Source organism: Rhodococcus sp. AC861 (assembly GCF_979256035.1).
The window spans coordinates 394,241-451,309 of the sequence record NZ_CEEDMW010000004.1 but is presented as its reverse complement, the minus strand read 5'-3'; the positions used below and the strand labels follow the sequence as shown (position 1 = coordinate 451,309).

54 protein-coding genes and 1 pseudogene are annotated in these 57,069 nt (G+C 67.3%); 34 read left to right on the top strand and 21 right to left on the bottom strand.

Going from position 1 to position 57,069, the window contains the following annotated elements; genetic code table 11:
- Window positions 1-80: 80 nt before the first annotated feature.
- On the top strand, window positions 81-1,331 hold the full coding sequence (locus AC0IX4_RS15620; RefSeq protein ID WP_471829772.1) for a glycosyltransferase: 1,251 nt from the start codon (window positions 81-83) through the stop codon (window positions 1,329-1,331).
- A 126-nt stretch (window positions 1,332-1,457) separates the two neighbouring features.
- Here the strand turns inward: AC0IX4_RS15620 and AC0IX4_RS15615 are convergent, their stop codons facing one another.
- Complete coding sequence (locus AC0IX4_RS15615) at window positions 1,458-2,243, bottom strand: glycosyltransferase family 2 protein (protein ID WP_471829770.1); 786 nt, start codon at window positions 2,241-2,243, stop codon at window positions 1,458-1,460.
- Between the two features lie 259 nt (window positions 2,244-2,502).
- On the opposite strand from AC0IX4_RS15615, the gene AC0IX4_RS15610 reads away from it, so the two are divergent.
- The 3 genes from AC0IX4_RS15610 to AC0IX4_RS15600 all read left to right on the top strand — a co-directional run bounded on the left by AC0IX4_RS15610 (window position 2,503) and on the right by AC0IX4_RS15600 (window position 4,941).
- The gene (locus tag AC0IX4_RS15610) at window positions 2,503-2,895 is read left to right on the top strand and encodes an STAS domain-containing protein (protein ID WP_471829769.1); all 393 of its coding nucleotides are present in this window, start codon (window positions 2,503-2,505) and stop codon (window positions 2,893-2,895) included.
- A gap of 50 nt (window positions 2,896-2,945) precedes the next feature.
- Window positions 2,946-3,389, top strand: a complete 444-nt coding sequence (locus AC0IX4_RS15605; RefSeq protein ID WP_052493142.1) for an ATP-binding protein — start codon at window positions 2,946-2,948, stop codon at window positions 3,387-3,389.
- Between the two features lie 130 nt (window positions 3,390-3,519).
- A complete protein-coding gene (locus AC0IX4_RS15600; RefSeq protein WP_231568612.1) occupies window positions 3,520-4,941 on the top strand; it encodes a PP2C family protein-serine/threonine phosphatase in 1,422 nt (473 codons plus the stop codon).
- On the opposite strand, the gene AC0IX4_RS15595 is transcribed toward AC0IX4_RS15600, so the two are convergent.
- On the bottom strand, window positions 4,921-5,472 hold the full coding sequence (locus AC0IX4_RS15595; protein ID WP_471829767.1) for a CinA family protein: 552 nt from the start codon (window positions 5,470-5,472) through the stop codon (window positions 4,921-4,923). The genes AC0IX4_RS15600 and AC0IX4_RS15595 overlap by 21 nt on opposite strands.
- Before the next feature lie 117 nt (window positions 5,473-5,589).
- Here AC0IX4_RS15595 and nadE point away from each other — a divergent pair, with 117 nt between their 5' ends.
- Complete coding sequence (gene nadE, locus AC0IX4_RS15590) at window positions 5,590-6,414, top strand: ammonia-dependent NAD(+) synthetase (RefSeq protein ID WP_471829766.1); 825 nt, start codon at window positions 5,590-5,592, stop codon at window positions 6,412-6,414.
- 95 nt (window positions 6,415-6,509) lie between these two features.
- On the top strand, window positions 6,510-6,668 hold the full coding sequence (locus AC0IX4_RS15585) for a hypothetical protein (RefSeq protein WP_471829764.1): 159 nt from the start codon (window positions 6,510-6,512) through the stop codon (window positions 6,666-6,668).
- 65 nt (window positions 6,669-6,733) lie between these two features.
- On the opposite strand, the gene AC0IX4_RS15580 is transcribed toward AC0IX4_RS15585, so the two are convergent.
- Genes AC0IX4_RS15580 through AC0IX4_RS15570 form a run of 3 tightly spaced genes read right to left on the bottom strand, consistent with a single transcriptional unit; the run spans window position 6,734 to window position 9,720 of the window.
- Window positions 6,734-7,708, bottom strand: coding sequence for a ferritin-like domain-containing protein (locus AC0IX4_RS15580; RefSeq protein ID WP_471829762.1), 975 nt, complete (start codon window positions 7,706-7,708; stop codon window positions 6,734-6,736).
- A gap of 37 nt (window positions 7,709-7,745) precedes the next feature.
- Window positions 7,746-9,203 carry a carboxylate-amine ligase gene (locus AC0IX4_RS15575; protein WP_471829760.1) on the bottom strand — a complete coding sequence of 486 codons (1,458 nt, stop codon included), beginning with the start codon at window positions 9,201-9,203 and terminating at the stop codon, window positions 7,746-7,748.
- A 49-nt stretch (window positions 9,204-9,252) separates the two neighbouring features.
- On the bottom strand, window positions 9,253-9,720 hold the full coding sequence (locus tag AC0IX4_RS15570) for an NUDIX hydrolase (RefSeq protein ID WP_471829759.1): 468 nt from the start codon (window positions 9,718-9,720) through the stop codon (window positions 9,253-9,255).
- Window positions 9,721-9,734: 14 nt separating this feature from the next.
- On the opposite strand from AC0IX4_RS15570, the pseudogene AC0IX4_RS15565 reads away from it, so the two are divergent.
- The 11 genes and pseudogenes from AC0IX4_RS15565 to AC0IX4_RS15515 all read left to right on the top strand — a co-directional run.
- A pseudogene (locus AC0IX4_RS15565) lies at window positions 9,735-10,978 on the top strand (catalase); the annotation flags it as partial.
- A complete protein-coding gene (locus tag AC0IX4_RS15560) occupies window positions 10,979-11,476 on the top strand; it encodes a catalase-related domain-containing protein (RefSeq protein ID WP_471829935.1) in 498 nt (165 codons plus the stop codon). It abuts the pseudogene before it with no gap.
- A gap of 270 nt (window positions 11,477-11,746) precedes the next feature.
- A complete protein-coding gene (locus tag AC0IX4_RS15555) occupies window positions 11,747-13,090 on the top strand; it encodes an APC family permease (RefSeq protein ID WP_042573651.1) in 1,344 nt (447 codons plus the stop codon).
- An 84-nt stretch (window positions 13,091-13,174) separates the two neighbouring features.
- Window positions 13,175-13,429 (top strand): hypothetical protein, encoded by a 255-nt coding sequence (locus AC0IX4_RS15550; protein WP_042573652.1) that lies wholly within the window; start codon window positions 13,175-13,177, stop codon window positions 13,427-13,429.
- A 56-nt stretch (window positions 13,430-13,485) separates the two neighbouring features.
- Window positions 13,486-14,706 (top strand): cupin domain-containing protein, encoded by a 1,221-nt coding sequence (locus AC0IX4_RS15545; protein WP_056072535.1) that lies wholly within the window; start codon window positions 13,486-13,488, stop codon window positions 14,704-14,706.
- A 62-nt stretch (window positions 14,707-14,768) separates the two neighbouring features.
- Complete coding sequence (gene idi / locus AC0IX4_RS15540; RefSeq protein ID WP_042573653.1) at window positions 14,769-15,350, top strand: isopentenyl-diphosphate Delta-isomerase; 582 nt, start codon at window positions 14,769-14,771, stop codon at window positions 15,348-15,350.
- 44 nt (window positions 15,351-15,394) lie between these two features.
- Window positions 15,395-17,041: a phospholipase D family protein gene (locus AC0IX4_RS15535; RefSeq protein WP_056072538.1), complete on the top strand. Its 1,647-nt coding sequence runs from the start codon at window positions 15,395-15,397 to the stop codon at window positions 17,039-17,041.
- Window positions 17,042-17,086: 45 nt separating this feature from the next.
- Window positions 17,087-18,724 (top strand): RecQ family ATP-dependent DNA helicase, encoded by a 1,638-nt coding sequence (locus tag AC0IX4_RS15530; RefSeq protein ID WP_471829758.1) that lies wholly within the window; start codon window positions 17,087-17,089, stop codon window positions 18,722-18,724.
- A gap of 220 nt (window positions 18,725-18,944) precedes the next feature.
- Complete coding sequence (locus tag AC0IX4_RS15525; protein WP_042573655.1) at window positions 18,945-19,805, top strand: cyclopropane mycolic acid synthase family methyltransferase; 861 nt, start codon at window positions 18,945-18,947, stop codon at window positions 19,803-19,805.
- A gap of 43 nt (window positions 19,806-19,848) precedes the next feature.
- Window positions 19,849-20,673, top strand: coding sequence for an MBL fold metallo-hydrolase (locus AC0IX4_RS15520; protein ID WP_471829757.1), 825 nt, complete (start codon window positions 19,849-19,851; stop codon window positions 20,671-20,673).
- A 64-nt stretch (window positions 20,674-20,737) separates the two neighbouring features.
- A complete protein-coding gene (locus AC0IX4_RS15515) occupies window positions 20,738-21,157 on the top strand; it encodes a ChaB family protein (protein WP_042573657.1) in 420 nt (139 codons plus the stop codon).
- Window positions 21,158-21,163: 6 nt separating this feature from the next.
- Here AC0IX4_RS15515 and AC0IX4_RS15510 read toward each other — a convergent pair whose 3' ends face one another.
- From AC0IX4_RS15510 to AC0IX4_RS15485, 6 genes are all read right to left on the bottom strand, one after another.
- Window positions 21,164-22,372 (bottom strand): acyl-CoA dehydrogenase family protein, encoded by a 1,209-nt coding sequence (locus AC0IX4_RS15510; protein WP_056069805.1) that lies wholly within the window; start codon window positions 22,370-22,372, stop codon window positions 21,164-21,166.
- Window positions 22,373-22,417: 45 nt separating this feature from the next.
- Window positions 22,418-24,625 (bottom strand): heavy metal translocating P-type ATPase, encoded by a 2,208-nt coding sequence (locus AC0IX4_RS15505; protein ID WP_042573659.1) that lies wholly within the window; start codon window positions 24,623-24,625, stop codon window positions 22,418-22,420.
- 1 nt (window position 24,626) lies between these two features.
- Window positions 24,627-24,908, bottom strand: a complete 282-nt coding sequence (locus tag AC0IX4_RS15500) for a DUF1490 family protein (protein WP_042573660.1) — start codon at window positions 24,906-24,908, stop codon at window positions 24,627-24,629.
- A 160-nt stretch (window positions 24,909-25,068) separates the two neighbouring features.
- Entirely contained in the window at window positions 25,069-25,698 is a 630-nt protein-coding gene (locus tag AC0IX4_RS15495) for a hypothetical protein (protein WP_052493147.1), read from the bottom strand.
- 524 nt (window positions 25,699-26,222) lie between these two features.
- Window positions 26,223-27,701, bottom strand: coding sequence for an FAD-dependent oxidoreductase (locus AC0IX4_RS15490; protein WP_471829756.1), 1,479 nt, complete (start codon window positions 27,699-27,701; stop codon window positions 26,223-26,225).
- Between the two features lie 7 nt (window positions 27,702-27,708).
- Window positions 27,709-28,617 (bottom strand): AurF N-oxygenase family protein, encoded by a 909-nt coding sequence (locus AC0IX4_RS15485; protein ID WP_042573662.1) that lies wholly within the window; start codon window positions 28,615-28,617, stop codon window positions 27,709-27,711.
- Between the two features lie 162 nt (window positions 28,618-28,779).
- On the opposite strand from AC0IX4_RS15485, the gene AC0IX4_RS15480 reads away from it, so the two are divergent.
- Window positions 28,780-29,118 carry a DMT family transporter gene (locus tag AC0IX4_RS15480; protein WP_042573663.1) on the top strand — a complete coding sequence of 113 codons (339 nt, stop codon included), beginning with the start codon at window positions 28,780-28,782 and terminating at the stop codon, window positions 29,116-29,118.
- Window positions 29,118-29,438 (top strand): DMT family transporter, encoded by a 321-nt coding sequence (locus tag AC0IX4_RS15475; RefSeq protein ID WP_156388317.1) that lies wholly within the window; start codon window positions 29,118-29,120, stop codon window positions 29,436-29,438. The genes AC0IX4_RS15480 and AC0IX4_RS15475 overlap by 1 nt, the downstream gene beginning before the upstream one ends.
- A gap of 4 nt (window positions 29,439-29,442) precedes the next feature.
- Here AC0IX4_RS15475 and AC0IX4_RS15470 read toward each other — a convergent pair whose 3' ends face one another.
- The 5 genes from AC0IX4_RS15470 to AC0IX4_RS15450 all read right to left on the bottom strand — a co-directional run bounded on the left by AC0IX4_RS15470 (window position 29,443) and on the right by AC0IX4_RS15450 (window position 35,459).
- Window positions 29,443-30,081 carry a TetR/AcrR family transcriptional regulator gene (locus tag AC0IX4_RS15470; protein ID WP_471829755.1) on the bottom strand — a complete coding sequence of 213 codons (639 nt, stop codon included), beginning with the start codon at window positions 30,079-30,081 and terminating at the stop codon, window positions 29,443-29,445.
- A 15-nt stretch (window positions 30,082-30,096) separates the two neighbouring features.
- Window positions 30,097-31,581, bottom strand: a complete 1,485-nt coding sequence (locus AC0IX4_RS15465; protein ID WP_471829753.1) for an MFS transporter — start codon at window positions 31,579-31,581, stop codon at window positions 30,097-30,099.
- Between the two features lie 118 nt (window positions 31,582-31,699).
- The gene (locus AC0IX4_RS15460) at window positions 31,700-33,418 is read right to left on the bottom strand and encodes a cholesterol oxidase substrate-binding domain-containing protein (protein WP_471829751.1); all 1,719 of its coding nucleotides are present in this window, start codon (window positions 33,416-33,418) and stop codon (window positions 31,700-31,702) included.
- A gap of 119 nt (window positions 33,419-33,537) precedes the next feature.
- A complete protein-coding gene (locus AC0IX4_RS15455) occupies window positions 33,538-34,092 on the bottom strand; it encodes a TetR/AcrR family transcriptional regulator (protein WP_471829749.1) in 555 nt (184 codons plus the stop codon).
- Window positions 34,083-35,459, bottom strand: a complete 1,377-nt coding sequence (locus AC0IX4_RS15450; RefSeq protein WP_471829747.1) for an ABC1 kinase family protein — start codon at window positions 35,457-35,459, stop codon at window positions 34,083-34,085. Before AC0IX4_RS15450 ends, AC0IX4_RS15455 begins: the two co-directional genes overlap by 10 nt.
- A gap of 186 nt (window positions 35,460-35,645) precedes the next feature.
- Between AC0IX4_RS15450 and car the strand changes: the two genes are divergently transcribed.
- Window positions 35,646-39,176, top strand: coding sequence for a carboxylic acid reductase (car, locus tag AC0IX4_RS15445; RefSeq protein WP_471829745.1), 3,531 nt, complete (start codon window positions 35,646-35,648; stop codon window positions 39,174-39,176).
- Here the strand turns inward: car and AC0IX4_RS15440 are convergent.
- Together AC0IX4_RS15440 and AC0IX4_RS15435 are read right to left on the bottom strand one after the other, a co-directional pair.
- Complete coding sequence (locus tag AC0IX4_RS15440) at window positions 39,159-39,779, bottom strand: luciferase domain-containing protein (RefSeq protein ID WP_471829744.1); 621 nt, start codon at window positions 39,777-39,779, stop codon at window positions 39,159-39,161. The two genes, car and AC0IX4_RS15440, sit on opposite strands and share 18 nt — an antisense overlap.
- A 59-nt stretch (window positions 39,780-39,838) precedes the next feature.
- Window positions 39,839-41,227, bottom strand: a complete 1,389-nt coding sequence (locus tag AC0IX4_RS15435; protein WP_471829741.1) for an NADH:flavin oxidoreductase/NADH oxidase family protein — start codon at window positions 41,225-41,227, stop codon at window positions 39,839-39,841.
- A 133-nt stretch (window positions 41,228-41,360) separates the two neighbouring features.
- On the opposite strand from AC0IX4_RS15435, the gene AC0IX4_RS15430 reads away from it, so the two are divergent.
- The 5 genes from AC0IX4_RS15430 (at window position 41,361) to AC0IX4_RS15410 (ending at window position 45,863) form a co-directional block, all read left to right on the top strand.
- Complete coding sequence (locus AC0IX4_RS15430) at window positions 41,361-42,842, top strand: flavin-containing monooxygenase (RefSeq protein ID WP_471829739.1); 1,482 nt, start codon at window positions 41,361-41,363, stop codon at window positions 42,840-42,842.
- Entirely contained in the window at window positions 42,839-43,696 is an 858-nt protein-coding gene (locus AC0IX4_RS15425) for an SDR family NAD(P)-dependent oxidoreductase (protein ID WP_056069837.1), read from the top strand. Before AC0IX4_RS15430 ends, AC0IX4_RS15425 begins: the two co-directional genes overlap by 4 nt.
- Window positions 43,697-43,777: 81 nt before the next feature.
- Entirely contained in the window at window positions 43,778-44,914 is a 1,137-nt protein-coding gene (locus AC0IX4_RS15420) for a GGDEF domain-containing protein (protein ID WP_471829737.1), read from the top strand.
- An 8-nt stretch (window positions 44,915-44,922) separates the two neighbouring features.
- Window positions 44,923-45,567, top strand: coding sequence for a TetR/AcrR family transcriptional regulator (locus AC0IX4_RS15415; protein ID WP_471829735.1), 645 nt, complete (start codon window positions 44,923-44,925; stop codon window positions 45,565-45,567).
- A gap of 83 nt (window positions 45,568-45,650) precedes the next feature.
- The gene (locus AC0IX4_RS15410; RefSeq protein ID WP_471829734.1) at window positions 45,651-45,863 is read left to right on the top strand and encodes a hypothetical protein; all 213 of its coding nucleotides are present in this window, start codon (window positions 45,651-45,653) and stop codon (window positions 45,861-45,863) included.
- Window positions 45,864-45,872: 9 nt separating this feature from the next.
- On the opposite strand, the gene AC0IX4_RS15405 is transcribed toward AC0IX4_RS15410, so the two are convergent.
- Window positions 45,873-46,478, bottom strand: a complete 606-nt coding sequence (locus AC0IX4_RS15405) for a TetR/AcrR family transcriptional regulator (protein ID WP_471829733.1) — start codon at window positions 46,476-46,478, stop codon at window positions 45,873-45,875.
- A 209-nt stretch (window positions 46,479-46,687) separates the two neighbouring features.
- Between AC0IX4_RS15405 and AC0IX4_RS15400 the strand changes: the two genes are divergently transcribed.
- The 7 genes from AC0IX4_RS15400 (at window position 46,688) to AC0IX4_RS15370 (ending at window position 52,858) form a co-directional block, all read left to right on the top strand.
- Window positions 46,688-47,359 (top strand): HAD family hydrolase, encoded by a 672-nt coding sequence (locus tag AC0IX4_RS15400; protein WP_042573673.1) that lies wholly within the window; start codon window positions 46,688-46,690, stop codon window positions 47,357-47,359.
- A gap of 94 nt (window positions 47,360-47,453) precedes the next feature.
- A complete protein-coding gene (locus tag AC0IX4_RS15395) occupies window positions 47,454-48,674 on the top strand; it encodes a sedoheptulose 7-phosphate cyclase (protein ID WP_235579468.1) in 1,221 nt (406 codons plus the stop codon).
- Window positions 48,667-49,479 carry an O-methyltransferase gene (locus AC0IX4_RS15390; protein ID WP_056069849.1) on the top strand — a complete coding sequence of 271 codons (813 nt, stop codon included), beginning with the start codon at window positions 48,667-48,669 and terminating at the stop codon, window positions 49,477-49,479. The genes AC0IX4_RS15395 and AC0IX4_RS15390 overlap by 8 nt, the downstream gene beginning before the upstream one ends.
- The gene (locus AC0IX4_RS15385; RefSeq protein WP_471829731.1) at window positions 49,476-50,771 is read left to right on the top strand and encodes an ATP-grasp domain-containing protein; all 1,296 of its coding nucleotides are present in this window, start codon (window positions 49,476-49,478) and stop codon (window positions 50,769-50,771) included. The genes AC0IX4_RS15390 and AC0IX4_RS15385 overlap by 4 nt, the downstream gene beginning before the upstream one ends.
- Window positions 50,764-51,831 (top strand): D-alanine--D-alanine ligase family protein, encoded by a 1,068-nt coding sequence (locus tag AC0IX4_RS15380; RefSeq protein WP_471829730.1) that lies wholly within the window; start codon window positions 50,764-50,766, stop codon window positions 51,829-51,831. Before AC0IX4_RS15385 ends, AC0IX4_RS15380 begins: the two co-directional genes overlap by 8 nt.
- A complete protein-coding gene (locus tag AC0IX4_RS15375; protein ID WP_471829729.1) occupies window positions 51,831-52,592 on the top strand; it encodes a TauD/TfdA dioxygenase family protein in 762 nt (253 codons plus the stop codon). Before AC0IX4_RS15380 ends, AC0IX4_RS15375 begins: the two co-directional genes overlap by 1 nt.
- 65 nt (window positions 52,593-52,657) lie before the next feature.
- Window positions 52,658-52,858, top strand: a complete 201-nt coding sequence (locus tag AC0IX4_RS15370; protein WP_471829727.1) for a hypothetical protein — start codon at window positions 52,658-52,660, stop codon at window positions 52,856-52,858.
- On the opposite strand, the gene AC0IX4_RS15365 is transcribed toward AC0IX4_RS15370, so the two are convergent.
- Entirely contained in the window at window positions 52,842-53,750 is a 909-nt protein-coding gene (locus AC0IX4_RS15365) for a LysR family transcriptional regulator (protein WP_471829726.1), read from the bottom strand. The two genes, AC0IX4_RS15370 and AC0IX4_RS15365, sit on opposite strands and share 17 nt — an antisense overlap.
- A gap of 84 nt (window positions 53,751-53,834) precedes the next feature.
- Here AC0IX4_RS15365 and AC0IX4_RS15360 point away from each other — a divergent pair, with 84 nt between their 5' ends.
- Complete coding sequence (locus AC0IX4_RS15360; protein WP_471829724.1) at window positions 53,835-55,076, top strand: MFS transporter; 1,242 nt, start codon at window positions 53,835-53,837, stop codon at window positions 55,074-55,076.
- Window positions 55,077-55,104: 28 nt separating this feature from the next.
- On the top strand, window positions 55,105-55,830 hold the full coding sequence (locus AC0IX4_RS15355) for a pirin family protein (protein WP_056069860.1): 726 nt from the start codon (window positions 55,105-55,107) through the stop codon (window positions 55,828-55,830).
- On the opposite strand, the gene AC0IX4_RS15350 is transcribed toward AC0IX4_RS15355, so the two are convergent.
- Complete coding sequence (locus AC0IX4_RS15350) at window positions 55,821-57,035, bottom strand: CaiB/BaiF CoA transferase family protein (RefSeq protein WP_471829722.1); 1,215 nt, start codon at window positions 57,033-57,035, stop codon at window positions 55,821-55,823. The two genes, AC0IX4_RS15355 and AC0IX4_RS15350, sit on opposite strands and share 10 nt — an antisense overlap.
- Between the last annotated feature and the right edge of the window lie 34 nt (window positions 57,036-57,069).

Below are 57,069 nucleotides of genomic sequence, written 5' to 3'. Positions count from 1 at the left end.
ACCCGCACCACCGACAGAAAGGGACGTCGTTCAGTCACCAGCGACGTCTCGCAACCGTTGTTCCGAGGGACGGATTCCTCATGCGTATCGCCATGGTGTCTGAACACGCAAGCCCGCTCGCCGCGCTCGGCGGCATCGACGCGGGAGGCCAGAACGTCCACGTCGCGGCATTGGCTGCCGCTCTCGTCGACCGGGGCCACGACGTCTCCGTCTTCACTCGACGAGACTCGACCGACCTCCCCGACGACGTCACCGTCCCCGACGGCTACCGGGTCGTCCACGTGCCGGCCGGTCCACCCGCACCGATGGCCAAGGACGAGTTGCTGCCGTTCATGGGCGATTTCGCCGCCGGTCTGTCCGAGCACTGGACGGCGGATCGTCCGGACGTGGTGCACGCACACTTCTGGATGTCGGGTCTCGCGACCCAACTCGCCGCCGGCCCCCTCGCCATCCCGACCGTCGTGACCTTCCGTGCGCTCGGTGTAGTCAAGAAGCGGCACCAAGGCACTCGGGACACATCTCCCCCGAGCCGCACGAAGATCGAAAGGCTCATCGCACGCAGCGCGGACCACGTAATTGCCACCTGCTCCGACGAGGTGACGGAACTCGTCCGGATGGGCATCCCGCGACGCCGAATTTCGGTGGTGCCGTGCGGTGTCGACCTCGAACAGTTCCAACCCGCAGCGATAGCATCGGCCGACCCGACTCGCCGAGGACGCCTCGTCGCGGTGGGCAGACTGGTGCCGCGCAAGGGCTTCGACCTGGCGATCGCCGCGCTCGCGTCGGTCCCCGACACCGAACTGATCATCGCCGGCGGCGAGCGCAGCGACGTCTCCGACGATGCCGAGGCGAAACGCCTCAGGCAGATCGCCGTCGCTCACGGGGTGGCCGATCGAGTCCGCCTCGTCGGGCAGGTGTCGCACGAGTCGATGCCCGATCTTCTCCGGTCGGCGGACGTGGTTCTCTGCACACCCACCTACGAGCCGTTCGGCCTCGTTCCGCTCGAAGCGATGGCGTGCGGCATCCCGGTGGTCGCCACAGCGGTCGGAGGATTCCTCGATACCGTGATCGACGGTGTCACCGGTGTCCTAGTGCACCGCCGGACACCCGCCGCAGTGGCCGACGCCGTGCGTCGACTACTCGCCGACGAGGGTCGCCGCACCGGGTACGGCATGTCGGCCGCCGACCGCGCCCACGCGCGCTACTCGTGGGAGCAGATCGCCGTGGACACCGAACGTGTCCTTCGATCACTGTTGCCGGAACCGGTTGTCGCGCAGCACGCCGAGATGGCCGAGGACGGAACGAGAGACGGTCGCCTGGACCTCGTGTGAGGCCGTGCTGCTATCCCACGTAGCGACGGGCCGCGGATCGGGACTGGGGTTCCTCGAGGAGGACGAGACCCCGTTCCACGGCCGGCGGTACGGGCTTGCGATGACGAATGACCCACCCGGCCGACATCATCGCCTCCCACACTGCCGATGCCGTCGCGCGGTCCCGCGGAGCGGATCGGAGCACTGCCACGGTTCGACGGACAGCGCTGCGGACGGGCCGCCGCAACCACAACGTCCACAGCGTGTTCCGGATGCCGAGTTGGCGGCGACGGGTCGCATCCCGGCTGACCGACGGCTCGTGCTCGATGACCAGTGTTCTTCCCACACCATCCACCACCCGGCGGCAGCGAGATCGAGCGCGAGCAGTTCTTCCTCGCCGCCGAGCCACATCCTCTCGCAGAATCCACCCACCCGCCGGAACGCCGAGACGCGAATCATCGTCAGCCCCGCCATGATTCCGAGCAGCGCCGGCCCCGGCAGCCAGGAGGGTCCCTCGATCGGACTGTCCCGGAACTCGGCCGTGATCGGATCCTCGACCAGCGACGGGGCGACCAGACATTTTCCCGTGACCGTGGCGACGGCCGGGTAGGTGTCGAGACGCGCTGCCCCCAGGGACAGCGCACCCTCCTGCCATCGCGTGTCGTCGTCGCAGAACGCCACGTAGGGCGTCGTGACGATGTCGACGGCGCGGTTGCGTGCGACCCCGCCGAGGTTCTCCGACAGCGCCAGGAGCCGCACCTCGGGGAACAGGTCCCGGACCATCTCGACCGTGCCGTCCGTGGAGGCGTTGTCCACCAACACGATCGGAGCCTCGTCGGACAGCGAGGTCATGTGTTTCAGTGTCCGTTCCAGCTCCGCTCGACGGTTGTGCGTGATCATTACGACGGTGACGCGATCAGCAACCTCGGTCATGCGCGGACCTCCTCGGTCATGCTCGGGCCTCGTCGCTCGGTGGTGGCCCGCAGTCGCGGGCAGGGAGCCGGTCGACAGGACGGTGCTCCAGGCGATGTCCACGGGGTGACCGGGTCCGTGGGGGACAGTTCATCGCACGCCGTTACCCCCGTGACGGCCCGTCAAACCGGACGTGCGAGAGTTCGAGCCGGTGTGGCATCGGTCGGACTCGGCTGCTTGAATGGCCTTTCTGGACCGAACACCGAAAGGCAGGCATCCGATGTCGATCGCCGAGAACACCACGGACGCATTCCGTGTCGACACCGAATGGCACGACGACGCAGCCGTTCTGACTGTCGTGGGCGAACTCGATCTGGCCACCGCGCCGATACTTCAGGACGCGGTCGATGCCGTGCGCACCACAGCGTCGGGTGCTCTCGTCATCGATCTCACGGGCGTCGACTTCCTCGCGTCCGCAGGGATGACCGTGTTGGTCACCTCTCATCAGGCGGTCGGCGACAACGTCGCTTTCGCGGTCGTCGCCCGCGGTGCGGCGACGGCTCGACCTCTGCAGTTGGTCGGTCTCGACGAGACCTTCCCGGTTCTCGACACCCGCGAGGCGGCCTTGGCGGCCGTCCGTTCGTCCGGGTCGCGCGCGACCGATCCCGCATGAGCGGTGCTCCCGGTGTGAGGACTGGTCACGCGTGGGGTACTCCTGCACCTGTGATCGACGACGCGACGACCGAGCACCGCCATCCGCCCACCCAGTTGTCGTTGACCGATCTGGACGCCGAGCCCCAGCGCATCACCGATGCTCGGGTGCGGTTCGGCGCCTGGCTCCGGCACACGCCGTTCGATTCGACACGGGCCTACGACATCGTCCTGGCCGTGTACGAGGCGATGGCCAACGTCGTCGAACACGCGTACGGACCGGCGGCCACGGGCCGCGGTCGACGCGTCTTCGATCTCCAGGCCACCTTCGATGCCCCTCGTCTGGAGGTCGCTGTGCGCGACCACGGCACCTGGTCCGAGTCGTCGCCGGGCCCGCTGCGCGGCCGGGGTCTGCCTCTCATCGAGACGCTGTCCGACGACGTGACGTTGTCTTCCGCGGATTCGGGAACCACCGTGACGATGGCGTGGGATGTCGACGCGGCACCCGGGAGATGAACACCGGGTGGGAGATCGACACCGGCGGCCTCGTCTCGTAGACTTCCCGTAACTGCTGAGGCCCTATACGGAGCCTTGTCTCCTCCAGCCCCGGGGAGAGCACCCTCGCTCTCGTTCTTCCGGAGGCCCCATGACTGCACTTCATCCCCGTCAGGTCGTCCCGGCCGATAACGCACCGTCGTCGAGGCCGATCTACGCCTCGCATCCGATCGACGCCGCCCATGTCTTCGACTCCCCGAGGCGTGCATCGTCGCGAACCGCGATGGAACCGATCGACCTCGGTCCCGATCCAGCGCATGCCGCCGAGCTGGCACGTCTCGCAGCACTGGCACGCTACGACGTCGAGCACACCGCCGCGGACGGCGCCTTCGCTCGCATCGCTCGCCTCGCCGCTCGGTGGTTCGACGCTCCGTACGCCTCGGTGTCCATCATCGACGCCGATCTGGTGCGCTTCACCGCCACCTACGGCGACGGACTGCCCGACCACACGGAGCGTCACGACGCCCTCTGCACGATGGCCATGACGCACGACGGCCCCTTCGTCGCAGCGGACACGCTGGCTGATCCGTCCACCGCCGGCAGCGCCTTCGTCCGTGGTGAGCTGGGCATCCGCTTCTATGCGGGCGCACCGATCGTCACGGCCGACGGATTCCGTCTCGGCACCGTCAACGTGTACGACGTCACTCCACGTAGCGTGTCCGACGATCGTGCGGATATCCTCATGGAGCTCGCCGACATTGCCATGGACGAGTTCGAGCTGCGCCTGTCCGCGGCGACGAAGGTCCGCGCCGAGCGCGAGTTGCGGACCAGAGCCGAATCGGATGCGGCGATCATCGGTGACTACGCCGCGGTACTCCAGCGCACGCTGTTGCCGCCGTCGCTCCCCACGATCGAGGGCCTCACGCTGGCGTCGCACTATCACGCGTCGTCGCCGTTGCAGGTCGGTGGTGACTTCTACGACGTCTTCGCGTTGGGCAACGACCGGTGGGCGTTCTTCCTCGGCGACGTGCAGGGTCACGGCGCCGGCGCTGCGGCGGTCACGTCGTTGGTGCGCTACACCCTGCGCGCGGCGGCACTGCACCACGAGGACCCCACCGAGGGACTCGCGGAGCTCAACCGCCTGCTCCTGATGGACACCTCGCACCAGCGCTTCTGCACGGTGCTGTTCGGCTTCATCACTCCGGACCCCCGCGGCGGGTTCCGCGTCACTCTCGCAACGGGAGGGCATCCGCCCGCCTTACTGCTCGACCCTGCGCGCGGAGAAGTGCACGAGATCCGTTCCAGCACGGGCATGTTCGTCGGCGCTCTCGAGAACGCCACGTTCAGCTCGTGCAGTTTCCGGCTCGAGGAGGGGCAGACCCTGCTCCTCTACACGGACGGCATCACCGAGGCGCGCCCCGACGGCCGGACGATGTTCGGCGAGGACGGACTCGCACAGTTCACGCAGGCCCGCCTCGGCTTGTCCACGGCGAAGGTGGTCGAGGATCTGGTCGCCCTGATCCCCGACCTCTCCCCGATCGACGACATCGCGCTACTGGCTCTCGGAGCCTGACCGGGCGTGGTCGCGCAGCAGGCGTAGCGCACGTTCGATGGTCGCCGCGAGGACGTCCTTCGGGTCGCCCTCGAAAACGACGCGTTCCGCGCTGACGGTCCCGTGGTCGTCGACCCCGAACCAGACGGTGCCGGGGGGCACGTCCTCCATCGTCTCGGGTCCCGCCTCACCGGTGACGGCCACGGTGAGGTTCGCGTCGGTCGCCGATGCCACCCCGCTGGCCATGGCGGTCGCTGCCTCCTCGCTCACGACGGGGCCCCGCGGAACCTGCAGGAGCGTGTACTTGACCTCGCTCGCGTAGGCGACGACCGAGCCGCGGAACCAGGTGCCCGACGACGGGGCGCGACCCAGGTTGGCGGCGATGTTCCCGGCGGTCAGTGATTCGGCGGTGGCGATACGAAGGTCGCGCGAGAGTGCGAGGTCCGCTATCTCGGAACAGATCTCGGCGAGATCGTCGTCGGTGTCGACTCGCTGTTCCGGTTCGGCCGCGTCTGCCTCGATGAGCTCGTCGCTCTCGGTGTGTTGCGACATCTCTGGTCGATCCCCTCTGGAGAATTTGTGGACCTCCGGACATTCCCGGTCTCGTCGGCGGCAAACACTTCGTTCCCGCAGTGTCACATCGGGCGGATCGGCGCTAGCGTTGGTCTCATGCCGACTCTTCGCGACACCATCCGAACCGAACTCGAGGTCCGCCCGACCATCGATCCCGCAGCGGAGATCGACACGCGTGTGGGCTTTCTCGCCGATTACGCCGTCGCCACCGGCACCGCGGGCTTCGTGCTCGGTATCAGCGGCGGACAGGACAGCACGCTCGTCGGACGCCTGTGCCAACTCGCGGCGGAACGTGTCCGCGCGAGCGGAGGAAAGGCGGAGTTCGTCGCCGTACGGCTCCCCTACGGCACCCAGGCGGACGAGGACGATGCGACCATCGCACTCGACTTCATCCAGCCCGACACCACGGTGACGGTCGACATCAAAGCCTCGGTGGACGGCGCCGCCGGTGCCGCGGCCGCAGCCCTGGGAGTCGATCGGCTGCGCGACTTCGTCCGCGGCAACATCAAGGCGCGGGAACGCATGGTCGCCCAGTACGCACTGGCAGGAGAGCGCAATCTGCTGGTCGTCGGCACCGACCATGCGGCCGAGGCCGTCACCGGCTTCTTCACCAAGTACGGCGACGGCGGAGTCGACCTCACCCCGGTCACCGGACTGACCAAGAGGCAGGGCGCTGCATTGCTGCGTGAGCTGGGAGCGCCCGAGAGCACGTGGAAGAAGGTCCCCACCGCCGACCTCGAGGACGACCGGCCGGCGCTTCCGGACGAGGAAGCCCTGGGCGTGACCTACGCCCAGATCGACGCCTATCTCGAGGGCGAGGATGTTCCGGACGACGCCGCTGCCACCATCGAGAACTGGTTCCTGAAGACGCGGCACAAGAGGACCACTCCGGTCACCCCCAGCGAGACCTGGTGGCGATGACGACTGTGTGAACCTGTCGCGATCGGGTAACCCCTGTCACAGCGCTCGAGAAGTGAGGCGTCGACACATCGAGGTGTTTCGACAGGAGTGGGAAGATGGATACCGAGACAGTCGTCTGGATCGATCCGAGTCCGCGGCAGGAATGGTGGGAAGCAGTCATGGCCCGGTGCGCAACCGGTAGCGTCTCCGACCGATCGGGGCGCGAACCTGCGCCCCGCGACACCGGACCTCGCACCACGGTGACACGCAACTAGGTAGCACCGATGAGAAGTGCCCCCGAGGATTCGTCCTCGGGGGCACTTCTCACGTTCGGGGTCGATCAGGAGATGCCGACGATGTCCTTCGCCAGGGCAGCCAGACGCGTCTGCGCTGCCGAGACCACCGAGTGGCGGTTCTTGTTGCGCTCCTCGTAGGCGACCACGGTGCGCAGGTCCGACGGGTCGGTCAGTTCTTTGATCTCCGCGACTGCAGCGGAGACGTTCAGGGAGTCGTAGTCGTCGATCGGCAGTTCCTGCTCGTCGAGCGTGCCGCCGGCCGCACGGGTGCGGTGGATGGCGTCGGCGACACCGGTGGCGCCGCCCTCACGTGTCACGTCCTCGGCCGTCTCGAGAGCAGCGTCGCGGCTCGCGGTGACAGTGTCGACGGCGAGCTCGGTGGCACGCTGGCCTCGACCGATGAGAGTCGACACCTTGGCGGGGACGTCCTTGGCCGTGCCGACCACGCGGTCGACGCCCCGGCTCGACCAGGTGACGGGAGTGTTGATCAGACGCACTGCAGCACCTGTCGCTGCCTGGATGGGCGTGCGGCGCAGGGCGGCGGGGCCACCCAGCGCATCTTCCGCGAGGACTGTAGTGAGCCACTCGACAGTTGCCGAGTGGGCGGTGACGAGGTCGTCGGCCAACGAGACCACCGCGGGCACGGAGGCAGTCGTGGCGAGCGCCTTCACGTAGCGCGAGCGGTCGAGGAGCTGGTGTTCGAGAGCGAGGTCTCCGAGAAGTGCCTCGTCGAACGGCTGTGCCTGCTCACCGATCGACTTCAGCAGTGCGGTGAGGCGTCCGACGACGGGTGCGACGACTCCGGGAAAACCGCCGAGGTCGCGGATGGTGGTGTCGATGCGAGCAGCGCGATCGCGACCGTTGGACGCGTTCTGCAGCAGCTCGTCGCGGACCGCTTCGGTCCGAGCCTGCGCGACGCGAGTCTCTGCGACCTGCACCTCGGTGTTGGTGAGTGCGAGAAGCGCGCGCAGCTGGGCGACGAGCGTCGCCCGATCGGTGTGTGCGGTGGTGCTGACCATCTGTTGTCCCCCTGTGAGTGGTGGTGAGTGTTCGGTGCTAGAGCAGCCTGAACGACCGCCCCGCGTCATTCGGTGACATATGGCGGTTACCCGTCGGTACAACGGGGAAAACGTGTGACGGGGCACATGCCCCACGATCGAAGGAGATCTCATGGCAGACGAACTGGACGCGAAGCTCGACTCCGTACAGGAGAAGATCGACGAGGCGAAGCAGGCCGCGGGCGACATTCCGGAACGACGTGACGGCGGAGCCGACCAGGACGACCTGCACCACACCCCGGACGGCGCCGGCGAGCAGACGGGCGATGCGGCCGAGGCGACGCTCGACGAGTTCCGCAATTCCGACGGTGAGCGCGACGAAGGGATGACCGAGGGCGGCGGCGGAGGTCAGGGAGCCGCCTGAACACCGACCGAGCGCGGCAGGGCGAGAGATGTCACCACCTCGTGGCACGCTCGATCCCGCAGCGAGCATCTCTCGCTGTCGGCGCGCACCGGTCCCCCGAGCCAGGAGCGCGTCGATGTGGGTCTCCACCGGCTCGAGGTCACCGGTCACGGTCAAGGCGCCTCGTACATGCGCCACCAGATCGGCGAGACGAGACGCGGCGGGTAGGACAGTGCCTGTCGCCGGGTCCACAGCGTCCCCGTCCAGTCCGTCGTGAGCGGCGAGCCAGTACGCACGGCGCAATCTGCTGTCGGGAACGGCCGGTGCATCGACTTCCGGATCGACACTCATGACCAGAGCGCGACACAGACGTGCGAGAAGAAGGGTGTCGGCACTGTCGGCAGGAACATCCGCGACGCGTATCTCGACGGTCGGTAGTCGCCGCGACGGTCGGACATCCCAGTAGACCATCCCGTCGTCGAGAATCGTTCCCGCGCGGATCATCTCGGAGACCTCGCGGTCGTACTCCGCCTCGGACCGCAGGTGTGGAGGCGGGCCCGCGCTGGGCCATCGCGACCATTGCACCGATCGCCAACTGGCGTACCCCGTGTCGACTCCGTCGTAGATCGGGGAGTTCGCGGATACCGCGAGCAGTGTCGGCAACCACGGTCGGACAGCCGTAGCGACAGCCACCGCGTGGGCTCGGGACTGCACGGCCACATGCACATGGCATCCGCAGACCGCTGCTTGGTCGGCGATCGGCCCGAAACGCTCGGCGATGCGGCGATACCGCGAGTCGTCGGCCACGGTCGTCCGAACCTCCCCCGGCCGATGTACGGGGGCGACTCCCATCGGTACGGCCAGCGCGCCGTGTCTCGCCGACGCGTCCCCGACTGCGGCGCGAGAGGTGGCCAATGCCTCGGCCAAGTCGTCCAGGTCCGTCACCACCGGGCTGGTGGTCTCCACCTGGCATGCGGTCAGCTCGAGGTCCAGCGCGATGCCCGAACGCGACTCGCTCGTCGCGGCCACCTCGCGGTTGCAGTCCAGAGGCGACGCTGTCCGGGGGTCGAGGAGCAGGAACTCCTCCTCCGCCCCCACCGTAGGTACGTTCATGCGCCGAGCGATGCCCACCGAGGGACCGCGCAAACGCGTGACCTGCGTCTCAGGCCCCGCGGAGGTGCCTATCCAGTGTGTCGAGCAACGGACGCTGGCCCGCCAGGATGCGCACCCGAGCCGACTCGGAATCGCACCACTCCACACGATCGACCTCGGGGAACACCATCAGACGCCCCGATGTCGGGGGCCATTGCATCTCCACCTCGTTGCTGACGGCGGTCGACGGATCGAAATCGCCGCCTACGGCGAACGCGCGGACGGTCTTCGCGCGCGACTGTGTGACCGTGCCCAGGTCGATCCACTCCCCGCTCGGCACCGGCGACCCCAACTCTTCCTCGAACTCGCGGGCGGCCGCCGATCGAGCATCCTCGGTCTCCGCGTCGTACTCGCCCTTGGGAACCGACCAGGCACCGGCGTCCTTCCGAGCCCAGAACGGACCACCGGGGTGCGCCAGCAGAACTTCCAGGTTCGTCGGCTCGCCGCGGAAGAGCAGAATTCCGGCGCTCGTCTTCATCCTGCCCATTGTTCGTGACGACGTTTTTCCGCCCGGAGGGCGGGTACGCGGTCCGTTGCCCCGAACGAACACGACAGAGTCACGAGGGAGTCGAGCACATAACAGATGTTGCGTCGCAGGGATCTACACCCGACGACGACCGGGACATCCTGACCGATCGTCAGGGGCACCCCGTCTACGACAACCAGAACCAACGCACCGTGGGCTCGCGAGGCCCGGCGACACTCGAGAATTATCATTTCCTCGAAAAGATCAGCCATTTCGATCGCGAGCGCATCCCCGAACGCGTCGTCCACGCCCGCGGCGCCGTCGCCTACGGCTACTTCGAGGCGACGGGCACCTGGGGTGACGAGCCCATCGAGCGGTACACCCGCGCCAAACTCTTCGCAGAAGCCGGTAAACGAACCGATCTCGCCATCAGGTTCTCGACCGTGATCGGCGGACGCGATTCGTCGGAAGCCGCACGGGACCCGCGCGGTTTCGCGATCAAGTTCTACACCGAGGACGGCAACTGGGACCTCGTCGGCAACAACCTCGGCGTCTTCTTCATCCGCGATGCCATCAAGTTCCCGGACGTCATCCACGCACTCAAGCCGGATCCTGTGACGTTCCGCCAGGAACCCGCGCGCATCTTCGACTACATGTCGCAGACGCCGGAAGCGATGCACATGCTCGTGAACCTGTTCTCGCCCCGCGGGATTCCGGCGAACTACCGCACCCAGCAGGGCTTCGGCGTCAACACCTACAAGTGGGTCAACGCCGAGGGCAAGACCCACCTGGTGAAGTACCACTGGATCCTGAAGGCCGGTGTCTCGTCCCTCACCGAGGCCGACGCTGCCGTCGTCCGGGGTCAGGATCTGGGCCACGCGAGCAAGGATCTGTACGACCACATCGAGAACGGCGACTACCCGGAATGGGAATTGCGCGTTCAGCTCATGAGCGACGACGAGCACCCGGAGCTGAACTTCGACCCGTTGGACGACACCAAGGTCTGGCCGGAGAACGAGTTCCCGCCGAAGGTCGTCGGCCGCATGGTTCTCGACCGCAACGTCTCGAACCATTCACCGAGAACGAGCAGATCTCCTTCGGCACCGGCGTTCTGGTGGACGGGCTCGATTTCTCCGACGACAAGATGCTCGTGGGTCGTACGTTCTCCTACTCCGACACCCAGCGCTACCGGGTGGGGCCGAACTACCTGCAGCTTCCGGTGAACCAGCCGAAGAACGCGTCCGTCGCCACCAATCAGCAGGGCGGCCAGATGCAGTACGCGGTGGACCGTCACGGGGGCAATCCCCATGTCAACTACGAGCCGTCCATCACCGGCGGGCTGCGTGAAGCGCAGTACCCGACGCACGACGAGCAGGGTCCGGAGATCTCGGGTCGCCTCACCCGCAAGCGGATCGATCGCACGAACGACTACGAGCAGGCGGGTCAGCGTTACCAGCTGATGGATCAGTGGGAGAAGGACGATCTGGTGGCGAACCTGGTCGCCAATATCTCCGAGGCGACCCGTGAGGTCCAGGAGCGCATGGTGTGGCACTTCCTGATGGCCGACGACGAACTGGGCGCGCGGGTCGGTGACGGTCTGTCGATCACCGCCGACGACGTCCGCGGACTCGAACCGCTTGCCTCGCAGACACTCTCGGACGAGGAGAACGAGCGTCGAGCGAATCTGGGCAAGAACGGCCCCCGAGACGTGACCGGCCTGGAGATGACGCACTGCGTCCCGAATGAGCGTGACGTGAAGGCCGGCTGACGCGCAGGTCGACTTCCTCTGGACAACAGGTGACGGCGGGGTTATCGTCGATTCTGCAAGCCACACGGATCGGTAGACGAACGTAAGGCAGGTGGTGCGTATCAACGAGGTGAAGCGAAACTACGTGTTCCTTCCATCGCGAGGCCGTCACTGTCCGTGATCGCGCCCGCATCATAATTGTCCGACAACCCCGGTGCCTTTCCCAGGCACCGGGGTTTCTCTTTGTTCCGGGCGCGTTCGTTCGCAGGGGAAACGGGTATGCCCCCGCCCATGACTGAAGTCGACAAAGCGCCGGTGAGCGAGCAGGGGAACGGCCTCCGCACGGCGATCTCGGGGAAGTTGCTGTTCGTGTTCATCCTCGGAGACGTCCTGGGGGCGGGCATCTACGCCCTCGTCGGGGAGATCGCCGGCGAGGTCGGAGGCGCCGTCTGGGTTCCGTTGCTCGTCGCCTTGGCGATGGCGATGCTGACGGCGTCCTCCTACGCGGAGTTGGTGACCAAATACCCCCGCGCCGGGGGCGCCGCAGTCTTCGCCGAGCGCGCCTTCCGTCGGCCCGTGGTGTCGTTCCTGGTGGGGTTCTCGATGCTGGCCGCCGGAGTGACCAGCGCCGCGGGACTGTCCGTCGCCTTCGCCGGCGACTACCTCGGAGCGTTCCTGGACGTCCCCACCGTCCCCGCGGCACTCGTCTTCCTCGCCGTGGTCGCGCTCCTCAACGCCCGAGGCATCAAGGAGTCGATGCGCGCCAACGTCGTGATGACGATCATCGAGGTCAGCGGCCTCGTTCTGGTGGTCGTGCTCGCAGGCATCGTTCTCGGTCGAGGCGACGGAGACATCGGCCGCACGATGGACTTCGCGGACGGCGTGAATCCGGCGGTGGCGATCCTCGCGGCAGCGTTGTTGGCGTTCTACTCCTTCGTCGGGTTCGAGACGTCGGCCAACATGGCCGAGGAGGTCCATGACGTGCACCGCGTCTATCCGCGCGCCCTGTTCCTGTCCCTGACCGTGGCAGGCGCGGTCTACGTCGCCGTGGGGCTCGCGGTCAGCGCCGTCGTTCCGGCGACTGATCTCGCGGACACGTCGGCGCCTCTCCTGGCAGTCGTGTCGGCAGCGGACGTCGGGATCCCCGACAAGCTCTTCGGCGCCATCGCCTTGATCGCCGTGGCGAACGGCGCGCTGTTGACCATGATCATGGCCAGCCGACTCACCTACGGCATGTCCAATCAGGGCCTGCTTCCCTCCGCCGCGGGACGGGTTCTGCCGCGCCGTCGTACGCCGTGGGTCGCCATCCTGGCCACGACCATCGTCGCCATGATCCTCGCCGCCACCGGGACGGTCGCCGCGCTCGCGGAGACGGTCGTGCTCCTGCTGCTGATCGTGTTCGTCAGCACCAATCTCGCCGTGCTCGTGCTGCGCCGCGACACGGTCGAACACCCGCACTTCCGCACCCCGGCAGTACTTCCGGTGCTCGCCCTCGTCAGCTGTGTCGTCCTGGCCACCCAGCAGAGTGCCGGGACCTGGCTCCGGGCCGCGGTGCTCCTTCTGGTGGGTGTGGTCCTGTATGCGGCGATGAGATGGACACGGAGTTTGAGAAGTCCGGAAATCGTCAACTCGTGATCCGTCTCCTGTAGAACGGGAGAGTTCGATGTGTGTCCGACGCCGGGCTACCGGCGTCCGGTCGTGACGAGTGAAAGGCAGTCGATGGCTATCAACGACGACGACATCACCACCTCCGGAGCAGCAGGCGGAGAAGGCCCCGCCGACGGCGGCTCCAACCCCGGCGGCCACGACGGCGGCGCGGACGGTTCCGCGAGCAGCGGTGAAGGGCCCGCCGACGGCGGCTCCAACCCTGACGGACACGACGGCGGCGCCGACGGTTCCGCAGGAGGAGAAGGGCCCGCCGACGGCGGCTCCAACCCCGCCGGCCACGACGGCGGTGCGGACGGTACGGCTTGAGCCGACAGTTCGACGAGCAACGCGGATCGGGAAACCGGTCCGCGTTGCGTCGTCTCATGAGCATCGAGGCTCGAACGTTCGCGGACGAGCACTGGGGTATCGCTCCGCTGCTGACGCGGCGAGAGGACCTGTCGTCGACGTTCGAGGACCTGCTGTCGGTGGACGCCGTCGACGAACTCGTCTCCGAGCGCGGGGTGCGGACCCCGTTCGCGCGCATGGCGAAGAACGGGTCGCTCACCGCGCGCGAGAACTTCACCGACTCCGGCGGTTTCGGCGCCGAGGTGACCGACCAGCTCGATTCCGCGGGGATACTCGCGGCCTTCGCCGACGGTCACACGTTGGTTCTGCAGGGTCTACATCGACTGTGGCCGCCGCTGATCCACTTCGCCGGCGAGTTGGTGCGCGACCTCGGCCACCCGGTCCAGGTGAACTCCTACATCACACCGGCGTCGTCCCGCGGGTTCGATCCGCACTACGACGTGCACGATGTGTTCGTCCTCCAGATCTCCGGCGAGAAACGGTGGATCCTGCACCCGCCCGTGCATCAGCACCCCCTGTCGCACCAGCCGTGGTCCGACCGCAAGGACGATGTCGCAGCGATGGCGCGAACCACGCCGACCATCGACACCGTTCTGCGCGAAGGCGATTCGCTGTACGTGCCGCGCGGGTGGATCCACTCGGCACAGGCACTGGGCGACACGTCGATCCATCTGACCGTCGGAATGTCGGCGTTCACCCGATACGACCTGCTCCACCACCTCGTGTCGACATTCGCCGAGGACGCACGGTTCCGCAGCCCACTCCCCGTCGGGATCGATCTCACCGACGCGGATGCGGTAGCACCCCATGTGCGCGCGCTGCTCACCGATCTGGTCTCCGCACTGGACGAGAACGACGCTCCCGTGAATCGCGAGCATGCGGTCGCCGATCGGGTCGGACGGCGCTTCACCGAGGTCACGCGCCCCGCTCCCGTGCGCCCGCTCGCGACGATCGGGTCGATGGCCGCGCTGTCCGCGAACTCGGTCGTGGGATGGCGTCCGGGTCTGCACGCGCGGATCGTCGACGCCGACGACGCGGTCACCGTCACGACCCGGACGAAGTCGGTGCGGCTGCCTGCGGTGTGCGCCTCCGCCGTTCACCAGCTGCATTCCGGCAAGGACTGCGTCGTGGGAGAGCTGAGCGGACTGGACACCGACGACGCTCTCGTCGTGGTCCGGCGGCTGCTGCGCGAGGGCATCGTGGTTCCGCGATCGAGCCCTGTCCCACCGACCGACTAGAGTCGACGAAGGCATATTCGGACCGGGTCCGACGAAGCACTGTTGGGGAAAGAGAACGCGACGTGGAGCTGGTAGTACTTCTCGACGAGGACGGCCGGGCCATCGGGACCCACGACAAGGCCACCGTCCACCACGACGCCACGCCGCTCCACCTCGCGTTCTCGAGTTACGTCGTGAACCGGGACCGCGAGGTTCTGGTCACTCGTCGTGCTCACGAGAAGCGCACGTGGCCGGGCATCTGGACGAACACGTGCTGTGGGCATCCCGCGCCCGGTGAACGCCTGGACTCGGCCGTTCTGCGGCGCCTGGACCACGAGCTCGGTATCTCCGCCTCGAACGCGGAGCCCGTACTCCCCCGTTTCCGCTACCGCGCGGTGATGAGCAACGGCGTCGTCGAGTACGAGATCTGCCCGGTCTTCCTCGTTCTGCACGACGATCGGTCGGTGGATCCACGTCCGGACGAGGTCGCAGACTTCCGGTGGGAGCCCTGGTCCGACTTCGTCGCGGCCGTGTTCGAGGGCCGCAGCGACCTCTCGCCGTGGTGCCAGGACCAGGTGCGCCAACTGCACGCGCTGGGGAGCGATCCGCTGGCGTGGCCCACCGGCGGCACGGCGTCGTTGCCGCCCGCTGCGCAGGTGGCGTGAGCACCTCCGGCGACGGCGCGCGTCAGCGTCGCGACAATGTCGCGATGAGGGCGATCGACCGGGTGTCCAGCGCCCTGGGGCGGTCCTCGATCTTCGACGACATCGATTTCGACGACACCCATCCCTGGTTCCTGACGGGCGAGGAGCGTGCCAACGCCGACACCCGCATCCGGCCGTGGACCGACGGAAACCTCTGCCGCGCACTCGTGCACGGCGACACGTACTTCCGTGTGCTCGACGAGCACGTCGCAGCAGCGGACGTGGACGATCTGGTGCTGTTCACCGATTGGCGTGGCGACCCGGAGCAGGTACTCACCGATCACGGTCCGACGGTCGAGGGTGCGCTGACGCAGGCAGCCTCGCGCGGCGTCGTCGTTCGAGGACTGCTGTGGCGTTCGCACGCGGAATCGATCGGCTACACCGGCGGCAAGAACAGCGCGTTGGCCTCCGCTCTGGAGGAAGCCGGAGGTGAATGCGTCCTGGACCAGCGCGTCCTGAGCTTCGGGTCGCATCACCAGAAACTCGTGGTGATCCGTTCGGCCGAGCGATCCGACCAGAACGTGGCATTCGTCGGCGGCATCGATCTGGCGCGTGCCCGACGCGACGACATCCATCACCACGGCGACGCACTCAGTCGTCCGTTCCCGCCGGAGTACGGGGAAACCCCTGCCTGGCACGACCTCCAGCTCGAGGTGCGTGGACCGGCCGTCCGGGACGTGGAGGACACCTTCCGCGAGCGGTGGGAAGACCCGGCAGCGTTGTCCCGGCTTCCGTGGCACGTCGTCTCCGATATCGTCCGGCGACACCGACGCGAGCCGTCGGAGCTGCCCGCGCCCCTGCCGGATCCACCGACCGCCGGCACGTGCTCGGTACAGCTCCTGCGCACCTATCCTCGGCGACGTCCCGCCTACCCGTTCGCCCGCGACGGAGAACGCAGTGCGGCTCGGGCGTACGCGAAAGCACTGGGACGCGCGGAACGCCTCATCTACATCGAGGACCAGTACCTCTGGTCCGTGGACGTGGCACGTGTCTTCGCGCGCGCCCTCCGGCGCTCACCACGTCTGCGCATGATCGTCGTGGTGCCGCGCCATCTCGACGACGACAGCGCGATGACCATTCCTCCGGCGCTCCTCGGCCATGCCGCCGCCCTCGACCTGCTTCGCGACGCGGGAGCCGACAGGGTTCTGGTTCTGGACGTCGAGAACGACGACAGCGTGCCGGTCTACGTCCACTCGAAGGTCTGCATCGTCGACGACATCTGGGCAGCCGTCGGCAGCGACAACTTCAACCGGCGGTCGTGGACGCACGATTCGGAGCTGACGGCCGCGGTGGTGGACGAGACCCGGGACGAGCGGTCCCCCGTGGACCCGTCCGGACTCGGCGACGGGGCGCGAGTCTTCGCCCGCGACCTCCGCTTGGAACTGCTCACCGAGCACCTCTCCCGCGACCCGGCCGACGTGGACGACCTACTCGACCCCGACGAGTGCTTCGACGCGGTGTCCGATCACGTGGCCAGGCTCGATGCGTGGCACGACGGCGGTCGAGACGGTGACCGGCCGGTCGGGCGCCTGCGCACGCACGCCATCGAGGTCCCACCCGTGTGGAAGCAACGCGTGTTCTCGGTGCTGTACCGACTGGTGGTCGATCCGGACGGACGCCCCCTGCGATTGAGACTCACGCGTCGCTTCTGACGCACGATCGGATTGGCCCGTCCAGTCCGGGGTATCAGGGCTCTCGTGAGTCCTTCGAGCGACACCGCGCACCGCGTCGACACCGCAGGGTCGGCACTCGGGTACACGGAACTTCATCCTGCGCAACGTGATTCGGTAGCGGCCCTCGCCGGGGGCCGGGACGTCCTGGCACTGCTCGCCAGTGGTTACGGCAAGTCTGCGATCTATCAGATCGCCGCCTCGATCCTCGACGGTCCTACCGTCGTGGTGACTCCGCTGATCGCTCTGCAACGCGACCAGGTCGAGAGCCTGCGCCGTCGGACCGGCGAGATGCGCGCCGTCGCAGTGCATTCGGAGCAGACGACGTCGCAGAACGACGACGCGTGGCGCTCGCTGGAGACCGGCGACGCGACGATGCTCTATCTCACTCCGGAATCGGCGTCTCGACCCGACACGCGGCGGCGACTGCGTGAGATGTCGGTCGCCTGTGTCGCCGTCGACGAGGCGCATTGCATCGCGGCGTGGGGCCACGACTTCCGACCTGCCTATCTGCGCCTCGGCGAATTCGTCGACGCGATCGGGCGGCCGCCCGTCGTGGCGACCACCGCTACCGCCCCGCCGCCCGTTCGCGACGAGATCGTCGAGCGACTCCATCTCGTCGACCCCTTCGTCGCGGTGGGGTCGTTCGACCGGCCGAACATCCACCTGTCCGTCGTCCGCCACCATCACGCGATCGACCTGACCGACGCCGTGGTCGACGACGTCGTGGATCGCGTCGACGCACTGCGGTCCGGTGCCGTCGGCCTGGTGTACGTGGCCACTCGCGCGCAGACGCATGACTACGCAGACCTGGTGGGGCAGCGGGGAGTCGACGCCATCGCCTACCACGCAGGACTCTCCCGCCACGACCGCGAGGATGCGCATCGCGCCTTCCGAGACGGGACTGTGGACGTCGTGGTGGCGACGTCCGCGTTCGGTATGGGCATCGACAAGCCGGATGTCCGCTTCGTCGTCCACACGTCGCCGCCGGAGTCCCTCGAGCGCTACTACCAGGAGTTCGGGCAGGTCGGACGAGACGGCGACGATGCCGCGGCGGTCCTTCACTTCCGCCCGGAGGATCTCGGCTTGTCCACCTTCTTCGCCACCCGGAATCCGCAGCGTGAGGCGCTGGCCGGGGTGTACCGGGCCATCTCCTCCACGACCGCGCCGATACCGACCGATTCCCTGGCAGCGCTCCCCTCGGCGTCGGGCCGCGCGGCGGAGTCGGCGGTGGAATTGCTCGATCGGGCCGGGGCCGTTCGGTGGCAGGACGGGGGGTGGACGGACTGCGGGATGGAGACGGCCGATGCGGTGGAGCTGGCCTGCGAGGCTGCGCATCGCGGGGAGACCGCTGCACGCTCGCGTGTCGAGATGGTGCGGAAGTACGCCGAGACGACGCGGTGTCGACGACGCGTCCTGCTCGAGTACCTCGGCGAGGTGCCGTCCGGACCGTGCGGTCGATGCGACACGTGCGAATCCGGTGTGTCGACGGAACCGGACGACGGCGACGGTCGTTTCCGGCCCGGTGACGTTCTGCATCACCGTGAGTGGGGCACGGGGGACATCGTGTCCGCGGAGTCGGACCGAGTGACCGTCCATTTCCCCGATCAGGGGTACCGCACCCTGTCCACGGCCGTCCTCCTCGAGGAGAACATCGCCGAGTGACGGGGCGGCGAAACGAACGCGAGCCGCGCCAGGGGGGCAGGTAACCGGCGCGCTACCCGGAGAGCTCCCCTCGCACCGGACACCGAGTAGGTTCGGCCCGCCAACCTGCCCGTTTGCGGCGCGAAGCTGCTGCGATGACCGTAGATTCGCGAGAGATGCGGTGTGTCGGGGGACCATGCCGCGTCCTATTCCTGCCGTCGAGTGTGAGGTTGCTACACCCATGACAGACCTGAAGCCCTTCTTCAAGAACGTTCAGTCGCACTACGACCTGTCCGACGACTTCTTCGCGCTGTTCCTCGACCCGACATGGACCTACAGCTGTGCGTACTTCGAGCGCGAGGACATGACGCTCGAGGAGGCTCAGCTGGCCAAGATCGATCTGGCCCTGGACAAGCTCGGACTCGAATCCGGTATGCGGTTGCTCGATGTCGGCTGCGGCTGGGGCACGGCCATGATCCGCGCGCGCGAACGATTCGACGTCGACGTCATCGGCCTGACGCTCAGTGAGCACCAGTTCGGCCGCGTGCAGTCCCGGCTCGACGACCTGCCCGGTACCCGCTCGGCCGAGGTCAGGCTGCAGGGATGGGAAGAGTTCGATGAGCCCGTCGACCGCATCGTCAGCATCGGCGCCTTCGAGCACTTCCGGCGTACACGGCACGTCCCGTTCTTCGAGAAGGCCAGCGCGATCCTGCCGGCCGACGGGGTCATGCTGCTCCACACAATCGTCGGCTACGGCCTGGACGATCTCGCCGAGAAGGGCGTCGCCGTCGACAAGCGTGACGCCGTGTTCATGCGCTTCATCCTCCGGGAGATCTTCCCGGGTGGTGAGCTCGAGCGGCCCGTCACCATCGAGGAGCGCGCCACGTCGGTCGGATTCTCGGTGGACCGCGTGCATTCGCTGCAGCAGCACTACGCGCGCACACTCGAGATCTGGACCGAGAACCTCGAGGCACGCAAGGACGACGCCATCCGTATCGCCGGCGACGTGGTCTACGACCGCTACATCAAGTACCTGAGCGGCTGCGCGCAGCAGTTCCGCCGCGGGACCATCGACGTCATGCAGTTCACGCTGTCGAAGTAGCAACAGCTGTTTGGTGCCGTACCGGCGGGGAAGCCCCGTCGGTATGGCTACCGGCACCTATACGTTCATCGGCAATGCGACGGGACTGTTGTCCTACCGGGGCGTCACACTGCTGACGGACCCCAACTTCCTCCATGCCGGTGAGCGTGCCTATCTCGGGCACGGCCTGTTCTCGACCAGGCGCCTGGATCCGGCGATCTCACTGGACGACCTGCCGCCGCTGTCGGCGATCCTGTTGTCGCACATGCACGGTGATCACTGGGATCGACGTGCGCAGGCGGGCCTGGACTCTGCGCTGCCGGTTCTGACGACGCCGCACGCCGCGTCGAAGCTGCACCACCGAGGCTTCGACGGCGCGGTCGGCCTCGACACCTGGCAGTCCCGACGCATCGAGGTCGGCGACACGGTCGCGACCGTGTCCGCGATGCCGGGACGACACGGACCGATGTGGGCACAGAAACTGCGAGTCCTGCCCCCGGTCATGGGGACGATGGTGGAGTTCTCGACGGCCGACGGTCCGGTGGATCTGCGGGTGTACATCTCCGGTGACACGCTGATGGTGGACGAGCTGCGGGAGATTCCGACGCGATTCCCGGAGATCGACACGGAGGTAGTGCATCTCGGCGGCACCACCCTTCCGTTCGGACAGAACCCGCGCTTCGGAGCGATGGTGACCATGGACGGACGGCAGGGCACCGATGCGATGGAGTGCATCGATCCGCGACAGGTGCTGCCCGTTCATTTCGAGGACTACGGCGTGTTCGCCTCTCCCCTGTCCGACTTCACCCGCGCGATGACGCAACGGGGTCTCGGAGATCGCATCACCCACGTCGGGCGTGGTGAGACGGTCACGGTCGGCTCGCGGTGAGGTGCGCCGGTTTCCCCGATCACCGGGCGGGTATCTCTCGCCCACATCGCGAGAGAGGACGACCATGCCGAAGACCGATGACGACGGCAACGCCGTGAAGTCCGAACTGCCGTCGACGTTGCAGAAGTCCGACGAGAAGGCCCAGCGCACCTATGCCAAGGCTCTCGACTCGGCCGAGGACGAGTACGACGACGAGTCGCGCGCCCATCGTGTCGCCTACGCGGCCCTGAAGCACACGCACGAGAAGATCGGCGATCACTGGGAGCCGAAGGACGAGAAGGGCCCGTCGGACGATCGCGCCCGCAGCGGCGGCAAGAACCCGTCCGGTGAGAGCGCAGGCGGCGTCGACGCCAATGCCTCCAAGAAGCACCTCGAGCGTGTCGCGCGGGAACTCGACATCACCGGTCGGTCGACGATGACCAAGGACGAGCTGGTCACCGCCATCGACAAGGAGAACCGGAAGCAGACTGCGAAGAACCGGTGACGCAGGTCAGCGGAACGCTTGGTGCCCCGTGAGCGCCTTGCCGATCGAGAGCATGTGCATCTCGCTGGTGCCCTCGTAGGTCAACACCGATTCGAGATTGTTGGCGTGCCGCAGCGGCGAGTACTCGAGGGTGATGCCGCTTCCCCCGAGAATGGTGCGGCATTCACGAGCGATCGCGATGGCCTCGCGCACGTTGTTGAGCTTGCCCAGGCTGATCTGATCCGGCGAGATCTCGCCACGGTCCTTGATGCGTCCGAGGTGGACTGCCAGCAGGAACCCCTTGCCGAGCTCCAGCGTCATGTCCGCCAGCTTCTGTTGCGTCAACTGGAAACTGCCGAGCGGCCGGTCGAAGACTTCCCGTGAGTTCGCGTACGCGATGGCCGTCTCGAGACTGTCCCGCGCGGCGCCCAGCGCTCCGAACACGATGCCGAACCGCGCCTCGTTGAGGCAGGACAGCGGGGCACCCAGGCTCGTCGCGCCGGGCAACATCGCCGAGGCCGGCAGCCGGATGTCGTCGAACGCGAGCTCGGCTGTCACGGATGCACGCAGCGACAACTTCTTCCCGACGGCATGGGCCGTGAAACCCGGTGTGTCCGTGGGTACGAGGAACCCGCGGAACCCCTCGTCGGTGCGAGCCCACACGGTGGCGACGTCCGCGAGGGTTCCGTTGGTGATCCACATCTTCGAGCCCGACAGGATCCAGTCGTCGCCGTCTCGGCGGGCGCGTGTCCGCATTCCGGAAGGATTGGAACCGAAGTCCGCCTCGGTCAGCCCGAAGCACCCGATGGCGTCGCCCGCGGCGAGTCGGGGAAGCCACTCCTGCTTCTGCTCCTCCGAGCCGTACCGGTGGATGGAGTACATCGACAGCGACCCCTGCACCGAGACGAAACTGCGGAAGCCGCTGTCCCCTGCCTCGAGCTCCATGCAGGCGAGTCCGTAACTGACAGCGTTCGTCCCCGCGCATCCGTAGCCCTCGAGGTGCATCCCCATCAGTCCGAGGCTGCCGAATTCCTTGGCCAACTCCCGCGGCAGAGTGCCTGATTCGAACCAGTCCCCGACCTCCGGCTTGAGCCGCTTGTCGACGAACGCTCGGACCGTCGCGGCGATATCGCGCTCGTCCTGGTCCAGGAGCGACTCCGCGGCGAACAGGTCGAGCGGGCGCACCGGCGCGGGCGCGGTGCGGGGGGCTGCGTCACGTGGAGCGGTCGTCGTCATCGTGGTCCTCGCAAGATCTGCCGGGGTGTGCGGTCGACTCCGAACCTACCCGGCGACAGCTGTCGACTCGGCGGGTTCTTCGATCGGCGCCGGATCGTCCGGTCGGTACTCGATGAGCCGTGCACTGTTACCGACCACGATGATCGACGACGCGTTGTGCAGAATCGCGGCGAGGACGGGCGACAACGCTCCTCCGGCGCTCACCGCGAGACCGATGGCGTTGACCGCGATGGACATGCCGTAGTTCTGCCTGATCACGGCCACCGACCGGCGCCCCAGCGAACGCACGTCGAGCAACCTGGCCAGGTCGTCCCCGGCAAGCGCCACATCCGCGGTCTCGACGGCGACGTCGGTTCCGGCGGCGCCCATCGCGATCCCGATGTCCGCGGCGGCGAGGGCGGGCGCATCGTTGGTGCCGTCGCCGACCACTGCCACCACGTGGCCCGCCTCCTGCAACTCCCGCACGACGTCCAGCTTGTCCTCGGGCATGACCTCGGCACGCCACTCGTCGATACCCAGTTCGGCGGCCACTGCAGCCGCGGTGGCGGGGTTGTCCCCCGTGAGCATCACGATGCGACGGACGCCGTCCGCCCGCAACGCATCCAGTACCTCGGAGGCGTTGTGTCGGATCTCGTCCCGCAGACTCACCAGTCCCACCAACACGCCGTCGACGGCGAGAAGGAGAGGAGTCTCGGCGCGATGCTGAAGGCGAGTCATCCACCCCGTGGCATCTTCCGATACCGCGACGTTCTCGCGCCGGAGCAGAGATGCGCTGCCCAACAACAGCGTTCGACCGTCCGAGACGGTACGCATGCCGAGACCCACAAGCACTTCGCATTCCTCGTGCGGCGGAATCTCGATACGTCGCTCTTCCGTACTCCGGATGACGGCCTCGGCCAGCGGGTGTCTGGAGTGGATCTCGGAGCTGGCCGCGTAGGCCAGAACCTGCTCCGGCTCCCATGCGTCGTCGAAGGCGATGACATTGGTGACCACGGGACGACCGACGGTCAGCGTTCCGGTCTTGTCGAAGACGAACGCATCCACCCGGCCCGCTTGCTCGAGGTGCGAGCCGCCCTTGATCAGAATGCCGCGGCGGGCACCGTTTCCGATGGCAGCACTGATAGCCGTGGGTGTCGACAACCCGACCGCACAGGGACACGCGACCAGAAGCATCGTCATCGCACGGCGAACGTCCCGAGTGACGACAAGCGTGGCAGCCGAGAGCAGGAACGATGCGGGCACGAAACGACGCGAGAAATTGTCGCCCACGGTCTGGATCGGTGCGCGGTCCTCCTGCGCCTGCTCCACCCGCGCGATGATGCGGCCGATGGCGGTGTCACGGCCGACAGCGGACGCCCGCACCACGACCCGTCCGCGGAGCACCACCGACCCTGCCGCGAGCCGACTTCCAGCGGCCACGGTCACCGGGAGTGTCTCTCCGGTGATGGCGGACTGGTCGACCACGGCGTCACCCTCGACGACGACGCCGTCGACGGGGACTCCGACATGGTCGTGCACCACGACCTCGTCGCCCACTTCGAGGGAATCGATGTCCACGGACACCTCGGTACCGTCGCCCGTGCGGATCCACGCTGTGTCGTGCGTGCCACTCAGGAGGTCGGAGATCGCACGCCGTGTGCGACGGAGAGTCAGATCCTGCAGGTACTCCCCGATATTGAGCAACCAGAGCACCGTCAACGCGACGACGTTCTCGCGCAGCACCAGACTCGCGACCGTGGCGGCCGAGACCAGGGCGTCGGTGCCGGCGCCGCGCCTACCCGCGATGGACCGCACCGCGCCCCGCAGGAACGGGTACCCCGTGAAGACTGTGACACCGGTGGCGACGAGTCGACTGGTCGACCCCAGGACAGGCGGTCGACGTAGGCCGTACCGCCGGAGCCCGAGCAGAACCAGCGCCGCAGCGCCGACGGTCAAGCGCAGCAACTCGCCCGTTCCCACATCCGCTGAGCGCGGCGTCCGCACCGGAACCTGCGCGGACGACGAGACGACAGTCGGTGTCGACGCCAGCGCGGTGGTCACGGTGTCGACATCGGTCCGCGTCCGTGAATACCAGACGACGACCGATGCAGTCCTCGGATAGGCATGTACCGCACGGACTCCCGGCACCGCGTCCAGTAGGTCCTCCACGGCGACCGCACGGGCGTCCTGACCGGCGATCCAGTCGAAGCGCAACCGGATGCGTCCGGCCCCCACGGACAGCAGCGTCGGTCGGGTCTCCGTCGGCGCGAGCATCTCAGTGATCGTGGCCGTGGCCGACGTCGGACGCGGCGGGCGGACGCGCTTCCTCCCCGAGTCGGTCCTTCGCCTCGGAGACGACATCCGAGACGGCGAGGCGTGCGGACTCCGCCTTGACCTCGGCTTTGCGCACCCCGCGCAAGCCGACCTCGGTAGCGCGGACGGCCGCTTCGCGGAGCGGAGCGCGGTCGACGACCTTCTTGACGCCGTTGTAGGCGGCCACACCGACGACGCCGGTCACGACGGTCGATGCCGCTTTGGCGATGAACGGGACCAACATCTCGCAGAACTCCTCACGGTCTGCTCGGCAGACACGGGTCGGGGGTACAGGTGACGCACGTGGCGGCGACCGTTGTCGCACCCGAACACTAGCCTTACCGAACATCGTTGTCGGCAATCGGTCGCTCGATCGGACTGTTTCCTGCCCGGCGACAGAGCGATCAGGCAGCAATCATCAGGTCTCGTCCGGTCAACGTCTCGGTCTCGTGCAGGATGCGTGTGAAGACGTCGTCGCTGACGTGGTCGGCCAGCATGTAGCGGTCCCACCACATCATGCGCGTGCGGTACCGCTCGTCGGGATAGGCGGCAGGAGCGATGTTCTCGGCCACCCGGCCACCGCCGGACTCCCACCGACGCAACACGTGGTCGGCCGCCGTGGCCATCACGTACCGAGCACCGGTGAACACCATCGTCGGAAGCGCCGTGCGGGAGAGCAGCGCGGACAATGCTCCCGGGTGGTCGGCGTCGGACGAGACGAACGCCGTCTTCATCTCGACGACACCGTCCGGAAGACGACCGTGGATCAGATCGGCGACATCGGACTTCGCGGAGTTGCCGTCCCATTCGACGAGCGCATGCGATTGCTCGGCGCTGATGTACGGGCCTTGCCCGCGCACACCCGCGACGACGCGTCCGGCACGGTCCACCGCCGCGTAGAACACGGCGGTGTCGACCCCGTCCTCGACGCGCTCGAAGTCCAGGGCGACACCCACTCCGTGACGCTCGTACGACTTCTTGGCGCAGTCGAGGTAGTCGTTCCAGAGAGCGCGATCCTCCGACGGAGTGCTCATCACCAGAACCGTTCCACTATCACGATCGGCGAGCCGTGAGCGACCGCGCGTCACGAGCCGAGTAGGGGCTAGCAGTGTCGTCGTCATCGGACACCTCTCGAGAAAGAGTTGTCGGACCGCCGTCCGGCGCCCCGACCAACAGACCACGGACCCGCCGGACGACGAATCCACACAGTGATTGTCCCGCTTCCGGCGCGAAAAGTGGATTCCGCCCCGAAAGTCGTACGCGCAGGTGGCGCTGCCCTTTTCGCGGGCCGTTAACGAACCGCAGGTCAATAACTCGATTCTGGTGCAGTACCCGAGTTACTCGCTCGTATTCCCGGACAGTTCAGTGACAGGTTGCAGAGTTGAGCCAGTGAAACGGACCAAATTTCGTGAAAAGACACGAATGGTCCGAGGGCGTTTCGCGGCGCGAATGGGCACTGTCACGTCCGAAGAAACCGGTCGGTTGCCACAAAAAAGGATGCCGCACCCCGTTTCGGGGTGCGGCATCCATTGTCGACGGATGGCTTCCGGCGTGTCGGCTACTTCCGCGTGGAACGCCGGAAGACCGAGCGACGCGTCGTCGACGCGGTCGTGGACGAGTCGGCGAGAGCGTCCGCGAGGAGGAGGTCGACGGTGCGCTCCGCGTCGGCTTTGTTGTCGCCGATCCCGCCCGACGCACCGCGCTTCGCCCAGCCGACCACGTACGCGCCCGCGAGTGGCTCGCCGTCCTCACCGATCACTCGTCCGTCGACGTTGCGCACCGTTCCGCGGTCCTCGTCGAAGGGAAGTCCGGGCAACGGTGATCCGCGGTACCCGGTCGCCTGCAGAACGAGGTCGGCCGCGATCGTCCGCGTGCCGTCGGCGTCGCGAACGTCCAGTCCGCGCACACCCCCGTCGTGCCGGATCGCCACCGGTGTCCGTCCGAACGAGAACACGATCCGTCGTGCGGTCTCGGAGGCCGCCGGCACAGACGCCACCGGCACCGTGGCCAGAGGGGATGCCGATGCGGACATCGGGAGAGAACCGAGAGCAGACACGATGTCGTCCGGCCCGTCGACGACCACGGGAACCGAACGACGGCTGACCAGCGCCTGGCATTCGGAGCGGGTGAAGGCGGCGAACTCCGGCCCACGACGGCCCAGCACGGTGACCTCGGAGACGGAACTGTTCCGCAGCGCTGCCAGCGCGTGCGGCGAGATGTCCGTGCCGACGAGGTCGTCGACATCGGCCGTGAGAATCCGTGCTGCATCGAGAGCGACGTTGCCGTTGCCGATCACGACGACACGCTCGACTCCGCTCAGATCGATCGCGTCGGCCGCGACATCCGGGTGTCCCGTGTACCAGCCCACGAGCAGGCGGGCGCTCACGGGGACGGACTCGTCTCCCAGCGGGAGCGCTCTGTCGCGATCGGCACCCACCGCGTAGACGACGGCATCGAACTCGGCCGACAACTGCTCCGGGGTGATGTCCACCCCGACCTCCACGCCCATCCGCATCGTCACGCGGGAGTGGACGAAGAGGGAGCGGAAGTGCTCACCGATCCGGCGAGTACTCGTATGATCCGGCGCCACACCGTATCTCGCCAATCCACCCGCGTTGGGCAGTCTGTCGAAGAACGTGACGGTCGCGTCCGTCTGTCGCAGTAGGGCTGTCGCGGTGTAGCACGCGGCAGGCCCGGTGCCGACCACCGCGACCCGTCGCAGCGCGACCTTGCCGATGTCGGCGGGCGGGAAAACCGGTGCGCCCCAGGCGTGGTCGACCGGCCGGTCCTTGTAGTAGTCGGCGTTCAGCTCCGCGTACACCTGCTGGGACGGGGACAGCCGCGAGACTCGGGTGATGGCATCCACCGGGCACGCATCGGCGCACGCCCCGCAGTCGATGCAGGTCCGTGGATCGATGTACAGCAGGTCGGTCTTCCCGAAGTCCGGCTCGTCCGGTGTGGGATGGATGCAGTTCACCGGGCACACCGACAGACACGATGCGTCGTTGCAGCAGTTCTGGGTGATCGCGAAGGCCATGGAGGTATCAGACCATGTGGATGGTGCGGTACACAGCCGCAGCAGGCTTCGTCAGCAGACCGCAGTCACTGAGAAACGCCATCAGATGCTGGCTGCTGGTACGCATCATCACGTGATGGTGGGTGTTCTTCTTCGCCTCGCGCACCGCGCGATCGGTGTCCAGACCGGCGGCGGCGTATACGTCCTTGTTCACCATGTTGGACACGATGACGCGTGCTGCGATAGCGATGAGCAGCGCGGCGGACTTGCGTCGGGCGGTGGAGATGCCGTCCATGTGCTCGCGCATCTGCTGACGCGCGAACGTCATGTGGCGTGATTCCTCGACGACGTGGATCTTGCTCGTCGTGCGCACCAGCGGCAGGACGTTCTCCCCGCGCATCCAGTCGCGCTGCATGACGTCGAGCACTTCCTCCGCCACCAGGATGCCGCCGTACGCGGCCTCCGACACGGCGAGAGTCTTGAAGCCGCGACCGAGCTCGACGCTCAACCGGCGGGGGACGTAGGCCTTGATTCCCATGGTGCTGCAGGCGCGCGCGAACATCAGCGAATGACGGCACTCGTCGGCGATCTCGGTGAGAGCGAACTGGAAGTCGGACGAGGAGTAGTCGCCGCAGTACTGATCGCGCAGCACCATCTGCTGCAGGATCATCTCGAACCAGATACCCGTGCTCATGATCGAGCAGACCTCGTGGCGAGTGAGAGTGACGCGCTGCTCCGGCGTCATCTCCTTCCACAGATCGGTGCCGTAGAGGGTGCTCCACTCGGGGTTGAGACCGAACTGCTCCGGGTCGAGAGGGGCCTCCCAGTCGACCTCCTGCATCGGGTCGTAGGACAGCGCGGCGACGGAATCGAGCAACCGGGCGGAGACGTCCTCCATGTTCGAGGTCGTGAGATCGGTGTCGAGTGTGCTGGTCATCGCGTCGTCCTTCCGTGGGGCGGGTGCATGTCCGTGACTAACTGTGACAGAGGTTATCAGGTACCAAGCGTCACGGGAAGTGTGCGGACGGACGGACACGTCGGCGCCGCAGCTGTGACACGTGCGACGCCTCGGCCCGAGGACCGGTGTGACAATGGACCCGTGCGTCCATGGTTTCTGCTGGTCCTCGCCATCGCGAGCGAGGTCACGGGCTCACTCGCGCTCGCGGCGGCGGTGACGACACCGCCCTGGTACGCCGTGGTGGTGGTCGGATACGTGGCATCGTTCGTGTTGCTCGGTGCCGTGCTCCGCGCGGGCATGCCGCTGGGAGTCGCGTACGGAGTCTGGGGTGCGATCGGAGTGGCATCGACAGCGGCGTTGTCGAGCGTCATCTTCGACGAGAAGCTCACCGTCGTGACGATCCTCGGCCTCGCGCTGGTGATCGCCGGGGTGGTCGTGGTGGAACTGGGATCGCATCGCGCACGGACACCGCAGCCGTGATGTGGTTGCTGCTTGCCTGCGCCATCGCCTCGGAGGTGACGGCCACCCTCTCGCTGCGAGTCGCCGTCCACGGCAGGCGCGCGCTGTACGCCGTGGTCGTCGCCGGCTACCTCGCGTCCTTCGTCTTCCTCGCCCTCACGTTGTCGGCGGGGCTCGGCATCGGGGTCGCCTACGGGATCTGGGCGGCGACCGGCATCGCCGTCACCGCGATCGCAAGCCGTCTGCTGTTCGGCGAACCGTTGACCAGGACGATGTCCGCCGGAATCGTGTTGATCATCGCCGGGGTGCTCCTGATCGAGACCGGCAGCTCGCACACCTGACCGGTCACCTCGTGGCGGTCGCCTGCCAGATTCCGACGATGGCGTCGACCAGATCGGTCCCGCTCGCCCGCCACAGTGCGGCGCGGTCTCCGTCGGACGCGGCGATCTCAGCTTCGCGCTCGGCCATGACGTGGACGAGCAACGTCCGAGCCATTCCGCCTCGGGCGACACGCACGTCGACGGGCATGGGAGGCAGGCACGAGTTCACGCCGTCCACCGTCTCGCGCAAACCCGGCGAGGACAGTGATTCCTCCACGAGGATCGTGCGGAGCGTCGGATCCGTCATCACCTGACTGGCGAACCGGGCGTACCAGGTGGAGTGTCCGACGTCGGCGAAGTACTCGGTGGACGGCCGTACGAGTGCCGACACCCACCCGCGAAGGTCGGGGCGGTCACCGAGGGCGGCGACATGCGAGGCCCGGAACTGCTCGACCCCCGCGGATCGCCGCACCACGATGGCCCGGACGAGGTCTTCCTTGGTGCCGAAGTGGTACCCGACAGCCGCACTGTTCGCCTGACCGGCCGCATCTCCGACCTGCCTGTTGGACACCGACACCACGCCGTTCTCGGCGTAGAGGCGTTCGGCAGCATCGAGGATCGCTTCGCGTGTGCTCTCCGAACGCGCCGTGCGGACCCTGGTCACGACTGAAGAGCGTAGTCAGTCGACGGGCTGGACCGGTCGGACGCCGTGCGCGTCGACCGGACCGCCCACCACGTCCGAGGCCGCGTCGTCCGTACGACCGTGGGCGGGCAGGAACGACGCCAGCAGAACCGAGAGCACAGCGGCCCCTGCGGCCACGGCCATCACGACGCGGAACGCGTTCTGGGTGGGCACCTGCGCGGAGCCGAGTGTCACGGTCATCGATGCCAGGATCACTCCGGCGACAGCGCTGGCGAACGACGTTCCGAGAGAACGCATGAGCGTGTTGAAGCTGTTCGCCGCGGCCGTCTCGGTCGCCGGAACGGCGGACATGATCAAGGCCGGCATGGCGCCGTACGCCAGGCCGATTCCTGCGCCGATGATCAGCGAGACCACGACCAGCTGCCATACGGCGCCCATCAGGACGATGCCGGCGAGGTAGCCGACGGCGACGACACCGGCGCCCGCCATCAAGGTGGTCTTGGGGCCGCGCGTGGTGGTGATCCGCGACGACAACGGCGCGACCGCCATCATCACGAGGCCGGACGGCGCCATCACCAGACCGGCCACCAGAACGGACTTGCCGAGGCCGACTCCGGTCGCCGCGGGAAGCTGGAGAATCTGCGGCAGAACGAGACTGAGCGCGAACATGGCGAAGCCGAGCATGATGGACGCGGCGTTGGTGAACAGCACCTGTCGACGCATCGAGACCCGCAGATCGACCAGCGGCTGCGGTGAACGCAGCTCCCACGTCACCCACGCAGCGAACGCCACCACGGCCACGACCAGCAGTCCGAGTGTGCGCGCACTCGTCCATCCCCAGTCGGATCCCTTCGAGATGCCGAGCAGCAGAGTCACCAACGCGACCGACAGCGTTGCGGCGCCGCCGAAGTCGAACGCACCGCCGGTCCGTGCATCCGACTCGGGGATCACGGCGACGACGAGTGCCGTGACGATCAGCCCCAGAGCCGCGGCGGTCCAGAAGAGGAAGTGCCAGCTGGCGTACTCGGCGATGACCGCGGCGGCCGGAAGTCCCAGCGCTCCACCGACTCCGAGCGACGCACTCATCAGCGCGATGGATCCGGGCAGCTTCCGGCTCGGCAGGACGTCGCGCATGATCGAGATGCCCAGGGGAATGACACCGGCCGCCAGACCCTGCAGCGCACGGCCGATGATGAGCGGAATCAGGCTGGTGGCCAGGGCGCCCACCACGGACCCTGCCACGAGCAGAGCGAGACTGACCAGCAGCAGTCGGCGTTTGCCGAACATGTCGCCGAGTCGTCCCGTGACCGGCACGGCGACCGCACCTGCCAACAGAGTCGCGGTGATGGCCCACGCGGTGTTCGCGGCGGACGCGTTCACGAGCGTCGGGAGTTGCGGGACGATCGGGATGATCAACGTCTGCATCAGCGCGACCGTGATGCCGGCGAATGCCAGAACGCCGACGATCCGACCGGTGCCGGTCACGTCCTCGTCGAGAGAGGTGGGTGGGGATGTCGTCATCACGAGCTCCATCAGCCGTCGAAGTTAAACCAGTTGATTTAAACCAACTGGTTCAACGTACGTTCCCACCCGCTCACCGAACCAACTCCCGACCGAAGTTGTGGTGCGGCTCACTCCGTTACCGGACGAAACGGTCGAGGAAGGCATTGGAGAACACCCGATCGGGGTCGAGGCGGTCCACGACGTCGACGACCGTGTCCCACGTGCGATCCCCCTCGTACCCGTCGCGATACGACTGCGGGATCGCGCTACCGAGAGCCTCGGCATCCTCGTACGGCCGGTCTTCCGAGAACGCCCACCCTTTCGACCACTCCGGTCGGAACACCGAATCGACCCCATCGAAGCGCTGACGCATCCACTGCTCCATCTCCCGGTAGAAGGCGAACATTCCGGGCGTACCGGGAATGCCCAGCACGTTCAACCAGATCGCCGTGTCCCATTCCGGACGATCCGGCCGCGGACGCATGGCGGACAGCGTCGGCGCCCCTGCCGACTCCACGAGCACGTCGTCCTCCTGATCGAGTCCACAGCACCGGATCTCGACCGGACCGTTGATCGGGTACCGACCGCGCGCAGCATAGTGATCCACCCGCGCGCGGAACCACTGCGTGAAGTCGTGGACGACAGTGGCAGCGTTCGCTCGCGACGTGAGCACCGCACCACCGCCCTCCGTCAACAGAAGCGTGCTCGGACGGATGTAGAACTGCACGTTCTTGGGATTGCCCCAGATGTCCGACGACGCGGTCGCCGCCAAGCCCGCCACGGTCGCCGCCAGGAACATCCTGCCGAGTCCGGGTGTCAGGTCGGTGCGGCCGGAGACGACGGCACCGATGACGTCCGAGACGGCCTCCGGCAGAGTGTCGGAGAACGGATAGTTGTACGGCTCCGTCACCTGTCGCGAACCCGGTGGTCGCATCGGGGCGAGGGACCAGACCTTGAGCCACGGCGTGTCCGTGAACGGATACCAGATCGCCTCCGCACGCCCGGCGCTGTCGAGGAACGACTCCATGGTTCGACCGGGAGACCCCGCGGGTGCGAACATCTCGGACCAGCCGATGTCGGTGAAACTCCGACATCGCATGGGCACCAGCTCGTGTGCCTGCAGAGTCACCTCGGTGACGAACGCCCGGCCGAGATGGGTAGCCAATACCGGTGCGTCGTCGTCGCCCCGTGCCACTGTGCGAAGCTCGAAACCGTTGCTACCCTTGGCGATCACCCGCATCGACGTCACCAGATTGCTCAGCGAGCCGAGCGTCGAACCGGGCGCTCCGACTTCTCCCGTCGCGCGCAATGCCGCACCGTGCGCTCCCACCGCGAGCGCTCCGGCGATGGACAGCACCCCCGGCGCGGGCACGCTCGACCACGCGAGGCCGTGAGCTTCCAACGCCGAGAGGATGGCGTGCAGAGTGGCGCCGGCTCCCGCCGTGACGGTGGACCGTTCGACGTCCACGGAGACCTCGGTCATCCCGGTCATGGTGTCCACCAACACCACTCGACTGAGGTCCTCCCCCACCTCGATGGTGAAAGGCGTCCACCCGTGCATCGCGCCGCGAGGCCTGAGCCGGTAGCCGTGCTCGACCGCCCAGTCCGCGAGGGTGACGACGTCGTCCGCGTGTCGAGGTGAGCATGTCCAGACACCGTCGACGACGATCTCCTTCGACCAGTTCTGATATTTCTGGCGGAACAGCGCGATCCCGGCCGGAAAGTTCGGCGGCACCGACCCGGCGGCAGCAGAGTCGGCGGGAACGGCACCGGCAGGAACGGCGCGGGCAACGCTCGCGAAGGCCACGGCAGCAAGAGTGCCCGTGATGAACGTACGTCGGTCGTGGGTGAGCATGAGGCTCCAGAGGTCGAGGCGTGACAGTTCGACAGCGTCGCGCCTCGTGAGCGCTGATCAGTCCCCCGGATCGTGATCCCCCCGGATTGCTTACAGCTTTTACAGAAGTGACAACATTGTCAAGCGTGTGGTCGGAGGTGCAACGAGGGAAGGAGCCGTCGCCGCAGGTAGCCCCTGAGATCCTCGTCGGATCGCGTTGCCGCGCTGTCCAACTGGATGAGGGACAGGAACAGACGGATGCAGAGATCGGCGATCTCGTCGTGCTCCGCAGGCTCGACGTCGACCAGCGCCGGCGCCAGGAAGGCCGACGCCATGGCGAGGACCGCGGGAGCGAACACCGTCTCGTCCGAGATGACCGAGCCGGGGCGCGGATGCACCAACGGCGCGAATGCAGGCGAGGAGCGGAAGCTCGATCGAGCAGCGACCATCGCCTCGACGAGGAACTCCGACGGAGACTTCGCGTCCGCCACGGCCTCCACGACGGCGGTGACCGTTCGCCCACTGACGACGCGGAGTGCCTCCGAGAGCAGCAGATCGCGAGTTCCGAAGTGCGCGTACACCGTCGGGCGAGAAACCCCCGCCTGCTCGGCGACGGAACTGACGGACACCGAATCGACGCCGCCGGTCTCGAGGCGGGACACGGCAGCCGCGAGAATGCGGTCCTTCACCTCCACCGGGCAGACCATTCTGCGATGTCGACACCCATCGGCGTGGCCGGAGCCTCGTCGTAGAGCCATTCTCGTGCGATCCGGCCCCAGTTGCCCGTGGCCCGCAATTGGCCCAGGATGCCGAACGTCAGGAAATCCGCGCGCCGTGAGAACACGTGTTCCGGTGGCAGCCACTGCTTCGTCATCTCACCGAAGTTCCCGGAGCGGGGATCGACGGCAAGGAGGAAACATGCCCCCGCCATCTCCGGGGTGACTGTCACCTGCTCGTCGGTGAGGCTCAATTCGGCTGCAGCCTCGACATAGTCGAGGCAGTCCTGCCCCGTGACCCTCGCCGCGGGGTCGAGTATTCCGCGCGAGGACATCGCGGCCAGCAGGTCGTCTCCCCGCCCTTCGACGGCCGCACGCAGACAGTCCCGCTCGAAGGCGACATCCGCGGGAGTCATTCTCAGATAGAGCCCGAAGTCGATGAAGGTGACGCGGCCGTCCTTCGAGAGCAGCACGTTCCCCGGGTGCGGATCACCGCAGAACTCGCCGAGTGTGTGCAGCGACCCGATGTAGAAGCGGAACACCGTTTCTCCGACACGATCACGGACGTCGGCCGGCATCGCCCGGATGTCCTCGAACGACACCGCGTCGACGAAATCCGTCGTCAGGACCGCGGAACCGCAACGCTCTGGAACGGTGTCCGGAACGAAGAAGTGAGGATGCTCGCGATAGAGAGCGGCCGCCCGCCGGTGCGTCGCTTCCTCGGTGACGTAGTCGAGTTCGGCCTCGAGATTGCGCCGCAACTCGTCGACGACCGCACGTGAGGACAGCATCGGGATGCTCGTCGGCAGCAGCTTGAGATAGAACGACAGGTTCTTGAGGTCGGCGCGGACAGCTTCGTCGATGCCGGGGTACTTCACCTTGACCGCAACGGTCCGACCGTCGTGAAGTTCTGCGCGGTGCACCTGTCCGATGGACGCCGCCGCGAACGGTTCCTCGTCGATGTGGGCGAACAACGTGGACATCGGTGCACCCAGATCGGCCTCCACGACCCGCCGTATGTCCGCGAACGACACCGAGGGAGCCCTGCTCTGCAGGTCTGCGAGCTTGCGGTGGAACTCCTCGCGGTGCTCGTCGGGCACGAAGGACAGGTCGAGCGTCGACAGCATCTGGCCCAGCTTCATCGCCGCGCCTCGGAGACCGCCGAGTACCGTCACGACCCTTTCGGCCGAGCGAACGGCTTCCTTCTCCGACAGGGCGGTGCGCAGCGCCTCGGTGCGGCCGGCCATCCGGATGCGGAGGGTGGCGTTGCGCGCGGTGCGGCCCGCGACGAGGCGACCCACCTCGGCGCCCCGGGCCACCCTGGACGTCGGCATCTTCTCCGGCACGCGACCAGTATCCGCCACCGACGCGCGCGCCCGATTCGCGGGACTTGCGACGACACGGATCTTCCTCGCAGAGCGGACTTTTCGGACTACGTATGGCACACATCACGTTTACTGCCATCTCGCCCGAACTACTCTTAGTTCGGGTAACGATATAAAACACGATCGGCATACCGAGGGGGAAATATCATGACCAGCACCATCACGCGGGAGCACGACCGGGCACGGAAAGTCTCCGAACGCATCTCCGAGCTCTTCTCAGGTGACGACGAGTTCCGCGCAGCGGCACCGGACCGATCGGTCTCGGACGCAGCCACGGAACTCTCGCCCGACCTGATCCGCATGGTGGACGAGGTCATGTCTCGATACGCCTCACGCCCTGCGCTCGGCCGGCGTGCACACGACATCGCCGAGGACGCCGACGGACGCCACGTTCGGTCCCTCCTCCCCCGCATCGACACCGTCACCTATGCCGACCTCTGGTCGGACGCACGCTCGCTCGCCACCGCCGTGTCCGACGTCGTGACACCCGGGTCGTTCATCGCGACTCTCGGCTTCGCCAGCGCCGAGTACGTGGTGGCCGAGCTCGCCACCGTGTGGTCGGGAGCGGTGTCGGTACCGCTCCAAGCCGGCGCAGCCGCCCGACGCCTCGTCGACATCACCGCCGAGGTCGAGCCGGTCGTCCTGGTCGTCGACAGCGGGCACCTTCCGGTGGCGTCCGACATCGTCGCCGCGTGCCCGACGGTCCGCCGAGTGGTCGTGCTCGATCACGACTCACGGGTGGACGACGACGCGGACCGTCTTCGGACAGCGCGCGAGACGGTGGCCGACAGCGGAGTCGTCGTCGAAACGCTGGCCGAGGCCGTGCAGCGCGGCGCGGCGTCCGCTCCCGTACCGCGCGCGGAATCCGGCGATCCCGAGCGCATCGCCACACTCGTCTACACCTCCGGCAGTACCGGCACCCCGAAGGGCGCGATCCACACGGAGCGGATCGTCGCACGCCAGTGGTCCACGGCCCACTGGTACAGCCGCTCGGACGACGATGCAGGCGAGAACACACCGCCCGTGATCACGCTCGACTACCTCCCTATGAGCCACCTCGCCGGACGCGCACTCGTGTTCACGACACTCGCGTCCGGTGGAACCGTGCACTTCACGGCGTCGAGTGACCTGTCCACCCTGCTCGAAGACTTCTCGCTCGCCCGCCCGACGGTCGCGATGTTGGTCCCGCGGGTCTGCGATCTGCTCCGCCAGACAGCACTCGGGCGTATCGACAAGGAAGCGCACCGCACCGGCCGCAGCGCGGACGACGTGCGTTCGGAGGTTCTCGCGGACATGCGCTCCACGACGCTGGGCGGACGCATCCTCTCGGCGGTGGTGGGAACCGCACCGACGTCCCCGGAGGTCGTCGAGTTCATGTCCGAGCTCCTCGAGACGCAGGTGCAGAACAACTACGGGTCGACCGAGGCCGGCATGGTGCTCTTCGACGGTGTCGTCCAGCGGCCCCCGGTCACGGAGTACCGCCTCGACGACGTTCCCGAGCTGGGGTACCTCACGTCGGATCGACCCCACCCACGCGGCGAACTGTTGCTCAAGACCACCTCGCTCATCCCCGGGTACTACAAGCGGCCCGACGTGACCGCGGACATGCTCAGCGACGACGGCTTCTACCGCACCGGTGACGTCGTCGAGGAGACAGCGCCGGACCATCTGGTGTACCTCGATCGCCGCAAGAACGTGCTGAAGTTGGCGCAGGGCGAATTCGTCGCGTTGTCCAGGCTCGAGTCGATCTACGCATCCGCGGATGCGGTGGACCAGATCTTCGTGCACGGGAGCGGCGAGCGTGCGTACCTGCTGGCCGTCGTGGTTCCGACCGACGGCGCCGACGCCCGTGAGGTGCTGGCGTCCGTGCAGCGGGTCGCCCGTGCCGAGGAGCTCGAGTCCTACGAGATTCCCCGCGACGTCATCCTGGCCGACGAGCCGTTCACGGTGGCGAACGGTCTGCTCTCGGGAGCGAACAAGCAGCTCCGTCCTGCGCTGACCGACACGTACGGCGCGGCCCTCGAGGCGCGCTACCGCGACATCGACGAGGGGCAGAGCACGAAGCTCGGCGAGCTCCGCCGCCGTGGACCCGGCGCACCGGTCGCCGAGACCGTCGCCGAGGCGGCCGCGGCACTGCTGGGGTGCGCCGACACCGACGTCGAGCCTTCCGCACGCTTCATCGATCTCGGCGGAGACTCGTTGTCCGCGTTGACCTTCGCGACGGTCCTGCACGACATCTTCGACATCGACGTGCCGGTGTCCGTCGTCATCTCGCCGACCTCGGACCTTGCAGCCGTGGCCGCGTACATCGAGAAGGCGGTGGCCAGTGATTCCGGGACCACGACGTTCGCGTCCGTCCACGGGCGAGGGGCGACCGAGGTACGCGCCGACGATCTCCGCCTGGACGCGTTCTTCGACGCGGAGTTCCTGGCCGCAGCGGAGTCCGCCGACCCGGTTCGCACCGAGGTGAGCACAGTTCTGCTCACGGGCGCCAACGGGTATCTCGGACGGTTCCTGTGCCTGGAATGGCTCGAACGCATGACTGCTGTCGACGGCACGCTCGTGTGTGTCGTCCGTGGTCGCGATGCCGACGATGCCCGGGCTCGCCTCGACGCAGCCTTCGACAGCGGCGACGACGAGCTGACGGCTCGCTACAGGGCCCTCGCCGAGACGACTCTGCAGGTGGTCGCGGGCGATGTCGGCGATCCGATGTTCGGGATGTCTCCCGAAGCATGGACAGCACTGTGCACCGGGGTGGATCGCATCGTGCACCCCGCCGCACTGGTCAACCACGCGCTGCCCTACGAGCAGTTGTTCGGCTCGAACGTCGTGGGAACCGCCGAGGTGATCCGCCTGGCGCTGACCGACCACATCAAGCCGGTGACCTACCTGTCGACGGTAGCCGTGGCTGCCGGCGTGACCGATTTCGTCGAGGACGGGGACATCCGTGATGTCAGCCCGAGCCGCCCCGTCGACGAGTCCTACGCCAACGGATACGGCACGTCCAAGTGGGCTGGAGAAGTCCTGTTGCGCACCGCGTTCGACAGGTTCGACCTACCCGTGACGGTCTTTCGATCCGACATGATCCTCGCCCACCCGCGGTGGACCGGTCAGCTGAACGTCCCTGACATCTTCACCCGCACGATCCTGTCCGTCATCGCGACCGGGATAGCACCGGAGACGTTCTACCGCACTGACACCGGCGTCCCGACGGACGATGCGGGTCGCCCGCGCGGACACTACGACGGGTTGCCGGCCGACTTCACGGCGTCGGCCATCAACGAGCTGGGAAGCCGCGGAGTCGACGGGTACCGCACCTTCGACATCATCAACCCACACGACGACGGGGTGTCCCTCGACACCGTCGTCGACTGGATCGTCGACTCGGGCAGGACCATTCGCCGTATCTCCGACCACGACGAGTGGTTCCGGGAATTCTCGGACGCACTCGCCGCGCTGCCGGCGTCGCAACGGACGCATTCCGTGCTCCCGTTGGTGCACGCCTATGCGCACCCGGACACCCCGACCCCGGGATCCCCCCTTCCCGCCGAGGTGTTCCGCGCCGCGGTGAAGGAGGCCGGGCTCGGCGACGCAGGTGAGATCCCGCATGTGACAAAGGATCTGATCGAGAAGTACGTGCGTGATCTCGAGTCGCTGGGTCTACTGTCCGCCCGCTGAGGCCCGTCGGACGACGCGGTCCACGACGGCGAGGACAGTCGACAGGTCCTCGCCGTCGCGGGGCGCATACAGGAACACGTAGGAATACGGCAGGCCCAGCATCCGTCGGCCGGCGAGCGGATGCCGCTCACCCCAACCCCTGCTCACGATGACCTCCGCATCACCCGGATCCGCCACGACGTGCAGGGAGCCCTGCCCCGCGTGGACATGCGCCAACTCTCCACCTGCCTGTCGGATCCACGGCGGTGCCGCTGAGATGTCCGTGAGGAACAGCGCATCTCCTCGGCGCTCGAACCTGCTGCGTGCCGTCCTGAAGGACGAGTCGTCGGCGAAGGACGAGAGGTGCCGTTCGAGGACGCGGACGGTGGCCGGTTCCGCATCCAGGGCCACCTGCCGGTGCGGAATGGGGTGCGGCGCTACCGCCGGGCGCTCACCCCGGCGGACAGGCAGGTCCAGATCGGACGCACCGTCGGCCGCCGCGACGGTCCCGTCCCTGCCGAACGGCCGAAGGAGCGTCGTGCAGGCCCACCCCAGCGGATTGGCCGGCAGACCGCCCGGTCCCAGATTCCTCCAAGATCGATAGTCGTCTCGCACAGCACGCATGAACAGCCTCCCCCGCCGAGGAATCTCCCCCGAGATTCGCTGAGGGGAGGTTACGCGCCCTACGTCCGTCCGCCGCGGACGATTCGCACGACCGGGCCGACCACGTATCGACGCACGAGAGACAGCACGCCCGCCAGGCGCGACGACGCCGCCGGTGACGATCCTCCTGCCGGGCCTCGTCGTTTGGCCCGCACCGCGTCGATTCCGTTGCGCTGCAGGGACGACACGAGCGTGCGCGTGATCGGCCGAGCCGGATCCGGCTCCTTGCCCGCTCCCATGCGGTGCAGCTGGTCGGTGTGCCACTGCAGGTCGAGCAATCCGTCGAGCGACCGGACGGACCGCGTGGTGGCGAATCTGGCGGGCACCGGGACGGAGATCGACGGGCTGGGCAGGGTGTCGATGCGACCGGAGAGAACGTCGCGCGCCGCGTCGGGAGCCACCGCCGTCGGTCGACCGAGCCCCACCACATGGCAGGCACTCGACGCGATCGCGTCGTCCATGCCTGCACGGGTGCGGAAGCCGCCGGTGACGGCCAGCGGGATGTGCGGGGCGATGTCGCGGACGGTCACCGCATACTTGAGGAAGTACGCCTCTCTCGATGCCGTGCTCGCCGACACCGACTTCCCCATCATGGCCGGCGATTCGTAACTCCCGCCGCTGATCTCGATCAGATCGACCGGCAGGTCGCCGATCATTGCGATGACCGCGCGCGACTCGTCCTCGCTGAATCCCCCGCGCTGGAAGTCGGCCGAGTTGAGCTTGACGCCGACGGCGAACCCGGGACTCACGCGTGACCGGACGCGACGAATCACCTCGAGCAGGAAACGTGCGCGGCCGTCGATGTCGCCGCCCCACTCGTCGGTACGCACGTTCGACAGCGGTGACAGGAACTGACTGACGAGATACCCGTGTGCCGCGTGGATCTGGACTCCGTCGAAACCGGCTTCCTCCGCGAGTGCCGCGGTCACCGCGAAACGTTCGATGATCGACTCGATCTCGTCGGTCGTCGCCGCGCGTGGGGCAGGTATTCCGGGGATGTCGAGACCGACCGCCGACGGCGCGATGGTGCCCCCGACCGTCGTGACCGGGTTGCCCTGCCTACCGGGGTGGTTGATCTGCATCCAGATCGGTGTGCCGCCGTCCTGCGCCGTCTTCGCCCAGCGGGACAGTGCGTCCATGTCGCGGCGGTCCTCGACCGCGACGTTGCCGGGCTCACCGAGGTGCCGATGATCGACCATCACGTTGCCGGTGACCAGCAGGCCGTAACCGCCCTCGGCCCACCGTCCGTACAGACGTGTCAGCCGGATGTCGGGTGCGTTGTCGGACGTACCCAGAGCTTCGCTGAGCGCGGACTTCATGATCCGGTTCGGCAGGACCTGGCCGTTCGGCAGCGTCAGGGGGCTGGACAGGGACCGGGGAACATCGGGTGTCTCCGGGACAACGGACATCGGGGCTCTTTCCAGTGGGGTACGCGCAGTGGGCTGTGTCGGTCGAGCCAGTAGATCATCCGGCCCCGTCCGTGGTGTGATGGTGCCCGAGTGTGATGATGCCTGTCATCACATGCTGGAAGGAGCTCGCGACGTGCCCAGCTTCACGGTCGTCATCATCGGTAGCGGATTCGGCGGACAGTGCGCTGCACTCGAACTGCTTCGTCGAGGGATCGACGACTTCGTCATCCTCGAACGACGCGACTTCCCCGGTGGCACCTGGCGACAGAACTCCTACCCCGGCGCGGCCGTCGACGTCCAGAGCCCGCTGTACTCGATCGCGTCCGAGCCCTACGACTGGTCGCGGATGTTCGCCGAGCAGCACGAACTCGAGGAGTACACCACCCACGTCGTGACCAAGCACGGGCTCGCCGACCGCACCGTGCTGGGCGCCACGGTCGAGCGCATCGAGTGGATCGACGACACCTGGCACATCTCGACGAGCGCGGGCGAGTACTCCGCTCAGTTCGTCGTCAATGCGACCGGCCCGTTGAGCACGCCCGTGATTCCGCCGTTCCCCGGCCGGGACACCTTCGGCGGCGACCGGTTCCACACCAACGAGTGGGACCACGACGTGGATTACCGGGGCAAACGGGTCGCGATCATCGGCAGCGGCGCGAGCGCCGCGCAGATCATCCCGGCGATCCAGCCCGACGTCGCGTCGCTCCACGTGTTCCAGCGGTCCCCGCACTGGGTGATGCCGCGACCGGACCGCACGTTCAGACCGTGGCAGCGTCGACTCCTGACGATCGGGCCCGTGCACCGCGCGCTACGCGCCGCCGTCTACTGGAAGCTCGAGACCAGGATCATCGGGTTCAAGTACTCGCGGGCAGGTCTGTGGCTGTTCGCGGAAAGACACGCGCGCAAGCTGCTCGAGACCCAGGTCGCCGACCCCGAGCTCAGGGCGGCTCTGACTCCCGACTACACCATCGGGTGCAAGCGGATCATCCTGTCGAACACCCTCTACCCGGCCATTGCCGCGCCGAACACGACACTGCACGACCGGAACGACGGCATCGCCGAGATCACGCCCGACGGGATCACGACCACCGGCGGACATCGCATCGACCTCGACCTCATCGTGTTCTCCACCGGCTACGACGCGACCGACGGCGTGATCTCCTACCCCGTGATCGGGCAGGACGGGACGACCCTGCGGGACGTGTGGGCGGACTACCCACGCGCGTACCTCGGAACGGCCGTGCCGCGGTTCCCCAACCTGTTCATCGTGACCGGGCCCAACACCGGTATCGGCCACACCTCGGCGATCTTCGTCATCGAAGCTCAGATGAGGTACATCATGGATGCGATCACCCACACGATCGGCCGCGGCGCACGCAGCATCGAGGTCACGACCGAGGCCGAGGCCGAGTACACGGAGATGGTGCACCGCGAGATGACCCGAACCGTGTGGAAGACCGGCGGGTGCACCAGTTGGTACCAGTCGAAGTCGGGTCGGGTCATCGCGATGTTCCCCGGTTTCAGCTTCACCTATCGACGGCTCGCCTCCCGCTTCCGTCGTGACCACCACCGTCTCCGTCCCGTCACCAGCCACGAGAGGACCGCAGTCGCATGATCGGTCGACACAGCAGGCTCCCCATCCGAGGCGCCGTCGCCGTCGTGACGGGCGCGGGTGGGGGCATCGGATCCGCGGTGGCGCGTGAACTCGCTCGCCGCGGCGCGTCGGTGGTCCTCCTCGACGTCGCGCCCGCGGTCGACGACGTGGCCCGCGACATCGGAGGCGACGCGACGGCGCTCCGGGTGGATGTGACGTCGCAGGCCGACCTCGAGGCCATGGCCGCGACGGTGCGCGAACGTTTCGGTCGGATCGACATCGTCCACGCCAACGCCGGTATCTCCAGCGGGAGCGCCGCCCACACCGTCGCCACGGTTCCCGACGGTGTCTTCGAGAAGGTCGTGGCGGTGAACCTGCAGGGTGTGTGGAACACCGTGCGCGCGACCCTTCCCGACGTCGTCGAATCCCGCGGACACATCCTGATCACGTCGTCGACGTACGCGTATCTCAACGGGGTGGCGAACGCGCCGTACGCCGCCACCAAGGCCGCGGTCGAGCAGATCGGACGTGCTCTGCGCGCGGAGCTGGCGCACACCGGAGCGACCGCCGGCGTTCTCTACCCGGGCTGGGTATCAACCCCCATCGCCGACGTTGCCTTCGGCGGGGACGACCTGGCGACACGACTGGTCCAGCGGGCATTCCCGACGCCGCTACTGACACCTGTCGACCCCGCCGACGTCGCGGTCGGCGTCGCCGACGGCATCGAACGACGTCGCCCGCGCATCCAGATCCCCGGCCGGTGGCGTCCGATGTCGGCACTGCGGGGCATCGCCAACCCGGTGACGGACCTGCTGCTCGAACGGGACCGCACGATCAGGTCGTTGATCCGCGATCTGGAGTCCCGCCGACCCTGAACGGTCTTTTCACCCGTTTATCGGCCTTTTATCCGGTCGTCTGCACCATTGATCGAGCCATGACGGGTATCGTCCCCGTCCATGACGCTGCGCGCGCTGGTGAGGGAGTGCTGGGATTCCCAGCGCGATACTCACCTCCTGCGTATGTTCGTCGAGTCCCGGGGACTCGGTCGCTGGATCCGCGTCTTCGTCTCGCTCCTGACGATCGTTCTCACGGCCATCGCGCTGCTCTCACTCGGATCACCGTCCGGCGCTCAGGGCACGGTCGACCGCATCGTCGTCGTGACGGTGATCGTCCTGGGGATCGCCTGGGCGGTCCGATGGAACGTCGCGGACTGGCCGTCGTTCCGGGAATCGATCGCGTTCCTCGCCTTCTCCGACATCGCGATCACGCTGGTCTGCTTCCTCGACTCCAACACGCTCGCCGGCCTCAGCGGTGCCGGATTGCTGGTCCTGCTCGGCACCTATGCGACCTTCCTCCTGGGTCCTAGAGTTCTGGTCGCGCACGTGGCGTGGTGCGCGTTCTCCATCGCACTGCTGTCCGTGCGGGTGGTCCTCGATCCCGCCTTCGACCTGGCCATCGGTGCCGCGAAGGCCGTCATGCTGACGGTCGTGGGTGTGGTCGTCCCGCTGACCATCGAGTTGGGCGTCCACCTCATCCGCGTCGACGCGGACATGTCGCTGTTCGATCCATTGACGGGTCTGTCGAACAGACGTGGTCTCGAGACCCGGCTGCGGGTCCTCGCCGACGACGCGCGGACGGACGATCAGCGGCCGGTCGCCGCGGTGATCATCCTGGATCTGGACAAGTTCAAACGCATCAACGACGAACTCGGGCACAACGTCGGGGACGAGGTGCTGATCCGTGTCGCGCGCGGCCTCGTCACAGCCGCGGGTCCCACCGCCGTCATCACCCGGCACGGCGGTGAGGAGTTCCTGATCTTCGACCTCTACGACGATGCGCTGGACGCTCTGCGGACCGCCCGTGCGGTCCGCGACGTCGTCGCGGGGAACGCGGCGGGCCCGACCGTGACCGCGAGCGTCGGACTGGCCATGTCGGCGACCAGGGCGCTGCTGTCCGACAGGAGGCGACTGACGTCCACGGTGGCCGATCTCGTCGGCCGCGGTGACGCCGCGATGTATCGCGCGAAACGATCCGGGGGCCATTGCGTCGCCGTCGACGGGGGAACGTCGCGGGGACTCGCCGCTACCGGTTGAATGGCCGGGTGACAGAACAGGCTCGCGCACCGCGCACCTACGGCGGCCAGAGCCCCGACGAACGCACGGCTCGGCGGAGACGTCAGATTCTCGACGCGGGCAGGCAATCCTTCGGTTCGGTCGGATTCCGGGCGTCGACGGTCCGCGGCATCTGCCGCGACGCACACGTGGCCGACCGGTACTTCTACGAGCTGTTCCCGACGATGGAGGACCTCCTCGTCGCTGTCTACCTCGAGTGCATCGACACCTTGACCGACGCTGCGGCCACCGCGTTGTCGACGGCGCCGCCCGGCGCCGACACGTCGGAATTCGTCCGCCGCGGCCTCGACGGCTTCTTCGCCGCGGTACAGGACCGCACCACGGCCCGCGTCGTCTGGCTCGAAGTGCTCGGCGTGGCCCCTCAGGTCGACACCACGTACCTGGCGACGATGCGGAAGTTCGGGGACTTCATGACGTCCTACCTAGCGCAGGTTCTCCCCGAAGCCGCGGACGCCGAATTCACCGACCGATTGGTCACCGCCGCCGTCGGCGGTCTCAGCCACACCGCCCTGACCTGGCTCATGGACGACTACAGGACTCCGCGGGCCGACCTGGTCGAGGGATCGGTGCGATTCGTCGTCGGCGTGCTCGAGGCTGCTCGGCCGACGCGATAAATCAGTCGACGTGCAGTGGTCGTCGCTGCCACTCTGATCGGGCAACGTACGACCGAGACGACCCGATCAGCACCAGGACTGCCATGTATCCCACCCATCCCGACGTGTTCCTGCTCGTCCAGCGGCAGGAACTGGCCCAGCACGTCCGCGACGGCGAGCGTCGCCGCATCGCTGCCGCTCGACGGCGCCTCGAGCGTGACGAGGAGCGTCTGCAGCGCGCGTTCGTCGAACTGACCGCGGCTCTGGCCGACAGGTCCGAGTCGCGGCGACGGGTGGAGGAACTGGTCGGGCGGTAGCGCCGGGGTTCAGACTTGCTGCTCGGGTCGCCCCAGTCCTGCCAGCACGATGTCGACGGCGGCGTCGATCGTGGCGTCGTCGGGAAGCGTCCCGTACATCAGGGCGGGGCAGATGACGGCGCCCGAGAGCATCGTGACGGCGGCATCGAGATCGGGACCCGAGGCGATCTCGCCGATGATGCGCCGCGTGTACTGCTGACCGTCGTCGACGATGCGCTGCCGCATCCGTCCGATCTCGTCCACACTCGCTCCCCACTGCGCCATGGCCATGAGGATGCGGTCGAGGCGCCGCTCGCTGATGGCGCGACGGAATTCGTGCAGCTCCCCCACCAGATCGGTCCGGGCATCGCCGGTCATCTCGTGGTGCGGCATGTCGCCGATCGCGTCCAGCGCCATGCCCAGGAGGTCGAACCGGGACGGCCAGTGCGTGTACAGCGTGGTCTTGGAATATCCCGCGACACGTGCCACGTGAGCGTGGGTGACGGCTTCCCACCCCTCGTTCGTGAGGACGTCCAGGGCTGCTCGTGAGACATCCGCGCGCGTACGCGAGACGCGTGCGTCCTCCGCCGCGATCTGATCGCCGATTCTGTTTCGAGCGTCCGGGGTACTACTCATCTGTTCGCGTCACCTCCTCACTGTGAAGGTGAAGTTACGCGAGTTTCGAGTACAGACCTATTGAACGGCGAGTCCACTACTGTACTGTCGGGTAAGTTTCGTGCTCGGCAGGTCGATCGACCGGTGTCACAGCACCAGTGGCTGGCATCGCCTGATCTCGACATCTCTGCCGCCGTGCTCCCCCACCATGGTTCTCTGGAAGGACAACGATGTCTGCAATCCTCTTCGGCTCCATCAGCACCCTCGCCGACACCTCCGAACTGCAACGACGAGCGTTCAACGAGGCATTCTCGACCCACGGTCTCGACTGGAACTGGTCTCGTGAGGACTACATCTCGATGCTGGGATCCAACGGTGGCGCCAACCGGATCGAGGACTTCGCGACAGAGCGCGGCGTCGACGTCGACGCGTCCGCCGTGCACGCGACCAAGTCCGAAATTTTCCGATCGTTGATCGCCTCGACCGGCGTCTCACCGCGACCCGGCGTCGTCGACACCATCTCCGCAGCGAAGAAGAACGACGTCAAGGTCGGTTTCGTCACCACGACCTCCAAGGACAACGTGGCAGCGCTGCTCGAGGCGCTCGCCCCCGAGGTCTCCGCGGACTCCTTCGACGTGATCGTCGATGCCGACGACGTCGAGCAGGGCAAGCCCGACCCGGCGTCCTACGCCTTCGCACTGGGCAAGCTCGGTGAATCCGCGGCATCGTGCGTCGCAGTCGAGGACAACGCCGGCGGCGTGAAGGCGGCCGTGGCGGCGGACATCACGTGCGTCGCGTTCCCGAACGAGAACACCACGGGCAGCGACTTCGCCGGCGCGGCCGAGACGGTCGAATCCCTGGACCCCGTCCGCCTCGAATCCTTGGCGACGGCTCGATCCTGAGCCGAGAGTCCGACTCCACCTTTCCAGCGCCGAGCGCCCCGCTCGCGCACTGTTTTCCCCGGGAGAGATGCAAGTGAGCAATCTTCAAGCAAGCGTGACGGCAGACGAGAGAACCTTCCATGTGGAGGGCTACGAGAAGATCGAGTACGACCTGGTCTACGTCGACGGCGTCTTCGACGTCGACAACACCGAACTCGCCGACAGCTACACCCCCTACGGCCGATGCCTCATGGTCGTGGACGACAGCGTCCTCGAGCTGTACAACGACCGGATCACCGCGTACTTCGCCCATCACCACATCGATCTGACGGTCGTACCCGTCCAGATCAAGGAGACGGCCAAGTCGATCGAGACGTTCGAACGCATCGTCGGCAAGTTCGACGAGTTCGGACTCGTCCGCACCGAGCCGGTATTGGTCGTCGGCGGAGGCCTGACCACCGACGTGGCCGGTTTCGCCTGCGCGAGCTACCGACGCAACACCCCCTACATCCGCATCCCGACCACGCTCATCGGTCTGATCGACGCGAGCGTGAGCATCAAGGTCGCCGTCAACTACGGCAAGCACAAGAACCGCTTGGGCGCGTACCACGCGTCGCAGAAGGTGTTGCTGGACTTCAGTTTCCTCGCCACATTGCCCGAGGATCAGGTTCGCAACGGCATGGCCGAACTGATCAAGATCTCGGTGGTGGGCAACCTCGAGATCTTCGAGATGCTCGAGAAGCACGGTGCCGAGTTGCTGACGACGCGGTTCGGACACCTCGACGGCACCGCCGAGCTGCGGGACATCGCGGACCGTCTGACGTACAAGGCGATCGCGACGATGCTGGAACTGGAAGCGCCCAATCTCCACGAGATCGACCTCGATCGCGTGATCGCTTTCGGCCACACCTGGAGCCCCACACTCGAATTGACTCCGCCCGCTCCGTTCTTCCACGGGCACGCCATCAACATCGACATGGCCTTGTCGACGACGCTGGCCGAACAGCGCGGACACATCACCGCCGAGGACCGCGACCGAGTTCTCGGAGTCATGAGCCGCATCGGTCTCGCACTCGACAGCAGCTATCTCACGGCCGACCTGCTGGCCGACGCCACGTCGTCCATTCTCAAGACTCGTGATGGGATTCTCCGCGCGGCAGTGCCGGCGCCCATCGGGTCGTGCGAATTCCTCAACGACGTGACCGTCGACGAGTTGGCGGACACGCTCACGCTGCACAAGAAGATCTGTCTCGAGCACGATCGGGACGGTGACGGCGTGGACATGTTCACCTCACCTGCGCCCGAGGCCGGAGTCGGTTCGTCGACCGATGCCTGATACGCACGAAACAGCGGGGCCACGTCCGGTCACTCCGACGACGATCGCGGCGCACGAGCTGACGGTTCTGTGCGACGAGATCGCGTCGGGCAGCAGCGGTGACGACATCGTCGCGCGTCTACGGCGTGCTCGCGATGTCGTCGCCGGTCTCGATCCGTACCTGGACCGGTGCACGTCCCCCGAAACCCCTGCTCTGGCCGACCTGGCTGCTCGCACCAGGTCGGCCGAGTGGGCCGGGAGCGCCCTGGAGCAGGAAATGCTGTCCGGCCACGTCGAGGGTCAGTTCCTCAAGTTCCTCGTCGGCATGACCGGTGCGGTGAACGTTCTCGAGATCGGCATGTTCACCGGCTACTCGGCGCTGGCGATGGCCGAGGAACTTCCGGCGGGTGGACGCGTGGTCGCCTGCGAGGTGGACCGGGCGGTCGCCGACTTCGCGCGGTCGTGCTTCGACGCCTCCCCCGTCGGCGATCGGATCGACATCGTCGTCGGGCCCGCGGCGGACACTCTTCTCTCCCTGGCGTCGGACGAGCGCACCTTCGACCTCGTCTTCATCGACGCCGACAAGGGCGGGTATCTGCACTACCTGAATGCGCTGCTCGACTCGACACTGCTGGCGCCCCGCGCTGTCATCGCCGTCGACAACACGCTGTTGCAGGGCGAGCCGTACCTCGACGAGTCCCGGTCGGTGAACGGTTCTGCGATCGCGGCGTTCAACGACGCGGTCGCCGCGGATCCCCGCGTGGAGCAGGTCGTCCTCCCGCTACGGGACGGACTGACTCTCATCCGTCGATCGACCGCATCATGAGGGGCACGACCGGCCGGTCCGTCACGGCGCTGGCGGTGCTGGCGCTCACTGCCCCACTCGATCTGATCGCCGTCGCCACCACGGTCGGGTCACGGCGCACCGCTCCGGGAACTCCCGCCCGGGAACGGCGGACGGTGCTGATCAACGGCGGCAAGATGACCAAGTCGCTCCAACTCGCACGCTCCTTCCATGGGGCAGGACACCGCGTCGTCCTGGTGGAGTCGGCGAAGTACCGCTACACCGCTCATCGGTTCTCCCGAGCCGTCGACGTCTTCCACACCGTCCCCGAGGCGTCCGACGTCGGCTATGCCGAAGCTGTCGCAGAGATCGCCCGCCGCGAGAACGCCGACGTGTTCGTTCCCGTGTCGAGCCCGGCATCGAGCGTCCCCGACGCGGAGGTCGGCCGACTGCTCGCCGGGGTGTGCGACGTCATTCATGTGGACTCCGCCACGGTGGCGATGCTCGACGACAAGGTCCAGTTCTCGAAGACGGCCGAATCGCTGGGCCTCCGAGTTCCGCAGTCCCACCTGATCACCGATCGCCGACAACTGCTCGATTTCGACTTCCCGCCGGGGCGCCGCTTCATCCTCAAACGGATCGCCTACAACCCGGTCGGCCGCATGGACCTGACGCCGTTGTCCCGGAATACGCCGGATGCCAACGCGGAGTTCATCTCTCGGTTGTCCATGTCGGCCGACGATCCCTGGATCCTGCAGGAGTTCGTGGACGGGCAGGAGTACTGCACTCACTCGACCGTCAGGAACGGACGGGTCCAGGTGTACGGGTGCTGCGAGTCCTCCGCGTTCCAGATCAACTACGCGATGGTGGACAAACCCGAGATCCGCTCCTGGGTCGAGCATTTCGTGGGCGAGCTCGGGCTCACAGGTCAGGTGTCCTTCGACTTCATCGAGGGCGCCGACGGTCACCCCTACGCCATCGAGTGCAACCCGCGCACACACTCGGCCATCACGATGTTCCACGATCACCCGGACGTCGCGGCGGCGTACCTCGAGGACGGCCATGCCGTCATCACTCCACTCCCGACCGCACGTCCCACCTACTGGCTCTATCACGAGGTCTGGCGGCTGCTCACCGAGCCGGGACGCGCGCACCGACTGCGGACCATCCTCGGTGGCAAGGACGCGGTCTTCACCCGCTGGGATCCGCTGCCGTACTTCATGCTCTACCACCGGCACCTGCCGTCATTGCTGTGGGCGAACCTGCGCAAGGGCGGGTCGTGGAGTCGAGTCGACGCCAACATCGGCAAGCTCGTGGAGGCCGGCGGTGACTGACACGACGACTCCCGACACCTCGGGAACCCTGGCGATCCTGCACCTCGTCGGCTCGGCCGTCGACGACTTCCACTCGGACCTCTCGCGCGTCTACGCGCGGGACGCCCTGTCCTCCCTCGCCGACCCGGCGAGATACACCATGCACATCGCCCTGGTCTCCCCCGATTCGACATGGCGGTTCCCGGCCGACCTGTCCGACGCGGCCGTCGCCGCGGCGGACGCGATGTCGGTGTCCCGAGCACTCGATCACATCGCCGCCCTCGGTATCGACGCGGTGGTCCCGCAGATGTTCTGCCTTCCCGGCATGACCTCGTACCGCGCACTGTTCGACGTGCTTCGAATCCCTCTGCTGGGCAACAGAGCCGATGTCATGGCCCTCGCCGCCGACAAGGCCCGGACGCGGGCGATCGTCGCCGCCGCAGGGGTCGATGTACCCGAGGGCGTCGTGGTGACGGCGCGGAGCGACGGCGGCAGCCCTCTCCCCCTTCCGGTCGTCGTCAAGCCCGTCGACGCCGACAATTCCGTCGGAGTGGCGTTGGCCCGGACTGCCGACGACTACGCGGCGGCACTCGAGGACGCCGGTCGTCATTCCGAGCGAGTGCTGGTCGAGACCTACATCGACCTCGGCCGCGAGGTGCGGTGCGGCATCGTCGTCGTCGACGGGCAGGACGTGTGTCTGCCGCTCGAGGAATACGCGGTCGACGCGACGAGCAAGCCGATCCGCACCCGTGACGACAAACTCGCCCGCGACGACGACGGCGAGCTGTACCTGGTGGCGAAGAACGCGACGCGGGCATGGATCGTCGCCGAGGACGATCCGGTGACCGTGCGGGTGTGGGAGATGGCACGAATCGCTCACCGCGCGTTGGGTTGTCGGCACTACAGCCTGTTCGATTTCCGCATCGACCCGGACGGTCGGCCGTGGTTCCTCGAGGCCGGCCTGTACTGCTCGTACGCCCTCGGCAGTGTCGTGGCCGTGATGGCCGCCGCTGCCGGTATCGATCTGCCCGATCTGTTCGCGAGCGGCCTGAAGGAACTCGCCGAAGAAGGAGAACGCTGATGCGCCATACCGTCATCGACCCTGTCGGAGTGCTCGTCGAGGACGCCGACGTCGAGTCGCTCGAACCCTCTCAGGTCGAGGAGATCCGCACTCTCGCCGCGGAGCACGGCGTCGTCGTGTTCCGCGCGCAGACCCTCGACGACGTGCGCTTCGCCGACTTCCTCCGAAGCCTCGGCGAGATCGTCTTCACCGAGGGTGAGACGCCCGTCGACGGACATCCCGATCTGAACGTCATCAGCAACGTCGGCCGCACCACGACTCCCCGATCCACCTTTCATGTGGACACGAGCTACGTCGCGAAGCCGCCGTCCTACACCGCTCTCCGCGCGGTGACGGTCCCCCGCGAGGGCGGGCAGACCGTCTTCAGCAACCAGTACCGCGCGTGGGAGACATTGCCGGTCGACATGCGTTCGGATCTCGGGGACCGCACTCTGACCCACGTCGTCACCGGACTGGACTTGCCAGACGATGCCGAGTCGTCCGCGGAGCATCCTTTGGCGGCCCTGCATCCTCTCTCGGGGCGCCGGTCGCTGTACATGTCCACGCCCAAGCGGTGCGCCTCCATCAGCGGGATGACCGCTGAGCAGACGGCCCGGACCGTGCAGTTCCTCTACGACCACTCCACCGCGGAGAGAAACGTCTATCGGCACACCTGGCAGCCCGGCGACGTCGTGCTGTGGGACAACCGGTGCGTCATGCACCGGGCGGACCATTCCGGGGTCGTCGGCGACAGGGTGATGCATCGCGGCATGGCCCGGTAGCCGAAGGACCCACAGGCACTTCCCAGCTTCCTGTCAGCAGGATCGCGGGTCGGACGCGCACTCTGGTGATCGTCACCGAACCACTCGATCGTCAGGAGCAATCCCCCGTGCTGGACTACCTCGTCACCTCGTCCGCCGCTCTCGGCGCCGTCGGCATTTTGGCCGTCATGGCTGCTGCGGGCTTGGTGGCGAAGTCCGCACCCGCGGGCCTCGTCGAACCCGATCGCCACGGCCCCGTCCTGCAGGACGTCAGCGGCCGACGATAGCGGGGCCTCGCCGCACCACCATGTCGCGGAACGCGACGGCGGGAGCCGGCATCGGCCGAGCGGGCCACACCACTCCGATCCGCCGACGCGCTGCCCTGTCGTTCAACGCGATGTCGACAGTGGGCAACACCCCTGCGGAGCCGTTCGCGGGTGGGAGGACGCTCACGCCGAGTCCCGCACCGACCAGTCCGCGCACCGTATGGAAGTCCTGCCCTTCGAAGGCGATGGTGGGCGCCATACCCGCGTCCGCCCACAGCGTTTCGCACACCGAGCGCATCCCGTAACCGTGCTCCATGACGACGTACGGCTCGTCCGCGGTCTCCACGAGGTCCATGACCCGTCGCCCGGCCAGACGGTGGTGCGCCTGAACCACCGCGACGAGGCGTTCCTCGTACAGCCCGAACGACGTGTCGGGACCGTGCTCGTCGCCGAGGGAGACGAAGGCCAGATCGGCGCGGCCGTCCTCCAGCCGGTCCAGGCACCGAGCGCGTGCGCCCTGATCGAGCGCGAACGTCACCGCCGGGTGGTCGGCCAGGAACCGTCGGATCAGCAGTGGCAGGACACCCTCGCCGACAGTGTTCTGGAAGCTCACCGAGATGCGGCCGCGCGTCCGGGCATCCTGTTCGCTCATCGCGTCGAGCCCGGCCTCCACGTCGCGAGCGGCACGTTCGAGGAACGGCATCAGAGCTCGACCCGCCGCCGTCAGAGCGATTCCGCGACCGCGTCGTTCGATCACCGGAACACCCAGGATCGACGACGCGCGAGCCAATTGCCTGCTGACGGTCGGTTGCGGAACGCCGAGCCGGTGGGCGGCCTCGGTGATGTGTTCGGTGTCGGCCACGGCCAGCAGCGTAGGGATCAGCGGCAGCAGCGATTCGGCCTCGGTGCGCATGCCCGAAAGATACGCCGAGATCATCGATCGACGACGTCGAATGCATTGGACGAATGGATCGTCACCGGCCTACCGTCGATGACTGTGAGCACCGATCGTTCTTTCACCGACACGCCGATCGCGCAGGATCAGTGGGACGGCCACGTCAAGGGATCGCGGGAGTACCGCAAGCTCGTCGCGGCCCTGCTCCTGGCCGGTATCGCGACGTTCGCCCAGCTCTACTCCGTGCAGGGCATCCTGCCGCTGATCGCGTCGTCGCTCTCCATCACGCCGTCGCAGTCGTCCCTCGCCGTCGGATGCGCCACCGTCGGCGTCGCGGTCGCGGTACTTCCGTGGTCGATGGTGGCGGACCGGGTGGGACGCGTCCGGGCCATGAGCATCTCGATCGTCACCGCCACAGCCCTCGGACTCGTCGTCCCGTTGTCCACCTCGTTGCCGATGCTTCTCGGCGTCAGGTTCCTGGAGGGAGCCGCCCTCGGCGGACTGCCTGCCATCGCGATCGCATACCTCAGCGAGGAAGTGGACCGCCGCCACACCGCGGTCGCCGCGGCCACCTACGTGTCCGGAACGACCATCGGCGGCCTGCTGGGCCGCATCGTCGCCGGTCCGGTGGCCGAGGCGACCAACTGGCGCATCGGCACGCTCACCGTGTCGATCATCGCGGCACTGGCCGCGGCGACCTTCCTGCGGCTGGCACCCACTCCGCGGCGAGCCCTTCCCGACGGACAGGACGGGCCGGGTCTGCGCGAGAAGATCATGTCGAACCTGCGCGACCCGGGTATGCGCGCCCTGTACGGACAGGCGTTTCTGCTGATGGGCGGATTCGTCACCGTCTACAACTACCTGGGGTTCCGGCTCGAGGCAGCCCCGTTCGGTCTTCCACAGTCGCTGATCAGCCTGATTTTCGTCGCGTATCTCAGTGGAACCGTCTCCTCACGTGTGGCGGGTCAGCTCGCCGGGCGTTTCGGGCGGAGTGTCGTGCTCGCCGGATCGACCGGCGTCATGATCGCCGGCGTCGCCCTCACCGCGTTCGACGCCTTGGCGATCGTCCTCGTGGGACTGGTGATTTTCACCATCGGATTCTTCGCCGCGCATGCCATCGCATCCGGATGGACCGGGCACCGTGCGACCGTGGGCCGGGCGCAGTCCGCCTCGCTGTACAACCTCTTCTACTACGGGGGATCGAGCATCGTCGGGTGGACGGGCGGTGTGATCTTCCAGGCGTTCGGGTGGACCGCGATGGCCGCCTTCGTCATCTCCCTGGCCGTGCTGGCAGCGCTGTGGTCACTGGTACTGCGAACCCCCCGGCCCGCTCGGAGCCGATAGCCGGCGGGTGGCCGGTAGCGTTGCCGCGATGAGCGTCGTCGTGATTCCCTCGGCCGAGCGCATCCGGTGGCGCGACGGGTGGCTGGATTCGCGTCAGTCGTTTCCCGTTGCCGGCAACTACGATCTGGCCGCCAACGCGTTCGGCCTCCTCCTCGTCCACAACGACGACACCGTCGACGCCGGAGAAGGGTTCGACAGTCACCAGCACGCGGACGTCGAGATCGTCACGTGGGTTCTCGAGGGAGCGCTCGTCCACCGCGATTCGATGGGCAACGAGGGCGTGATCACCGAAGGTCTGGCGCAACGTATGAGTGCAGGGACGGGAGTCGTGCACTCCGAGCGCAACGCGGCCGGGTACAGCTCGAGGGCTCGCCTGCGGGTGGTCCAGATGTGGTTACCGCCGGATCGCCTCGGATTGGAACCGAGCTACGAGGAGTACGCGGCCGGCGAGGATCTGGCGTCGGGACGGCTGATCACCGTCGCATCCGGGATGGAACGCGACCGCGGTGGCACCGCCGTCGGACTGGGCAACGGCGCTGCGGCGCTGCATGTCTCACGACTCGTGGCGGGAACGCCGGTGCTGCTCCCCCGAGCCCCGTTCGTGCACGTGTTCGTCTCCCGTGGCACCGTCACCGTCGACGGTGTCGGCACGCTGGACGAGGGCGACGCCCTTCGTGTCACCGACTCCGGTGGACACCGCGTCACCGGTGACGGCGCAGAGATCCTGGTGTGGGAGATGCACTCTCACGCGTGATCGGTGTGCTCGCCGACGCTGTCCAACACCTCGGTTGTGTGCTGCCCCAAGGCGGGCCCCGGAGGGCGGACACGGCCCGTCCGCTCCCCCAGCACCGGGACGACCCCGGTGAAGAGGACATCGATCGTCTCGTCGTCACCGGTATCGACCGACACCGTCTCGATCATTCTGCGCGCCACGAACTGCGGATCCACCGAGACGTCGGCCGCGGTGTTGATGGCCCCACACGGCACGTCAGCGGCGCCGAGCAGTCGGAGCGCGTCGTCGCGTGTCCTGGTAGCGGTCCATTCCCCGATGGCGTCGTCGATCTCGTCTCGACGCGCCCAGCGCCCCGGTCCCGTTGCGAGCTCCTCGTCGGACGCCAGATCCGGTCGGTCGATGGCGAGCATGTAGCGCGTGAAGATCGCATCACCGTTGCCGGCCACGACGATCGAGAGGCCGTCGGAACACACGTAGGCGTTGGACGGCGCGATCCCCTCCATCCGGCCTCCGAGCCTGGTCCTCTCGACGCCGTAGGCGGAATAGTCCGGGACGAGCGACTCGAGCATCGACAGCATGGACTCGCCGAGCGCGACGTCGACGGTCCGAGATCCCGTCTGCGGACCGCTGCTGAGCCCTCGCCGGTACAACTCCATGACCGCACCGAACGCGGCGTACAGGCCGGCGATGGTGTCGCCGATGGACACGCCCACTCGCACGGGCGGCCTGTCCGGATCGCCGACCAGTTCCCGGAATCCGCTGTGCGCCTCCGATACTGCGGCAAATCCCGGGCGGGCGGACAACGGTCCGCTCTGTCCGTACGCGGAGACTCGGACGAGGATGATCCCCGGCCTCGTCGCCTCGAGGACGTCCGGACCGATGCCCCACTTCTCGAGCGTTCCGGGGCGGAAGTTCTCGACGACGATGTCGCACGACGCCGCGATACGGAGAACGTCCCGGCGCCCCTCCTCGGTGCGCAGATCCAGCACCACCGATTTCTTGCCGCGGTTGAGGCTGTGGAACAACATCGACGTATCACCCTTGTAGAGACGCCAGGAGCGGGTTTCGTCCCCTGTCCCGGGTCGTTCGATCTTGATCACCTCGGCCCCGAAGTCGGCGAGCAGCCGTGACGCGGTCGGGCCGGCGATGTAATTGCCCAGCTCCAGAACTCGCACCTCCGACAGCGGAAGATCGGGGTGTGTGTCCGGTGTGGATCCCTCGGTCATGACCGTCCTTTTCGATGCTCGTCCGTGCCGATCG

Bases quoted from the DNA above. Each gene is read 5' to 3' on its own strand.
- AC0IX4_RS15620 (WP_471829772.1), top strand. From the start codon at position 81: ATGCGTATCGCCATGGTGTCTGAACACGCAAGCCCGCTCGCCGCGCTC.
- AC0IX4_RS15615 (WP_471829770.1), bottom strand. From the start codon at position 2,243: ATGACCGAGGTTGCTGATCGCGTCACCGTCGTAATGATCACGCACAAC.
- AC0IX4_RS15610 (WP_471829769.1), top strand. From the start codon at position 2,503: ATGTCGATCGCCGAGAACACCACGGACGCATTCCGTGTCGACACCGAA.
- AC0IX4_RS15600 (WP_231568612.1), top strand. From the start codon at position 3,520: ATGACTGCACTTCATCCCCGTCAGGTCGTCCCGGCCGATAACGCACCG.
- AC0IX4_RS15595 (WP_471829767.1), bottom strand. From the start codon at position 5,472: ATGTCGCAACACACCGAGAGCGACGAGCTCATCGAGGCAGACGCGGCC.
- nadE (WP_471829766.1), top strand. From the start codon at position 5,590: ATGCCGACTCTTCGCGACACCATCCGAACCGAACTCGAGGTCCGCCCG.
- AC0IX4_RS15585 (WP_471829764.1), top strand. From the start codon at position 6,510: ATGGATACCGAGACAGTCGTCTGGATCGATCCGAGTCCGCGGCAGGAA.
- AC0IX4_RS15580 (WP_471829762.1), bottom strand. From the start codon at position 7,708: ATGGTCAGCACCACCGCACACACCGATCGGGCGACGCTCGTCGCCCAG.
- AC0IX4_RS15575 (WP_471829760.1), bottom strand. From the start codon at position 9,203: ATGAACGTACCTACGGTGGGGGCGGAGGAGGAGTTCCTGCTCCTCGAC.
- AC0IX4_RS15570 (WP_471829759.1), bottom strand. From the start codon at position 9,720: ATGAAGACGAGCGCCGGAATTCTGCTCTTCCGCGGCGAGCCGACGAAC.
- AC0IX4_RS15560 (WP_471829935.1), top strand. From the start codon at position 10,979: ATGCAGTACGCGGTGGACCGTCACGGGGGCAATCCCCATGTCAACTAC.
- AC0IX4_RS15555 (WP_042573651.1), top strand. From the start codon at position 11,747: ATGACTGAAGTCGACAAAGCGCCGGTGAGCGAGCAGGGGAACGGCCTC.
- AC0IX4_RS15550 (WP_042573652.1), top strand. From the start codon at position 13,175: ATGGCTATCAACGACGACGACATCACCACCTCCGGAGCAGCAGGCGGA.
- AC0IX4_RS15545 (WP_056072535.1), top strand. From the start codon at position 13,486: ATGAGCATCGAGGCTCGAACGTTCGCGGACGAGCACTGGGGTATCGCT.
- AC0IX4_RS15535 (WP_056072538.1), top strand. From the start codon at position 15,395: ATGAGGGCGATCGACCGGGTGTCCAGCGCCCTGGGGCGGTCCTCGATC.
- AC0IX4_RS15525 (WP_042573655.1), top strand. From the start codon at position 18,945: ATGACAGACCTGAAGCCCTTCTTCAAGAACGTTCAGTCGCACTACGAC.
- AC0IX4_RS15520 (WP_471829757.1), top strand. From the start codon at position 19,849: ATGGCTACCGGCACCTATACGTTCATCGGCAATGCGACGGGACTGTTG.
- AC0IX4_RS15515 (WP_042573657.1), top strand. From the start codon at position 20,738: ATGCCGAAGACCGATGACGACGGCAACGCCGTGAAGTCCGAACTGCCG.
- AC0IX4_RS15510 (WP_056069805.1), bottom strand. From the start codon at position 22,372: ATGACGACGACCGCTCCACGTGACGCAGCCCCCCGCACCGCGCCCGCG.
- AC0IX4_RS15505 (WP_042573659.1), bottom strand. From the start codon at position 24,625: ATGCTCGCGCCGACGGAGACCCGACCGACGCTGCTGTCCGTGGGGGCC.
- AC0IX4_RS15500 (WP_042573660.1), bottom strand. From the start codon at position 24,908: ATGTTGGTCCCGTTCATCGCCAAAGCGGCATCGACCGTCGTGACCGGC.
- AC0IX4_RS15495 (WP_052493147.1), bottom strand. From the start codon at position 25,698: ATGAGCACTCCGTCGGAGGATCGCGCTCTCTGGAACGACTACCTCGAC.
- AC0IX4_RS15490 (WP_471829756.1), bottom strand. From the start codon at position 27,701: ATGGCCTTCGCGATCACCCAGAACTGCTGCAACGACGCATCGTGTCTG.
- AC0IX4_RS15485 (WP_042573662.1), bottom strand. From the start codon at position 28,617: ATGACCAGCACACTCGACACCGATCTCACGACCTCGAACATGGAGGAC.
- AC0IX4_RS15475 (WP_156388317.1), top strand. From the start codon at position 29,118: ATGTGGTTGCTGCTTGCCTGCGCCATCGCCTCGGAGGTGACGGCCACC.
- AC0IX4_RS15465 (WP_471829753.1), bottom strand. From the start codon at position 31,581: ATGACGACATCCCCACCCACCTCTCTCGACGAGGACGTGACCGGCACC.
- AC0IX4_RS15460 (WP_471829751.1), bottom strand. From the start codon at position 33,418: ATGCTCACCCACGACCGACGTACGTTCATCACGGGCACTCTTGCTGCC.
- car (WP_471829745.1), top strand. From the start codon at position 35,646: ATGACCAGCACCATCACGCGGGAGCACGACCGGGCACGGAAAGTCTCC.
- AC0IX4_RS15440 (WP_471829744.1), bottom strand. From the start codon at position 39,779: ATGCGTGCTGTGCGAGACGACTATCGATCTTGGAGGAATCTGGGACCG.
- AC0IX4_RS15435 (WP_471829741.1), bottom strand. From the start codon at position 41,227: ATGTCCGTTGTCCCGGAGACACCCGATGTTCCCCGGTCCCTGTCCAGC.
- AC0IX4_RS15425 (WP_056069837.1), top strand. From the start codon at position 42,839: ATGATCGGTCGACACAGCAGGCTCCCCATCCGAGGCGCCGTCGCCGTC.
- AC0IX4_RS15420 (WP_471829737.1), top strand. From the start codon at position 43,778: ATGACGCTGCGCGCGCTGGTGAGGGAGTGCTGGGATTCCCAGCGCGAT.
- AC0IX4_RS15410 (WP_471829734.1), top strand. From the start codon at position 45,651: ATGTATCCCACCCATCCCGACGTGTTCCTGCTCGTCCAGCGGCAGGAA.
- AC0IX4_RS15405 (WP_471829733.1), bottom strand. From the start codon at position 46,478: ATGAGTAGTACCCCGGACGCTCGAAACAGAATCGGCGATCAGATCGCG.
- AC0IX4_RS15400 (WP_042573673.1), top strand. From the start codon at position 46,688: ATGTCTGCAATCCTCTTCGGCTCCATCAGCACCCTCGCCGACACCTCC.
- AC0IX4_RS15390 (WP_056069849.1), top strand. From the start codon at position 48,667: ATGCCTGATACGCACGAAACAGCGGGGCCACGTCCGGTCACTCCGACG.
- AC0IX4_RS15385 (WP_471829731.1), top strand. From the start codon at position 49,476: ATGAGGGGCACGACCGGCCGGTCCGTCACGGCGCTGGCGGTGCTGGCG.
- AC0IX4_RS15375 (WP_471829729.1), top strand. From the start codon at position 51,831: ATGCGCCATACCGTCATCGACCCTGTCGGAGTGCTCGTCGAGGACGCC.
- AC0IX4_RS15365 (WP_471829726.1), bottom strand. From the start codon at position 53,750: ATGCGCACCGAGGCCGAATCGCTGCTGCCGCTGATCCCTACGCTGCTG.
- AC0IX4_RS15355 (WP_056069860.1), top strand. From the start codon at position 55,105: ATGAGCGTCGTCGTGATTCCCTCGGCCGAGCGCATCCGGTGGCGCGAC.
- AC0IX4_RS15350 (WP_471829722.1), bottom strand. From the start codon at position 57,035: ATGACCGAGGGATCCACACCGGACACACACCCCGATCTTCCGCTGTCG.